The following is a 41,020-nucleotide window of genomic DNA, read 5'->3' on the forward strand; positions in this document are numbered from 1 at the left end:
TTGCTGCGTGTCAGCTGTTGGAGCGCAACGCCGAGCCCAGTTCGACCTTGCTCTTGACCCCCAACTGCACGTAGCAATTGCGCAGGTAGGTGCGCACGGTGGCGGGGCTCAGGGCGAGGATCCTGGCGATTTCCTTGTACGAGTGACCCGCGGCAAACAGCATGGCCGCCGTGCGTTCGCGGGGGGCCAGGACCACCCCGCGCGGTGGCGCTTCGAGGGACAGGATCACATGCTCGGCATTCGGGCTCAGGGTCAGGGCGCAGCGGCCCAGGCGCATCACGCAGGGGACCTTGGCCAGTTGGGCGATGACTTGGGGCGGCAGGATCGAGCCGTTCCACCCCGGCACTTCGCGGCCAATCGCGGCACATAACTGCGCGCCCACATACAGCAGGCTGCCGTCCATGCGCGCTACGCCAAAATCGCTGGCGCCATTGCCGGTGTCGAGGCGGATCATGTCCTGCACCTGGAATCGCCACAGCTGCAACAAGTGATCACAGAAGGCCTGGAACAACCCGGCCTCGCACTCATTGAAAGTCGCGTCGTCGACGCCCCGGTACAGGCAGACAAAAAAGTACAGGCCGCTTTCAGGCAATTCGAAAGTGATGCTCATCAGGTGATAGAGATCATGCCGGCGGGCGAAGTCGTTCACTTCCTCGCTGGGGTCGGTGAACTCGCTGTCGCGCATCACCTGCCCCAGGCGGGTAAAGGTGTCATTGGCGAAGCAGTCCAGTTCCGCCACCTGGCTCCACTCCTCGACAAAGGACTCCGGCAGGTCGATACGCCCGTGCATCCAGCTTTGCGGCGGCGCGCTGGCGTGGGAGGCCGACATCTCACCCCACCAACCCGAGGCAAACGGCACCAATTGGCGAAAGGCCTGCAAGCCTTCGGCAATGAAGTGCGAACCGCCCCGCTCCCGCGCAACCCGCGCCAGCTGGAGCAGGCAACCATTAAATGCCTCGAGCGTGGCCATCGACATCTGTGCAGCGCACAACTCACCCGCAACCATCACGACAACCCCGACTACTGAACAAGCCTGACGTACCTGAGCGCTGGACCATGCCACAGGCGACGCAACAGCGTCCAGCCGGCAAACCGGGTCATTGGCGCACTGAGTAAAAAGGCGTTGTGTTCCCTCGATAACGAATGTTATGTTCATAACACGGTCACAATAAATGACACATATATAACAATCCCGTACCTGGCGCGCCCCTATGTCCATGGAAAAGAACAGTTTTCTGCAGTTGCTGGAACACAAGTTCTCCAGCCTGACCCCGACCGGCAAGCGCATCGCCAGTTACCTGCTCGGCAACCCCGAGCAATTGCCCTTCGAGTCGGCCGACAGCATCGCCCAGCAGACCTCCACCACCGGGATTTCCGTGGGGCGGTTCTTGCGCTCCCTGGGCTACCAGAATATCGATGAGGTCAAACAGAGCCTGCGCGGCGAGGCGCCCACTTCCTGGCTGATCACCGACCGGATTGCCGCCTTCCGTGCCGAAACCAACGCCGACGACGCCCTGGAGCGCTCCCAACATCGCGAGATCGAAGCGATCCAGATGGTCTACGCCCTGGCGCGCAGCGAGACCTTTGCCCAGATCGTGCAGCGCATCTACGAAGCCGATGCGGTGTTCATTCTCGGAATCCAGTCCACACGCGGGATCCTCACGGCCTTCCACAGTCACCTGGAATACATTCGCCCCAAGGTCTACTACGTCGATGGCCTGTCGGGCATCTATGCCGAAACCCTGAACTCCGGCTTCGCCAACCCGTACGCCATCATTGCCGACTTTCGCGCGTACTCCAGCGTGACCCAGACCTTCTGCGACGCGGCGATCGACAACGACCTGCCGCTGGCGCTGATCACCGACCTGCAATGCCCCTGGGCCCGTGACTATCCCCTTGACCTGTTGCAGCTGAAAACCGATGTCGGGCAGTTCTGGGACTCCCCGGCGCCCCTGGCGTGCCTGTTGAACCTGGTGGTTTCGGCCGTCGCGGAGAAATACGGCGAGCGCCTCGATGAACGCCTGGCCAGGAACCGTCAATTGCAAAAAGCCTTCGGCCAGTTCGAAGGCTGATCCCCCCGCCCCACTGAATCCCAACTGGAGTGTTTGCGTGAGCCACAGCCCCCTTGTAGAAATTGACGCCCAGCGTTATCAGGTGCAAATCGATCTGATCTACGCCAGTGCCGACAACCTGGCTGGAAAAGTGATCTACCCGACGGCGCGCTGCCTGTTGCACGCCGCAGCCGCCGAGTGCCTGGACAAGGCCAGCCAACTGGCGCGCCTGGCCGGCTACACCCTGCGCATCTATGACGCCTACCGCCCGCCGTATGCCCAGTACCTGTTATGGGAAGCCTTGCCCAACAACGACTACGTGCGTGATCCCCACCTGGGCTCGCACCACAGCCGCGGCGTGGCCGTCGACCTGACCCTGGTGGACAGCGATGGCACGCCGCTGGACATGGGCACGGCCTTCGACGCGATGGAAGAAAAGTCCCATCAGTTTTATCCCGACCTGCCAGCGAGCGTGCAGCGCAATCGCCTGTTGCTGCTGGGGATCATGCTCGGCGCCGGCTTCCAGGCCATCGCCACCGAGTGGTGGCATTTCGAACTGCCGAATGCCGACGACTACCCCCTGCTGGAGGAATGAACCGCCCCCGGCCAAGACGTACCGAAGAAACCGCAGAGTTTCTGCCGCGACCTACAACAACAAAACGCTCCACCCTGCTTCACATGCTACTGCCCGGTTATAGATTTTATAAAAACAAACCTGACGTACTTCCATACATCGAATGATCAAGGAAACCGGCATGACCCTAATCACCACCGTGACCCGCAAACCTTTCCCCGGCGTCGGCAAACTGCTGCTGAGCGTCCTGTGCAGCGCCCTGAGCCTCGGCGCCTGGCAAGCCGCCAGCGCGGCCGTCGCCCAGGACACACTGGTCATCGGCAAACCCGCCGACCCGCAGACCCTCGACCCGGCCGTGACCTTCGACAACAACGACTGGACCATCACCTACCCGTCCTACCAGCGCCTGGTGGGCTACAAGATCGAGGGTGACAAGAGCAGCACCGAAGTCCAGGGCGACCTGGCTGAAAGCTGGACCGTTTCCCCGGACAACCTGGTCTGGGAATTCAAGATCAAGCCCGGCAACAAGTTCGATGACGGCGCCAGTGTGGACGCCGCCGCCGTGAAGTTTTCCTTCGACCGCCTGATGACCCTCAAGCAAGGGCCGTCCGGTGCGTTCCCGGAAGACATGGTGGTCGCCGTGATCGACCCACAGACTATTCGTTTCACGCTCAAGACGCCGTTCGCCCCGTTCCTGTTCACCCTGGCCCACAACGGCGCTTCGATCGTCAACCCGGCCGTGGCCAGCAAAGGCGCGGAAACCAACGCCTGGCTGTCCAGCCACACCGCAGGTTCCGGCCCGTACCGCCTGAGCAACTGGCAGAAAGGCCAGTCGCTGACCATGGAGCCCAACCCGCACTTCGCCGGGCCCAAGCCTGCGCTGAAAACCGTGGTGCTGAAGATCATCGCCGAGCCGTCGGTGCGCCGCCTGCAACTGGAACGCGGTGACCTGGACATCATCGAGGACATGCCCGAAGACCAGTTGGGCGCTCTCGCCAGCAAGCCGGGCGTGGTGGTCAAGGAGTTCCCGTCGCTGCGGGTCACCTACCTGTACCTGAACAACAAGAAAGGCCCGCTGACCAGCGTCGACGCTCGCCGGGCGATTACCGAAGCAGTGGACTACAACGGCATCGTCAAGGGCATTCTCAAGGACAAGGCCAAGCTGCTGAACGGGCCGATCCCGGATGGCATGTGGGCCTACGACAGCTCCCTGCCCGAGATGAAGCAAGACATGGCAGCCGCCAAGGAGAGCCTGGCCAAGGCACCGCAGAAGATCACCAACCTGAGCTACATGTACTCGGACAAGGACGCCAACTGGGAGCCGATCGGCCTGACCCTGCAAGCGGCCCTGGCGCCGTTGGGCATCAACCTCAAGCTGGAAAAAACCGCCAACGCCACCTTGCGTGAACGCGTTGGCCAGGCCGACTACGACATCGCCGTGGGCACCTGGAGCCCGGACTTCGCCGACCCCTACATGTTCATGAACTTCTGGTTCGACTCCAAGATGCAGGGCCTGCAAGGCAACCGTTCGTTCTACAGCAACCCCCAGGTCGACACCCTGATCCGCGAGGCCGCCACCACCAGCGACACGGCCAAGCGCGTCGAGCTGTACCAGAGCGCGCAAAAAATGGTGCTCAAGGACAGCGTCTACGCCTACCTCTATCAGAAGAGCTACACCCTGCCGATGCGTGATTCGGTCAAGGGCTACGTGTTCAACCCGATGCTGGAACAGGTGTTCAACCTTGGCAGCATGAGCAAGTAAACCCGCTCCCTCGCGCCAGCCAGCAATGGCTGGCGCGGCTGTTGAATTTTGTCGTTGCTGTGACTGAGGTGCCAAATGGCCTTCCTGACTCTGTTGCGCAAGCGCCTGTTCGGCCTGGTGTTGGTCGTGTTCGGCGTTTCGCTGATTACCTTTGCAATTTCCCACTTGATCCCCGGGGATCCCGCCCGGTTGATCGCCGGCGACCGGGCCAGCGATGCGCTGGTGGCGGGCATTCGTCACCAGTTGGGGCTGGACCTGCCGCTGTACCAACAATACGGCCGCTACCTGATGGACCTGTTGCACGGCGACCTCGGGACGTCGATCCGCACCAACCGTCCAGTGCTGGAAGACTTGCAGGCATTCTTCCCTGCCACGCTGGAGCTGGCCCTGGTGGCGCTGTTCCTGGCGATCCTGGTGGGCGTGCCCCTGGGCGTGCTGTCGGCGGTCTATCACAACCGGGCGATCGACCAGATCGCGCGGACCCTGGCGGTCACTGGCATTTCCACACCGGCCTTCTGGCTGGGCCTGGGGGCCATAGTGCTGTTCTACGGCCACCTGGGCTGGTTGCCCGGCGGCGGCCGCTTGTCCGAAGGCGTGGCACCGCCGCCGACCTTCACCGGGTTCTACCTGATCGACGCCCTGCTGGCCGGTGACGGCGGGCTGTTTCTCGACGCCCTGGAACACCTGATCCTGCCGGCCGCGACCCTGGGCTTCGTGACCCTGGGCGTGGTCGCCCGGCAGATCCGCTCGGCGATGCTCGACCAACTCGGCGAAGACTACATTCGCACAGCCCGGGCTTATGGCCTGTCACGCTGGACAGTGATCCTGCGCCATGCGCTGCCCAATGCGCTGATCCCTTCGGTGACGGTGCTGGGGCTGACCCTGGGCGACTTGCTGTATGGCGCGGTGCTGACCGAAACCGTGTTCGCCTGGCCCGGCATGGGCGCCTATGTGGTCAAGTCGATCCAGTCCCTGGACTTCCCGGCAGTGATGGGCTTCGCGATCCTGGTGTCGTTTATCTATGTACTGCTGAACATGGCCATCGATCTTCTGTACCGCGTGATCGATCCACGCATTGGCGAGGTGAATTGAAATGTCCCTGACCCTGACGGCCGCGCGTGGTCCGCGCTGGCGCGAAAAACTCGCCTACCTGGCCTACCAGATCCGCCGCAGCCCGCTGACCATGGCCGGCCTGGCAATCACCCTGATTGTCCTGCTTTGCATGATCTTTGCGCCCTGGCTGGCCAGCCATGATCCCAACGCCCTGCACCTCGCCGAGCGCCTGGCACCGCCGTCGGCCGAGCACTGGTTCGGTACCGACGAAGTCGGCCGCGACCTGTTCAGTCGAGTCCTGTACGGCAGCCAGCAATCGGTGGGCGTCGGCCTGTTCGTGGCCTTTGCCTCGTGCTTGATTGGCGGCTTGCTGGGCTGTTTTTCCGGAGTGATCGGCGGGCGCTTCGATGCCCTGACCATGCGCCTGATGGACATCATGCTGTCGGTGCCGTCGCTGGTGCTGATCATGGCCCTGGCCGCCGCGCTGGGCGCCAGCCTGTTCAATGCCATGTTGGCAATTACCCTGGTACGGATTCCGTCCTATGTGCGCCTGGCCCGCGGCCAGGCCCTGAGCATCCGCCAGATGGGCTACGTCAAGGCTGCCGAAACCTTCGGCGCCGGGCGTTGGCACATGGTGCACTGGCACGTCGCACGCAATGCCATGCCCCCTTTGCTGGTGCAGTTGAGCCTGGATATCGGCAGCGCGATCCTCATGGCATCGGCCCTGGGTTTCATCGGCCTGGGCGCACAACAACCCACCGCCGAATGGGGCGCCATGGTCGCCACCGGGCGCAACTACATCCTGGACAACTGGTGGTACTCGACCTTCCCGGGGCTGGCGATCCTGATCACCGCCACCGGTTTCAATTTGCTGGGCGATGGCGTGCGCGATCTGCTCGACCCACGGCAACAGGGGAAATGACCATGCACACTGCTACGCCTGTATTGGCCATCGAAAACCTGAGCCTGGAATTCCCGGCCTACAAGAACAACGTCAAGGCGTTGAACGGCGTCTCGCTGCACGTCAATCCTGGGGAAATAGTCGGCGTGGTCGGCGAGTCCGGCTCGGGCAAGTCGGTGACCGCAATGCTCAGCATGCGCCTGCTGCCCGAGCGCAGTTATCGCGTGACCGGTGGCAGCCTGCACATGCTCAACCGCGACATGCTCGCTGCCCCGGAAAAGGACTTGCTGCAGATTCGCGGTCGCGATGCGGCGATGATTTTCCAGGAGCCGATGACCGCGCTCAACCCGACCCGGCGCATCGGCCGGCAGATGCTCGACGTGATCATCCACCACCAGAAGATCAGTGCCGCCGAGGCGCGCACCAAGGCCATTGCCTTGCTGCGCGACATGCACATCGCCAGCCCTGAACAAGTGCTGGAAAGCTATCCCTTCGAGCTGTCCGGTGGCATGCGCCAACGGGTGATGATCGCCCTGGCGTTTTCCTGCGAACCACAATTGCTGATCGCCGACGAGCCGACCACCGCCCTCGACGTCACGGTGCAACGCCAGGTGCTGTTGCTGCTACGCGAGAAGGCCCGGCAAAAAGGCACGGCGATCTTGCTGATCACCCACGACATGGCGCTGGTCTCGCAGTTCTGCGACCGGGTCTACGTGATGTACACCGGCGCCGTGGTCGAGCAAGGCAGCACCGCCGAAGTCATGGGCAACCCCCAACACCCTTACACCCAGGGGTTGCTCAGCGGCCTGCCGGAAATGGTCGAGCCGGGTCAGCCGCTGATGACCATTCCCGGGCAAGTGCCCAACCTGGCCTCCCTGCCCGTGGGCTGCACTTTCGAAGAACGCTGCCCGCACAGCATGCCAGTGTGTGGCAAGCGTCCGGTCCTGACCCCCATCCAGGGTAATGAGCAACGCCAAAGCGCGTGCTGGTTGCCGCTCAAGGAGTTTGCGTGATGAACAGTGCGCTGATTCACCCCGTTAGCGAATCCGCTGCCGAGATCCTGCGGCTCACGGACGTGCGTGTGCGCTTCCCGGTGAGCAACGACTGGCTGGGGCGACCACGGGGTTACGCCCACGCCCTCAACGGCATTGACCTGCAGGTGCGGGCCGGGGAAACCCTGGGTATCGTCGGCGAGTCCGGCTGCGGCAAAAGCACTTTGGCCCAGTTGCTGATGGGCCTGCTCGCGCCCAGCAGCGGTGAGCTGAACTGGGCCGCTGGCAGCAAGGGACCGGGCAGCAGCAACGTGCAGATCGTGTTCCAGGATCCGCAATCGTCCCTTGATCCGCGCCTGCCGATCTGGAGGATCATCACCGAACCGCTGTACGCCCGCGGCCACCGCAACCGCAGCGAAATGCGCGAGATCGCGGCCAAGGTTGCGGCGCAGGTGGGGATCCGCCCGGAGTACCTGGACCGGTTTGCCCACCAGTTTTCCGGTGGCCAGCGGCAACGGATCGCCATCGCCAGGGCCCTGTCCTCGGACCCGGACATCATCGTCCTCGACGAGCCGACCTCGGCCCTGGATATCTCGGTGCAGGCGCAGATCCTCAACCTGCTGGCCGAATTGCAACGGGCCCGCAACCTGACGTACATATTAATTTCGCACAACGTCTCGGTGGTGCGGCACATGGCCGACCGTGTGGCGGTGATGTACCTGGGGCAGATTGTCGAACTGGGCAGCGCCGCCCAGGTCCTCGAAGAACCGCGCCATCCCTACACCCGCCTGCTGTTCGAAGCGGTGCCGCGCCTGGGGGTTGCCCTGCATGCCGAACAGGTCGCCGCGCCAACCGAGCTACCCGGTAACCGGCAACTGCCCGCAGGCTGTTTTTTCCGTGAGCGCTGCAGCTTCAGCACCCACGGTTGTGAACAACCACAGGTGATGCGTGGGGGTGAGCAGCAGCGAGTCAGGTGTCACGTCCAGCTGTGATCGGGCTGGGCCAGCCGGGGAGCCAGTCCCCGGCTGCTACGCCTGGGTTGCGGGTCAGCTAAGGCTCATCGTCCTTCTTGCCCGACAACGGCGAGCGGTACTCGTGGCGCTCCTCGGCGTCTGGCGCCTCCATGTTGCTGCCCGGCATGAACACGTTAGTCAGCAGTTCCCGGGCGTCGACTTCCATGACCCCGGGCACGCCCCGGGCCAGTTCAATGGCCTGTTCACACTGGCGATGGGTCAGCACCCTGCCGCTCAAGGCCACTGTGCCGGCATGGGTCTTGACGTGGACATTCAGGCTCAACGTCTTATCGGCGAAGGCCAGGGCGGATTTCACCCGGGTGGTGGTCCACGTGTCGTGAACGGCCATGCCCAGATCGTGGGACAAATGCTGCAAGGAATGATTTTTCATGGCAGAACCCTCTGTTGTGAGCCGTCGTATGGCCAGCGGGTTCGCCGGGCAATACGCGCCACAACACAGGTTAATTATAGTGCCTGGCGCGCGGTGCCGATTGGCCACGCAAGAAGGCCGCCAGGAAGGCGGCCCATGGGATCTGCAGGGGTGGGTATTACTGCGCCATGGCGTCTTTTTTCATGGCGTCCTTGGACATCGAGCCCTTGCTCATGGCGTCTTTGCTCATCGCATCCTTGGACATCGAGTCCTTGCTCATGGCGTCTTTGCTCATCGCATCTTTGGACATCGAGTCCTTGCTCATGGCGTCTTTGCTCATCGCATCTTTGGACATCGAGTCCTTGCTCATGGCGTCTTTGCTCATCGCATCTTTGGACATGGTGTCAGCGGCATACACGCTGGCGGCGCCTAGTGCCAGGCACATGGACAGGACTGCAGTGGTGATCTTGTTCATGGTGTAACTCCTTGAAGCTCAGGTTGCGAATCGACGCAGCGAGTGCCGCGCCGTAGAAATTCTCGGCGCCCGTCAGCTACCACCGAACCAGTTGTAGCCCTGGTCTTCCCAGTAGCCACCGCTGTAGGTATTGCTGACGAATATCGCCTGGATGTGTTTGGGGTTCTTGTAGCCCAGCTTGGTCGGCATGCGCAGCTTCATCGGAAAGCCATAGCGGCGCGGCAGCACTTCGCCGTCATAGGTCAGGGCCAGCAGGGTTTGCGCATGCAGGGCGGTGGCCATGTCGATGCTGGTGTAGTAGTCGTCGGCGCATTTGAAGCCGACATACTTGGCATCGGTGTCGGCACCGATCCGCTTGAGGAAATCGCTGAAGCGCACCCCGCCCCAACGGCCAATTGCACTCCAGCCTTCCACGCAGATATGCCGGGTGATCTGCTCGGTCTGCGCCATGGCGCGCAATTCATCGAGGCGCCAACTGCGCCGGTCCGCCACCAGGCCGGTGACTTCCAGGCGATACTCGGCTTCTTCGACCACCGGCACCTGGTCGATGCCGTAGAAGGCATTGAAGGGGAACGGCCGGGTAATCATCGATTGCGGATAAGTCGGCGCCAGTGCGTTGGGGTTGAACAGCCAGCCCTGCACCCGGTCATTGAACCGTGACATCGCCGACAGTGCGGTTTCGACACTGTCGTTGTCGGTCAGGCTGCAACCGGACAACATCGCCACACCCCCCAGGGTCAGGCCCCTGAGCAGGAACGAGCGACGCGAGCGGTCCTCGACTTGCAGCTGTGGCGCGAGGATTTTCCTGGCATCGGTCAGAATGGAGGACTCATCCAGTTGTGGACCTTGCGTGTGCTTGTTCATGTGCGCTCCTTGCGGCTGACGATCATCGCCCAGAGTGTTTTAGGCACCACGGCGACCATCAGCAGATGGACCGCAACGAACCCCACCATCAGCGCCATAGCCACGAAATGCACATGCCGGGCGGCTTCATAGCCCCCCAGCAGCTCGCGCAACGTGGCGAATTGCACCGACTTCCAGAGCACCAGGCCGGAGACCACCAGCACCGCGATGTCGAGCATCACGAACAGGTAGGCCAGCCGTTGCACCTGGTTGTAGCGGCTCAGGTCGGCATGCCCCAGGCGACCCCTCAACGCGGCCCACAGGTCTTGCGCCACGCCCTTGGCCGACAAGGGGAAAAACTGCCGTGACAGGCGACCACTGGCAAGGTTGATCAGCAGGTAGGCAATGCCGTTGAACAACAGCAGCCACATCGCCGCAAAATGCCACTGCAAGGCGCCGCCCAGCCAGCCACCGAGGGTGATCGCCAGGGGGAAACTGAAGTCATACAGAGGGGAGGCGTTATAGATGCGCCAGCCGCTGGTCACCATGATCAGCACGGCCAGGGCATTGAGCCAATGGGTCAGCCGCAGCCAGCGCGGATGGCTGGCATACGGATGCTCGACAGGAGCGCGGAGAGGGGTGGGCAGCACTGACATGATCAGTTCCTGACGTTGGATTTGTCAGGGAGTATGCCGACCAATAGATCGCTAAATCCTCACGGAAAGTTCAACTTAATGTGATAACTGCAAAGCGGGTTCCCGAGGTTTCGCCTACTGGACGAAGACCCCGGGATGGGCCCCAGCCTCAGGTGTGATGAATATCCCGGTCCTTGGTTTCCGGCATGAAGAAGATGCCCAGGATGGCCGTCATCATCGCGATGACGATGGGGTACCAGAGCCCGTAGTAGATATCCCCCGTGGCCGCCACCATAGCGAACGCGACCGTCGGCAGGAATCCTCCGAACCAGCCATTGCCGATGTGGTACGGCAGCGACATCGAGGTGTAGCGAATGCGCGCCGGGAACAACTCCACCAGCCAGGCGGCGATGGGCCCGTAGACCATGGTCACATAGATCACCAGGATGGTCAGGAGCAGCAGCACCATTGGGTAGTTGGTCTTCGCCGGGTCGGCCTTCTCGGGATATCCGGCGTCCTTGAGGCCGCTGCCGAGGGAGGCGACGAACGCATCGTTGCGCGTCTTGAAGTCGGCGGCCGGCATGCCGGTGCCCTCGAAACTGGGAATCACCTGGTCGCCGATACGCACCTGGGCCACGGTGCCAGGCTCGGCCTTTTCGTTCTTGTAGGGGATCGCCCGCTTCGCCAGCACAGTCTTGGCCAGGTCGCAGGAACTGGTGAATTTGGCCTTGCCCACCGGGTCGAACTGGAACGAACACTGCGCGGGATCGGCGACCACCGTGACCGGGTTTTTCTCCTGGGCGATGAATACGTCGGGGTTACCGTACTGGGTCAGCGCATGGAAGATCGGGAAGTAGGTCAGCGCCGCCAGGATGCAGCCGGCCATGATGATGCCCTTGCGGCCGATGCGATCGGAGAGACTGCCGAAGATCACAAAAAACGGCGTGCCGATCAGCAGGGAACCGGCAATCAGCAGGTTGGCGGTCTGCGGGTCGATCTTCAGCGTCTGCAACAGGAAGAACAACGCATAGAACTGCCCGGTGTACCAGACCACGGCCTGGCCAGCGGTGCCGCCGAGCAACGCCATGATCACAATCTTGAGGTTATCCCAGCGGGCAAAAGACTCGGTCAGCGGCGCCTTGGAAGCTTTGCCTTCGGCTTTCATCTTGAGGAACACTGGCGACTCGCTGAGCTGCAGGCGGATATACACCGAGATGACCAACAGCAGGATCGACAGCAGGAACGGAATCCGCCAGCCCCAGGCCTCGAATGCCTCGGTGCCCAGGATGGTGCGACAAGCGAGGATCACCAGCAGCGAGAGGAACAGCCCGAGGGTCGCGGTGGTCTGGATCCAGGAAGTGAAAAAGCCGCGCTTGCCCTTGGGTGCATGCTCGGCGACGTAGGTCGCCGCCCCCCCGTATTCACCGCCCAGGGCCAGGCCTTGCAAGAGCCGCAGGGTAATCAGGATGATCGGCGCCGCCACGCCGATGGTTGCGTAGCCCGGCAGGAATCCCACCACGGCGGTGGAGACCCCCATGATCACGATGGTGATGAGAAAGGTGTGCTTGCGCCCGATCATGTCGCCCAGGCGACCAAACACAATGGCGCCGAAAGGCCGGACCGCGAAGCCCGCGGCGAAGGCCAGTAGCGCGAAGATGAACGAGGTGGTCTCGTTGACCCCGGCAAAGAAATGCTTGGCGATGATCGCGGCGAGGGAACCGTACAGATAGAAGTCGTACCACTCGAATACCGTCCCCAGGGACGAGGCGAAAATGACCTTGCGCTCCTCCTTGGTGATTCCGTGATGAGGCGCGCTGCCCGTGGAGGTGCTGTCGATTGCCGGCATGGGTGTTCTCCGTCCAGTAGTTGTCATAGGCCGGAGTGCCTCTCTGTCCATGCCGCTTGGCGGGGATCCAGGCTGATGGCCTCCCTGAAGCATAATCGGCTTGCGCCAGATATCCACTCGCCTGCATTCACAAGCCTCCTGGGTGCCTATCACCCTGCTCTATCGTCGATGACTTTCAATTGGCCCTGGCGCAGGGTGAAGTTTCAACCGGAGGGATTCGACATGCTCAACACACTCAAACAGATCAACTCAAGTTCGGCTTTCAACCGCTGGGCCGGCCTGCAAGTCACCCGTGCCGACAGCGGCGAGGTGGAACTAAGCATGGCCTTTCGCGAGGCCGACATGGCGCAATATGCCGGCTTCCTGCACGCCGGGATGATCGCCGCCCTGCTCGATACCGTCTGCGGTTTTGCCGCCGGGACGGTGGCCGGTAACGTGCTGGCCTCGCACTTCTCGGTGAACTGTCTGGCACCGGCGGTGGGTGAGGTATTCATCGCCAAGGGCAAGGTGATCAAGGCCGGCAAGAAACAGGTGTTCGCCCGCGCCGAACTGTTTGCCCAGAACGGCGAACAGTTGAAACTGGTCGCCACCGGGGATGCGATCCTGGTGCCGGTCGAAGCGGGCTGAGGACTGGCCGGAGCGCTGCACAGTCTTTGACAGTTTCCCGACAAAGCTGTCAAAGATTGCCTGAGTTCGCGCGCCTAGCATGGCGGCATCCTAATTTCCCCTGGGTGCCCCATGTCTTCCCTGAACAACCGCAAGTGCTTGTGCCTCGTCTTCACCTCCTTCGGCCTGCTGATCGGCGCCGAGCCGTTGCCTGCCGATGACTGGCACGCCAGTGTGCACACCGGCATCGCCAACCTGCCCCGCTACAGCGGCAGCGACGAGCGGGTCAGTGCACCGCTGCTGGGTGTGCAGATCACCAGCCCTCATGGGTTCTTCCTGGACAGCGACAAGGGTTTGGGCTGGGCCTTTGACGAGGACGACTTTGGCCTGAGCCTGTATGTCGGCGCCAGTGATGCGCGCAAGGACCGCAAATCGCAGTTCCACGGCAGCGACGCGCTCAATGGCATGGGTTCGATCCAATCGCGCCCGGTGTTCGGCCTTGAGGCCACCTACCCCTTGGGCGAAGCCATCCTTGGCGCGACCTTCGAACACGCGCTGGAAAAGGACGACGAGCATGACACCGGCTCGGCCTACAACCACCTGAAGTTGAGCATCAGCGCCCCGCTGTACAAGGGTGCCTACGGCGAGTTGCTGGGCAGTCTCAACAGTCAGTTCGGTGACAGCAACTATGTGCGCACCTGGTATGGGGTCAGCACCAAACAGGCTTCGCGCAGCCAATTTCGCGCCCACGACACCCACGCTGGGCTGGTCAGTCGCGGCGCGGACCTCAGTTGGTCCCTGCCGATCGATGAACAATGGAGCGTGTCCACGGTGCTGGCGCTGCAGTACCTCAACGGCGATGCCGCCGACAGTCCACTGGTCGAGCGACGGTGGCAGACAACTGTGGCTGGGCAGGTGGTGTACACCTTTTGAGGGGCACAGTCATTGTGGCAGTTGGCTTGCTCGCGATGAGCTGGAGAGCGCTGCGGGTATCCTGAATGTACGCGTAATCGTTGACGACCATCGCGAGCAAGCTCGCTCCTACAAGGGCTGCTGTCGCTCACAGTTTTGTGTTGTGGCAGCTGGTTTGTCAGTGAAGAATCGCAACCGGCGATACACCTGTGGGAGCGAGCCTGCTCGCGATGAGCTGGAGAGCGCCGCGGGCATCCTGAATGCACGTGTAATCGTTGACATCCATCGCGAGCAAGCTGTCGCTCACAGTTTTGTGTTGTGAACACCGTCATTGTGGGGTTTGCTGGTTAATCCAGGTGCGCCCAGGTCATGCGAAACGACGCCCCGCCCCATGGCGAGTCCGTCACGTGCACGTGCCCGCCGTGGGATTGCGACACTCGCCGCACCAGCGCCAGCCCCAGGCCGAAGCCTCCTGTGCGGCGGTCGCGGCTGGCGTCCAGGCGCGAGAACGGTTCGAAGATCTTCTCCCGCCCTTCCACCGGCACGCCGGGGCCATCGTCATTGACCCGCACTTCATAGTGATCGCCGTTACGCACCAACGACACTTCCACCCGCTGCTCGGCATACCGAATGGCGTTGCGCAGCAGGTTGATCACCGCCCGGGCCATGAAGCGCGGCTCCAGGCGCACTTGCGCTAGCTGGCACTCGACGATCAGCAACTGCACCCCGGCCGCTTCGGCCTCCAGCGCTACACTGCCGACCACGCTGTCGAGCCAGTTGTTGGCCTGGATGTTTTCCCGGCTGATGACCGTCGCGCCGCGCTCCAGGCTGGCGTAGGTCAGCAGCTCGGAGACCATCTCCTCCAGCTCGCCGAGGTCGGCATACATGTCGGCGATCAGCGCCTTGTTGGCACTCGGATCAGCCTGCTGCCTGAGCTGGTCCAGCTCGAACGACAGTCGCGCAATCGGCGTGCGCAGTTCATGGGACACCGCGTTGGTCAGCTCGCGCTGGTTGGCGATCAGGCCTTCGATGCGCGCCGCCATCTGGTTGAAGTGTTCGGCCAGGTCACGAATGTTCGAGCGCTTGGACAACTGGATCCGCGCCGTCAGGTCATTGTCGCCAAAGCGCTCGGCGGCCAGGCGCAGTTTTTCCAGGTCACGCCAGTGCGGGCGGACCCAGAAGAACAGCACGATGCCCAGCAACACCCCGAGCATGCTGTAGGCAAGGAGCATGTAGATAGTGGTGTGGCTGGGCTCCTCCGGCAGCTTGATGCTCAGCAGTTGCTCGCCGTCGTCGATGCGCGAGATGAACTGGGTGTATGTGTCGCGGACCACCATCAGGTTATCCGCCAGCTCGGCCCGCTCGGTGTCGCTCAGCGCCAACTCGGCCGGCTCGACCAACTGCAGGCGCAGGCCGTAATGGGGTCGCAGTTTTTCCAGTTGCGCCTGGCGGCCCGGCCCATCCAGCTCACGCAGTTGCTCCACCAGAGAATAGGCGGGCCCGCGCACCGCCTCGCGGTTATAGGTTTTCAGGTCACCGTCGAGGACCGCGGTAAAGGTCCGGTCCACCACCTCGATGGCCGCCACCAGACCAATCGCCAGCACCAGGAACAGGCCAAAGAACAGACGCAGCATCTAGAGCTCCCAGGCAAACGGATTGAACAGGTAGCCCTTGCCCCACACGGTCTTGATGCACACCGGCTCGCGCGGGTTGTCCTTGAGCTTGGCCCGCAGCTTGCTGATGTACACGTCGACGCTGCGGTTGAGGCCGTCGAAGGCGATGCCACGCATGCGGTTGAGGATGTCGTCCCGGGACAGGGTCTTGCCGGCCGAGCTCGCCAGCAACCACAGCAACTCGAACTCCATGGTGGTCAGTTCGATCAGCTCGCCGGCCAGGCGCACTTCGCGGCAACTGCGATCGATCAGCAGCCCGCCGAACTCCAGCGAACCGCGCACCGTGCTTTCCGGGACCTGGCGGCGTTGCAGGGCACGCAGGCGGGCCAGTAGCACCGGTGGTTTGATCGGTTTGATCACATAGTCGTCGGCACCAGACTCCAGGCCGAGGATGTGGTCGAGGTCATCCTCCTTGGCAGTGAGGATGACGATGGGGGTATCGGACAGGCTGCGGATCTCGCGACACAGGTGCAGCCCGCTCTGGCCCGGCAGCATCAGGTCGAGTACGACCATCTTCGGCTTGAACTCGATGAACGCGGCCAGGGCCAGGTCGCCGCGATACACCTGCCGCACTTCGAAGCCGTGCTGGGACAGGAAGTAGGCGATCAGCCCGGAGAGCTTTTCGTCGTCTTCCACCAGCAATACTTTGCCAAAACCCAGGTTATCCATAACGACCGTCGACCACGCCTTGAGTGAAGGGGCGGCATTATGGCGCCAATCGGCGGCGGGACGCAGACGACAGACGGCAAAAACCGCCCTTGGCGGACGGTTTTCAGTGATCTTTCATACTCTTAAGAGTTTTTAACAATTGCCCCGGGTTCTTTGACAATTACCCGGCGGGTGTCAGGCGGCGGCCGGTACACCACTGTGGAAGCGAAATTCGACGTCCGGCGACTCGATCAACTCCTGCTCGGCAGCGCGGACCCGCTCGATTACCTGGGCAATGTCCTTGGCGTCGCCGTACTGATAGGCCAGCTTCAGGTATCCCTGGAAGTGCCGGGCTTCGCTTTTCAGCAGGCCGAAGTAGAACTTGCCCAGCTCCTCGTCCAGGTGCGGCACCAGTGCCTCGAATCGCTCGCAACTGCGCGCTTCGATAAAGGCCCCGACCACCAGGGTGTCCACCAGTTTGACCGGCTCGTGGCTGCGCACCACCTTGCGCAGGCCCGAGGCGTAACGCCCGGCGGACAGCTGGCGCAGCGCGATCTTGCGCTTCTTCATCAGGCGCATGACCTGCTCGTGGTGCACCAGTTCTTCACGGGCCAGGCGCGACATCAGGTTGATCAGGTCAACATGGGAGTGGTACTTGGCAATCAGGCTCAACGCTGTGCTGGCGGCCTTGAACTCGCAGTTCTTGTGGTCGATCAGCAGGGTTTCCTGATCGGCCAGCGCCGCCTGAACCCAGCCATCCGGCGTCCGGCAACCAAGGAACTCATGAATCTCGGGAAGGATCATTGGCTCACTTCCGACAGTTCAACAGGACCATGGGGCAGGACGGCGAGGATTTCAGGGATCGATGACATGGGGCTCACGGGCAAAAGGTTCAAAGCGAGGCGCGATTATACCGGGCTGCCGGCAGACCACCAGTCGCTGCACTTGATATGCATCAAGGCCCTGGATCACCACCAGCATCTATAGTTGTTCAACACGCTTATTTTTTGTCATCGGAGATCCTGACCATGCAAGACATCCGCAGCATTCTGGTGGTGATTGAGCCCTCCCCCGAAGAAAGCCTGGCGCTCAAGCGCGCCAAGTTGATCGCCGGGGTCACCCAGGCGCACCTGCATTTGCTGATTTGCGATAAAAAGCATGATCACTCGGCACTGTTGAGCGTGCTCAAGGCCAGCCTGGTGGGCGAAGGCCATAGCGTTACCACCGAGCAGGCCTGGAACGAAACCGTGCACGACACCATTGTCGATGTGCAGCAGGCCGAAGGCTGCGGGTTGGTGGTCAAGCAGCACTTTGCCGACAATCCGCTGAAAAAATTCCTCCTGACCCCGGACGACTGGAAACTGCTGCGCCAGTGCCCGAGCCCGGTGCTACTGGTGAAAACCGCCAAACCCTGGACCGGCGGGACTATCCTTGCGGCCATCGATGTGGGGAACAACGACCCCGAACATCGGGTATTGCACGCCACTATCGTCGATCATGGGTTCGACATCGCTCACCTGGCCAAGGCCCAACTGCATGTGATCACCGCGCATCCGTCGCCGATGCTGTCGGCCGCCGACCCGGTGTTCCAGCTCAAGGAAACCATCGAGGCGCGCTATCGCGAAGACTGCAAGGCGTTCCAGGCCGAGTTCGACATCGATGACGAGCACCTGCATGTCGAGGAAGGCCCGGCCGATGTATTGATTCCGCACATGGCCCACAAGCTGCAGGCGGCGGTGACGGTGATCGGCAGCGTGGCGCGCAGCGGATTCTCGGGGGCGTTGATCGGCAATACCGCGGAAGTGGTGCTCGACTCGCTGGAAAGCGACGTGCTGGTGCTCAAGCCGCAGGAGATCATGGATCACCTGGAGGAATTGGCGTCTAGCGAGACCTGATGAGGCGCTTTCGCTGGTAAGCCAACTCCACCTTGGGCGTCGGCTTGCCGGCGAGGTTTTTTAACCTAGCCGCCAAATACATCCTTGAGAAAACCCGGGGCGATGTAGCGCTGGTAATGCGCCTCGGACAAAAGGAAAAATTCCCGATCAATGGCATCACGCAGCTCCGGCAGGTTCCACTCGCGAAACTCCGGCAGCAGCACCATCCCATAGGCCTCCAGGTTGTTGATCACCCGCGCCCCACGGGCAATCAACTGATAGGCCCAGCAATATTCCGACTGATGGGGCACAAAGCGGATTTTTCGTGATTCCAGCTGCTCGCGCAGGCGCTTGGCATCGAAAATTTCCAGCTTGCCGGCCATCACCTGCACCAGCAACTGCTCAAGACGCAGCCACACAGCGCGTTTTTCTTCCTCGTTGTAACCGTTCCAATGGATCACTTCATGGTGGAAACGCTTGCAACCACGGCACACCAGATCCCCGTAAACAGTGGAGCAGAGGCCGATGCAGGGGGTCTTGATAGTCTGATTGGGCATAGGTAGGCAGGACGCGAGAAAGCAGGACAGGCCGGCATGTTAGCCCTTTGTCTAACATTCATCACCCCTCAAAGTTCAGGGTCGAACTTACCTTTAATTTTTTTTTGCCGTAGAATCAGCCAGCCTTTTTAGGCGCCAATGTCCGTTAGAAGCTGTTTTCAAAGCGTCACGAGCACAGTCGTTCCTTCAGAGCGGTGTTGGCGAAGGGTTTTTCAGCGGTGAAAAACCTTGCGCCAACCCTCATCAGCTCCCGTTCTGCAGGCGTAAAACTTTGAAAGCAGCTTCTGTAAGGAATTGTCGGTAATTCTGGCTAAGCGGCCCACAACGCCACGCAGCGCATGAGTACGGCAATTTCGGGATGAGCGTCCCGGACACCCATTTGGGACCACTGATGAGGGTAATAACTGTGCTTGAAGCCTACCGCAAACATATCGAAGAGCGCGCAGCACTGGGTATCGTTCCCCAGCCGCTTAACGCCGAACAAACTGCAGGCCTGGTCGAGCTGCTGAAGAACCCCCCGGCTGGCGAAGAAGCCGTTCTGCTGGACCTGATCACCAATCGCGTTCCACCTGGCGTGGACGAAGCAGCCTATGTCAAGGCTGGTTTCCTGTCCGCCCTGGCCAAGGGCGAAGCCACTTCCCCTCTGATCGACAAAAAACGCGCTGTAGAACTGCTCGGCACCATGCAGGGCGGCTACAACATCGTGACCCTGGTTGACCTGCTCGACGACGCCGAACTGGCCCCGGTCGCTGCCGCCCAACTCAAGCACACCCTGCTGATGTTCGATGCGTTCCACGACGTCGCGGAAAAAGCCAAGAACGGCAACGCACACGCCCAAGGCGTCCTGCAATCCTGGGCTGACGGCGAGTGGTTCAAGAACCGCCCGACCCTGGCCGACAAGATCAGCCTGCGCGTATTCAAGGTCACCGGCGAAACCAACACCGACGACCTGTCCCCTGCACCTGATGCCTGGTCCCGTCCAGACATCCCGTTGCACGCCCTGGCCATGCTGAAAATGGCCCGTGAAGGCATCGAGCCTGACCAGCAAGGCGTCACCGGCCCGATGAAGCAGATCGAAGAAATGCGCAACGCCGGCTTCCCGATCGCCTACGTCGGCGACGTGGTCGGTACCGGTTCTTCGCGTAAATCGGCTACCAACTCGGTGCTGTGGTTCTTCGGCGACGACGTTCCCTACGTGCCGAACAAGCGCGCTGGCGGTTTCTGCTTCGGCAGCAAGATCGCTCCGATCTTCTACAACACCATGGAAGATGCTGGCGCACTGCCAATCGAATTCGACGTCACCAACATGCACATGGGCGACGTGATCGACCTGTACCCGCATGCTGGCAAAGTCTGCAAGCACGGCACCGACGAAGTCCTGACCACCTTCGAAATGAAGACGCCAGTACTGTTGGACGAAGTTCGCGCTGGCGGCCGTATTCCGCTGATCATCGGCCGCGGCCTGACCGAAAAAGCACGTGCCGAACTGGGCCTGCCACCTTCGGACCTGTTCAAGAAGCCTGAAGCACCTGCCGAAAGCACCAAAGGTTTCACCCTGGCGCAGAAAATGGTCGGCAAGGCATGCGGCGTAGCAGGCGTTCGCCCTGGTACCTACTGCGAGCCGAAGATGACCACCGTCGGCTCCCAGGACACCACCGGTCCAATGACCCGTGACGAACTGAAAGACCTGGCGTGCCTGGGCTTCTCGACCGATCTGGTGATGCAGTCCTTCTGCCACACCGCGGCCTATCCAAAGCCGATCGACGTGACCACCCACCACACCCTGCCTGACTTCATCATGACCCGTGGCGGCGTATCCCTGCGTCCGGGCGACGGCATCATCCACTCGTGGCTGAACCGCATGCTGCTGCCGGACACCGTCGGCACCGGTGGTGACTCCCACACCCGTTTCCCGATGGGCATTTCGTTCCCGGCCGGTTCCGGCCTGGTAGCGTTCGCCGCAGCCACTGGCGTGATGCCACTGGACATGCCGGAATCGATCCTGGTGCGTTTCAAAGGCGAAATGCAACCGGGCGTCACCCTGCGTGACCTGGTTCACGCCATTCCTTACTACGCGATCCAGGCTGGCCTGCTGACCGTAGAGAAGAAAGGCAAGAAGAACGCCTTCTCCGGCCGCATCCTGGAAATCGAAGGCCTGGACAACCTGAGCATCGAACAGGCTTTCGAGCTGTCCGACGCCTCGGCCGAACGTTCGGCTGCCGGTTGCACCATCAAGCTGTCGAAAGAGTCGATCACCGAGTACCTGAGCTCCAACGTCACCCTGCTGCGCTGGATGATCGGCGAAGGCTACGGCGACGCGCGCACCCTGGAACGTCGCGCCCAAGCGATGGAAGCCTGGATTGCCAACCCTGAGCTGATGGTTGCCGATGCTGACGCCGAATACGCGGAAATCATCGAAATCGACCTGAACGAGATCAAGGAGCCAGTTCTCTGCGCGCCGAACGATCCGGACGACGCCCGTCTGCTGTCCAGCGTTGCTGGCGAGAAGATCGACGAAGTGTTCATCGGTTCGTGCATGACCAACATTGGTCACTTCCGCGCTGCCGGTAAGCTGCTGGAGCAGGTCAAGGGTCAGCTGCCAACCCGTCTGTGGCTGTCGCCGCCGACCAAGATGGACGCTCACCAACTGACCGAAGAAGGCTACTACGGCATCTACGGCAAAGCTGGCGCGCGCATGGAAATGCCGGGCTGCTCGCTGTGCATGGGTAACCAGGCTCGTGTAGAGCCGAACTCGACCGTGGTGTCGACTTCGACCCGTAACTTCCCGAACCGTCTGGGTGATGGTGCGAACGTCTACCTGGCTTCGGCCGAGCTGGCGTCCGTGGCTTCGATCCTGGGTCGCCTGCCGACCGTCGAGGAGTACATGGAATACGCTGGCAAGATCGACAGCATGGCGGCCGATGTCTACCGCTACCTGTCTTTCGACCAGATCGCCGAGTTCCGTGAAGCCGCTGCGAACGCCAACATCCCGGTTGTTCAAGCCTAAGGCTTCGTTGTTGTAGAAGACGCCGCGTGTCGTGAGATACGCGGCGTTTTTTTGTGCTCGGGGAATGTGGTGGCTCTTGTGTTGGGGGGGGCATATCCGTTGTTATGCCCCCCACCCCAAGCCAAAAAAAACGGCCAACCCACAAACTGGATCAGCCGCATTCTCTACAAACGAAACAACCAAATCACCCAATAAACGAATAAATCAGCGCTGTAATCGCCACCAACCCCACCGCCGTGACAAACACATTCGACGCCTGACCACGGTACGTGGCCATCGCCGGCACCTTACGGATCGCGTACATCGGCATCAGGAACAGGATCGCCGCAATGATCGGCCCACCCAGGGTCTCGATCATGCCCAGGATGCTCGGGTTCAGCGTCGCGACAATCCAGCACACCACCAGCATGAACGCCGCAGTCATGCGGTCCAGGGCCTTGGCACCCGGACGCTTGCCGCTTTTCACGATCAACCCCTTGAGGCCTTCACTGGCACCGATGTAGTGACCCAGGAACGACTTGGAGATCGCCACGAACGCAATCAACGGCGCCACGAACGCGATGGTCGGGTTGCTGAAGTGGTTGGCCAGGTACGACAGGATCGACAGGTTCTGCGCCTTGGCTTCGGCCAACTGCGCAGGCGACAGGGTCAATACGCAACTGAAGACGAAGAACAGCACCATCGCCACCATCAACAGGTGAGCGCGGGACAGGATCTGCGAGCTGCGTTCTTCGGCGTGGACGCCATAACGACGCTTCTGGTCTACCGCGAACGCCGAGATGATCGGCGAGTGGTTGAACGAGAAGACCATCACCGGAATCGCCAGCCACAGCGTATGCAGCAATGCCGAAGGCTCTGGCAGGGTGCTCGCGGTGCTGAGGATGCCGCCATTCCAGTGCGGAATCAGGAACACCGCCAGGAACAGCAGCGCGACGATGAACGGGTAGACCATCAGGCTCATCGCCTTGACGATCACTTGCTCGCCACAACGTACCACCGCCAGCAGGCCAAGGATCAGCACGAACGACAGGATCGCCCGCGGTGGCGGCATGATGTGCAACTGGTGCTCAAGGAAGCTGCCAACGGTATTGGTCAAGGCCACGCTGTAGATCAGCAGGATCGGAAAGATCGCGAAGAAGTACAGCAAGGTGATCAGCGCGCCGGCCTTGAGGCCGAAATGCTCTTCGACCACCTCGGTGATGTCGGCGCCCTCGCGACCGGACAACACGAAGCGGGTCAGGCCCCGGTGTGCATAAAAGGTCATGGGGAATGCCAGCAGCGCCAGAATCAACAGCGGCCAGAAACCGCCAACACCTGCGTTGATCGGCAAAAACAAGGTTCCCGCACCAATCGCCGTGCCAAACAGGCCCAGCATCCAGGTGGTGTCATGACGATTCCAGCTAGTGAGGCTTGCTGGTGCCGCCGCTTCATAACGTTCATCAACGCTATTGGCCTGATCATTCATCCGGTCGGATCTCCGCATTCCGGTCACTTGCCACTCGGTCAGGGCGAGTCAGAAAAAGCTGACAGGCAGCGCCCCGGCCGAAACAGGGGCGCGATTGTCCGGGATTAATCAACAGAAGCAAAGACTTAGCTGAGGAGCGGTGGTGCAGATCAGATGATCAGGCGGTTTTTTTCCACTAACCCTGCAAAAAAACCTGCTCGACGGTGCTTTGACGCCTCGCAACCCACCCCGCCGAGCCCATTGCCAAACGCTGCGCCAGCCAGCAATCTTCAGCAGTGTGATGTGACCCTCATTCAATGCCTAAAGGAGCCGAGCATGCCCGCAACTGTCCTGGTACTGGTTGAAACCATCAACGACTACCTGCCGATTCTCGAACACCAAGGCTTTCACCTGATCCTCGCCCCCACTCCTACCGAACGCACCCAAGCCATCAACACCTACGGCGGGCAAATCGACGCAGTGCTGACTCGCGGGCCACTGGGACTGTATGCCGAAGAAATCGCCGCTCTGCCCAACCTGAAGATCATCTGCGTGATCGGCGCCGGCTACGAGCAGGTCGATCTGCAGGCCGCCAGCAACCGGGGCATTCGCGTGACCAATGGTGCGGGGGTCAACGCCTCATCGGTGGCCGACCATGCCATGGCCCTGTTGTTGGCACTGGTGCGTGACATTCCCCGGGCCGATTCGGCAGTGCGCCGCGGCGAATGGCCGAAAATCATGCGCCCCTCCCTCGCCGGCAAGCGCCTGGGCATACTCGGGCTCGGTGCGGTGGGCATGGCTATCGCCAAGCGCGCGGCCAATGGTTTTGACATGAGCGTCAGTTACCACAACCGCCAGGTGCGCAACGACGTGCCCTATGACTTCTGCTCCACCCCCACCGAACTGGCGCGGGCCTCGGACTTTCTGATGGTTTGCACCCCGGGCGGCCTGGGCACCCAGCACCTGATCAACAAGCAGGCGCTGGACGCCCTCGGTCCCCACGGTTTTATCGTCAACATTGCCCGCGCCAGCGTGATCGTCACCAGCGACTTGATCAGCGCCCTGGAGCAGCGCCGGATCGCCGGAGCCGCCCTGGATGTGTTCGATGACGAACCACAGGTGCCGGATGCGCTCAAGGCCCTGAACAATGTGATCCTCACCCCTCACGTCGCCGGCCTGTCGCCCGAAGCGACCCAGGGCACCGTGGAACTGGTGGGGCAGAACCTGCTGGCGTTCTTCTCCAGTCGCCCGCTGCTGACCCCCATAGAACTGCCACCGGCGGCTCGGCGCGCGCTGCGCTGAAGCACTTTCAAACGCCTGTATCAAAAGCAATGATTAACCGGCAACACGCTCACCTATAAAGGGCCGCCGTGGTTGTGGGTGCCGGGTGTGCGCATTAGATTAGCCAATAATTCCTGCCATCCAGAATAAGCAGAAGGGATAAGCATGGCGCTTAACGACCAGTCCACCCGTATTCGCGCAGGCGAAGAACTCGATGCCAGCCTGATCGATCCGTACCTCAAGGCCCACATTCCGGGCTTGAGCGGGTTGCCACAGATCAGCCAGTTCCCCGGCGGTGCGTCGAACCTGACGTACCTGCTGGAATACCCCGAGCAGGAATTTGTCCTGCGTCGCCCGCCCTTTGGCCACAAGGCCAAGTCCGCCCATGATATGGGCCGCGAGTTCCGCATCCTCAACCAGCTCAAGGACGGGTTCCCGTACTGCCCCAAAGCTTACGTGCACTGCACCGACGAAGCGGTGATCGGCGCCGAGTTCTATGTAATGGAACGGGTCAAGGGCATCATCCTGCGCTCCGAACTGCCACCGGAGCTGGGCCTGGATGCGACAAAGACCCAGGCACTGTGCAAGAGCTTCATCGACAAGCTCGTCGAGTTGCATGGCGTCGACTACCAGGCCTGCGGCCTGGCCGACCTGGGCAAGCCTGAAGGTTATGTGGCGCGGCAGATTCGTGGCTGGAGCGAGCGCTACGACAAGGCCCTGACCCCGGATGCGCCGAGCTGGGAGGCGGTCAAAGCCTGGCTCAACGACAAGATGCCAGCCGACCACCCGACGTCGAGCATCGTGCACAACGACTATCGCTTCGACAACGTGATCCTCGACCCTCACAACCCAATGCAGATCATTGGCGTGCTGGACTGGGAGCTGACCACCCTGGGCGATCCGCTGATGGACCTGGGTAATTCCCTCGCCTACTGGATCGAGGCCGCCGACCCGGCGCCAGTGCAACTGATGCGCCGCCAACCCAGCCATGCCCCCGGCATGCTGACCCGGCGTGAGTTCGTCGACTACTACGCCGAGCGCTCAGGCATCCAGATCGAGAATTTCGACTTCTACTACACCTACGGGCTGTTCCGCCTGGCCGGTATTGTGCAGCAGATCTACTACCGCTTCTTCCATGGCCAGACCCAGGACAAACGCTTTGCGCAGTTCATCTCGATGAACAAACTGCTGGAGCAGATGAGCCTGCAAGTGATCCACAAATCCAGCCTCTGACTGCCTTTCCGGCGCCACGCCCCCTCACAAGGAAAAACCATGTCCAAGACTCAGTTGTTCGACCTCGACGGCAAGATCGCGTTTGTCTCCGGCGCCAGCCGTGGCATCGGTGAAGCCATTGCCCGGCTGCTGGCCCAGCAAGGCGCCCATGTGATCGTGTCGAGCCGCAAGCTCGAGGGTTGCCAGCACGTGGCCGACGCCATCATCGCCGAAGGCGGCAAGGCTACTGCGATTGCTTGCCACATTGGAGAAATGGAGCAGATTAGCCAGGTCTTTGCCGGGATCCGCGAACAGTTCGGCCGCCTGGATATCCTGGTCAACAACGCTGCCACCAACCCGCAGTTCTGCAACGTGTTGGACACGGACCTGGGGGCCTTCCAGAAAACCGTCGATGTGAATATCCGTGGGTACTTCTTCATGTCGGTGGAAGCCGGCAAGCTGATGCGCGAGAACGGTGGCGGCAGCATCATTAACGTGGCGTCGATCAACGGCATCTCGCCGGGTATCTTCCAGGGCATCTACTCGGTGACCAAGGCCGCGGTGATCAACATGACCAAGGTCTTTGCCAAGGAATGTGCGCAGTTCGGCATTCGTTGCAACGCCCTGCTGCCGGGCCTGACTGACACCAAGTTTGCCTCGGCGCTGGTGAAGAACGACGCGATCCTCAATACCGCACTGCAACAGATCCCGCTCAAGCGCGTGGCTGCGCCGAGTGAAATGGCGGGCGCGGTGCTGTACCTGGCGAGCGATGCGTCCAGCTATACCACTGGGGTTTCGTTGAATGTGGATGGGGGATTTCTGTCTTGACCTGATCTTTTGATCTTGGGTTTTTGGGCATATCCGTTTGTGGGGTCAAGGCGGGCGAGGCGGCCTACCGGCCGGCCTGCTTTGCCTGGTGTACGAATCTCTACTGTATGATCTCTGCCACACAGCAGATCCCTGGTATGCCCCCAATCCCCGTAGCAGCTGTCGAGCCCGCGAGGCTGCGTTCGAGGACGCAGTCCTCGCCGCCCCTGACCAACCTCCTATATCTGCAGGACACGGCGACCCAACCGGCCAATCGCGGGCAAGCCCGCTCCCACAGGGTTGATGTGGTTACAGAATCTGTGAACAGCCAAAATGACTGTGGGAGCGAGCTTGCTCGCGATGAGGCCAGCACAGTCAACATCGGTGCTGCCTGACACACCGCCACCTACTCGTCAAACGTGCGCAGGACTGCTTGCTTGAGCTCCAACAGCGGGAGGCATCAGCCCCCCCGCACCAACCGCTGCGCCAGCGCCTTGGCCTGGCTTGCCACATCCGTCACCGCGGTACTTTCCCACCAAATGCCCCGCAAGGGTGGACCCATGGCGAACAGCCGTTGGGCGACCTGGCCCTGGGCGTCGATCACTGCCCCATCGGCTCGCGCGGCAATCCCCAGGGCCAGCGGCCCCGGCTGGATCAAGCCACGGACCAGCAACTGCCGGGGTAATGGCCGGGCAACCCGGCGCCAGTCGTATTCGATGCCACTGGAGTTGATCAAGGCATCGCCGTCGACCACTGTTATCTCAGACTCGCCGCGTCGCCGCAGCGCCAGGCTGAGCCGACCCTCGTACGCCGGCAGCAGGCCCTTGAACGACGCTGCGTGAATCCGCAGCCGTCCCTGCTCATGCAAACGGGCCACCAATTCGGCACTCAGGGGTGGCGAACGGTGGTGATGGCTTTCCCACCAGGGCCGCACATGCCGCACAAACTGCCGGCGCTGCACGTCCGTGGCCTGGCTCCACAAGCGCGCGATATGAGCGCGCACGGTGTCCAGCGGCGCTTGCCAGTCGATGCCCTGGGCCAGCGCCGCCCGGCACTGGCGGCGCACCTCGCGAAGCAGTTGTCGGGGGCTGCGGATGTCCGGGTCCTGGGCCAGGAAATCCATCCACTCCGGCGGTTGCCGCCGCACATGCGGCAGCAGGCCGTGGCGGGAGAACACTTCGATTGGTCCACGGTGGCCGGCCTGCTCCAACGAGACCACGGCATCGACCATGGTCAGGCCGGAGCCGATGATCATCACTGTCGCGTGCGGATCGAGTTCCGCCATCGCCGCCACGTCCCAGGGATCGAGCGCCGCAGCATTGACTCCGCTGGAGTGGGTTTGCGGGGTTCTCGCCGCCGGGAACATGCCAGTGGCCAGCACCGCAAACTCACCGCGTAGCCGGCTGCCGTCACTCAAGGTCAACCAGGTCGCCTGGGCATCGACCTGCAGGTCCACCACTTCGCCGCGCACATGCTCGACGCTCGAGCCCTGCAGGGCACCCTGTTCCTGCGCTTGCGCCAGGCGCTGTTGCACATAGACCCCGAACAGCCCCCGCGGCGGGAACAACTCGGCAACCGGCACCGCTTGCTCTGCCGATTCCGGCCAACCACCGTTGGCGATGAAGGCGCTCAGCCAATGGCTCAGGTCATCGGCATTGTCCGGATCGACGCTCATCCGCGCCGCGTTGCCATTGAGGGTATGGCCCAGTTCGACGGCACTGTAGGCCTCACCACGACCCAATTCGGCGCGCGGTTCGATCACCAGCACCTGGCGTCGGCCCGGCAGGCGCATCAATTGCGCTGCCAGTAGTGCACCACTCAAGCCACCGCCGACAATCAGGATATCGGCGCTACGCAAATCCGGCGGTGTTTGCTCGCAGGGAATCTCGCTCATGAATTTCTCATAATTATTTTTAATTCAATGATTTAGATAGCTTTTAGAGAATCTACATGAGATTTAGATCACCACGTTACGGACAAACCTGACAGCCACGGCGCCATCGTTGCGATAGGCGTGGGTGCGGTCGCTGGCAAAACTGATGAACTCACCGCTCGACAATAGCCGTTCCTCATCGCCCAGCACCACCGTCAGGCAACCCTCGAAGACATACACCTGTTCACTCCAGCCTTCGGCATCCGCTTCAGACAGATAGTTCTCGCCGGGCTCTAGCCGCCATTGCCATAGCTCCACCTCGCGTCTGGCGCTGGCCTTGGCCAACAACACTGCCTGGCTGCCGGGGATTGCTCCGGCCCAGGCCAGCTCGTTGATGCGACTGGGATCACGGGCATCGGGGGCTTGGATCAAGTCGCTGAAGGCCACGTCCAGCGCTTCGGCAACCCGGTCGAGGGTGGTCAGGCTGACGTTCTTCTCGCCAGCCTCGATGGCTACCAGCATCCGCCGGCTGACCCCGGACTTTTCTGCCAGCGCAGTCTGGCTCAGTTCGGCGGCATGGCGCAGGCGGCGAACATTCTGGCTGACGTGTTGCAGGACGGAGGCGCGTTGGCCATGGTCTTTGTGCACTATATTGCTCACTTTTTTGATTGCGCAGTATACTGCCCAACTGTCGACGCATTGTGCGTCCCACTCAGGTAGCGCGCAAGACCATGACGCCGACAACCCCTTGCAAACCCTCTTCCCCGCGCCTGCGTTTAAGCAAGGCCGAGTGCGTGCTGGTGCTGATCACCATGATCTGGGGCGGCACGTTCCTGCTGGTGCAACACGCCATGACCGTCAGCGGACCGATGTTCTTCGTCGGCCTGCGCTTTGCCGCCGCCGCGTGCCTGGTGGCCCTGTTCTCCTGGCGCAGCTTGCGTGACCTGACCCTGTTCGAGTTCAGGGCGGGGTTCTTCATCGGCGCCGCGATCATGATCGGCTACGGCCTGCAAACAGTCGGCCTGCAGACCATCCCCAGCAGCCAGTCGGCCTTCATCACCGCACTCTATGTGCCGTTCGTGCCCTTGCTGCAATGGCTGGTGATGGGGCGTCGGCCAGGGCTGATGCCCAGCATCGGCATCATGCTGGCCTTTGCCGGATTGATGCTGATCTGCGGCCCGGCCGGGGCATCGCTGAATTTCAATGCCGGCGAATTGGTGACCTTGATCAGTGCCGTGGCCATCGCCGTCGAGATCATCCTGATCAGCAGCTACGCCGGCCGTGTCGATGTGCGGCGGGTCACGGTGGTGCAACTGGCGACCACCTCGATCCTGGCGATGCTGATGATTGTACCGACCGGGGAAGTCATTCCCGGATTCTCCTGGTTCCTACTGGCCAGCGCCCTGGGCCTGGGCGCCGCGAGCGCCGCGATTCAACTGGCGATGAACTGGGCACAAAAAAGCGTCTCACCAACGCGCGCGACCTTGATCTACGCCGGCGAGCCAGTGTGGGCCGGGATTGTCGGAAGGATTGCCGGGGAACGGTTGCCAGGATTGGCGCTGGTTGGCGCGGGGTTGATCGTGCTGGCGGTGATTGTCAGTGAGTGGAAGGTCAGGGTGAAGGCTGCAGATCGGGTACAGGATGCTGTGTAGGGATATGGCGATTCGACGGGTTGAAGGGCGGCGAGGACTGCGTCCTCGAACGCAGCCTCGCGGGCTCGGCAGCTGCTACGGGGGGCTGGGGTATTGCCCAGATTTGTGGTGTGTGGGGATCGCCATCGCGGGCGAGCCCGCTCCCACAGGGGATAGGTTCCAGCCAGGCAAAGCAGGGCGCAACCCTAAGTAGCCATCACCGAAGTAACGGATATGCACATACATCTACCCACCACCGAAACAATGATAAACAGGTAAATTCAGTCTAACTTGTAGGATTCTGCCACAGCTTGGCAGTTGGTGATCCGGGCCTCGGCAAGTATGATCCTTCACAAACTTGCGCAGAATAGAAGCCTATGTCCCTGATAGTTCTACTGCTTCTGCCATTCATTGGCAGCTGTCTGGCGGCTTTGCTGCCCCACAATGCACGTAATGCTGAATCGATTCTCGCTGGACTGGTCGCCCTCGTCGGCACCATCCAGGTAGCCTTGCTGTACCCGCAAATCGCCGACGGCGGGGTGATTCGCGAAGAATTCTCCTGGCTGCCCAGCCTCGGCCTGAACTTCGTCCTGCGCATGGACGGGTTCGCCTGGCTGTTTTCCATGCTCGTGCTGGGCATCGGCACCCTGGTGTCGCTCTACGCCCGTTACTACATGTCGCCCGAAGACCCGGTACCGCGCTTCTTCGCGTTTTTCCTGGCGTTCATGGGCGCCATGCTCGGATTGGTGATCTCCGGCAACCTGATTCAAATGGTGTTCTTCTGGGAACTGACCAGCCTCTTCTCATTCCTGTTGATCGGCTACTGGCACCACCGCGCCGACGCCCGCCGAGGCGCGTACATGGCGTTGATGGTCACCGGTGCCGGTGGATTGTGCCTGCTGGCGGGGGTCATGCTGCTTGGCCATGTCGTCGGCAGCTACGACCTTGACCAGGTCCTGGCCGCCGGCGATCTGATTCGCGCCCACGCGCTCTACCCCATCCTGTTACCCCTGATCCTGATCGGCGCCTTGAGCAAAAGCGCACAGTTCCCCTTCCACTTCTGGCTCCCCCACGCCATGGCCGCACCGACACCGGTCTCGGCCTACCTGCACTCGGCAACCATGGTCAAGGCCGGCGTCTTCCTGCTGGCGCGCTTGTGGCCGGCGCTGTCCGGCAGCGAAGAATGGTTCTACATCGTCAGCGGCGCCGGGGCCTGCACCCTGTTGCTCGGCGCCTACTGCGCCATGTTCCAGAACGACCTCAAGGGCCTGCTGGCCTACTCGACCATCAGCCACCTGGGCCTGATCACCCTGCTGCTCGGCCTCAACAGCCCGCTGGCGGCAGTGGCAGCGGTGTTCCACATTCTCAACCACGCGACCTTCAAGGCCTCGCTGTTCATGGCTGCGGGGATCATCGACCACGAAAGTGGCACCCGTGACATCCGCAAGCTCAGTGGCTTGATCCGCCTGATCCCGTTCACCGCCACCCTGGCCATGGTCGCCAGCGCCTCGATGGCCGGCGTGCCGTTGCTCAACGGTTTCCTCTCCAAAGAGATGTTCTTCGCCGAAACGGTGTTCATCAACGCCACCGCCTGGGTCGAGACCAGCCTGCCGATCATCGCGACCATCGCCGGCACCTTCAGCGTCGCCTACTCCCTGCGCTTCACGGTTGACGTGTTCTTCGGCCCGACCGCCACCGACCTGCCCCATACCCCTCACGAGCCTCCACGCTGGATGCGCGCGCCGGTCGAGTTGCTGGTGTTCACCTGCCTGCTGGTGGGGATTTTCCCGGCCCAGGTGGTCGGCCCGCTGCTGGCCGCTGCCGCCTTGCCGGTAGTCGGTGGCACCTTGCCCGAGTACAGCCTGGCGATCTGGCACGGCCTCAATGCGCCGATGATCATGAGCCTGATCGCCATGTCCTGCGGCATCATTCTCTATCTGCTGCTGCGCAACCAGTTCAAGCACGGGCGCTTCAAGTACCCGCCGCTGATTGGCCGGTTCAACGGCAAGCGCCTGTTCGAACGCAGCCTGGTGGTGATGATGCGCCTGGCCCGCCGCCTGGAGCGACGGATCAGCACCAAGCGCCTGCAGGCACAACTGTTCCTGCTGGTGCTGGCGGCAGTGCTGGCCGGGTTGATCCCGATGCTGGGCAGCGGTATCAGTTGGGGCGACCGGCCGAAGATCCCGGGCTCGATTGTCTTCGTCACCCTGTGGCTGCTGGCGATTGTCTGCGCCCTGGGCGCCGCCTGGCAGGCCAAGTACCACCGTCTTGCCGCCCTGACCATGGTCAGTGTCTGCGGCCTGATGACCTGCATCACCTTCGTCTGGTTCTCGGCCCCGGACCTGGCCCTGACCCAACTGGTGGTCGAGGTGGTGACCACGGTGCTGATCCTGCTGGGCCTGCGCTGGTTGCCACGGCGGATCGAAGAAGTCTCGCCACTGCCGGGCAGCGAAGCCCGGGCCAAGGTTCGCCGTCTGCGCGACTTGCTGCTGTCGATCGCGGTCGGTGTCGGCATGGCGCTGCTGTCCTACGCCATGCTGACCCGCCAGACACCCAACGACATTTCCTCGTTCTACCTCAGCCGCGCCTTGCCCGAAGGCGGCGGCAGCAACGTGGTCAACGTGATGCTGGTGGACTTCCGCGGCTTCGACACCCTGGGTGAAATCACCGTGCTGGCGGCCGTGGCGCTGACCGTGTTTGCCTTGCTGCGGCGTTTCCGCCCACCCAAGGAGAGCATGCAACTGCCGGCGCAACAGCGCCTGCTGGCACCCGACGTGGTCACCGACCTGGTCAACCCGCGCCAGGCCAGCGACACCGCCCTGGGCTTCATGATGGTCCCGGCCGTACTGGTGCGCCTGCTGCTGCCGATTGCCCTGGTGGTCTCGTTCTACCTGTTCATGCGCGGGCACAACCAGCCTGGCGGCGGGTTTGTCGCCGGCCTGGTGATGTCGGTGGCGTTCATCCTGCAGTACATGGTGGCCGGCACCCAATGGGTCGAGGCACAGATGAGCCTGCGTCCGTTGCGCTGGATGGGCACCGGGCTGTTGTTCGCCAGCGTCACCGGCCTCGGTGCCATGGTGGCCGGCTATCCGTTCCTGACCACCCATACCTGGCACTTCAGCTTGCCGCTGCTGGGTGATATCCATATCGCCAGCGCGCTGTTCTTCGACGTCGGCGTGTATGCCGTGGTGGTCGGTTCGACCCTGTTGATCCTGACGGCCCTGGCGCACCAATCGGTGCGTGGCCACAAACCGAGCAGCCAGCCCAAACCCATTGCCAAGCCAGGAGCTGCCTGATGGAAGAAGTCATCGCAATTGCCATTGGCGTACTGGCGGCCTCCGGGGTCTGGCTGGTACTGCGTCCGCGGACCTTCCAGGTGGTGATGGGCCTGTGCCTGCTGTCCTACGGGGTCAATCTGTTCATCTTCAGCATGGGCAGCCTGTTTATCGGCAAGGAGCCGATCATCAAGGACGGCGTGCCCCAGGACCTGCTGAACTACACCGACCCCCTGCCCCAGGCGTTGGTACTCACCGCCATCGTCATCAGCTTTGCCATGACCGCGCTGTTCCTGGTGGTGCTGCTGGCATCCCGGGGCCTGACCGGCACCGACCATGTCGATGGCCGGGAGCCTAAAGAATGAACTGGATGCAACATCTGATCGCCGCCCCCATTCTCCTGCCGTTGCTGACGGCGGCCTTGATGCTGCTGCTGGGGGAAAAACATCGCCCACTCAAGGCCCGGCTCAACCTGTTTTCCAGCCTGATCGGCCTGGGGATCTCGGTGATGCTGCTGTACTGGACCCAGCAACAGGGTGCCCCCAACTCCATCGGCGTGTACCTGCCCGGCAACTGGCCGGTGCCGTTCGGCATCGTGCTGGTGGTCGATCGCCTGTCGGCCTTGATGCTGGTCCTGACCGGCATCATCGGCGTCAGCGCCCTGCTGTTCGCCATGGCCCGCTGGGACGGGGCCGGGGCCAGTTTCCATGCGCTGTTCCAGATTCAACTGATGGGCCTGTACGGCGCCTTCCTGACGGCCGACCTGTTCAACCTGTTCGTGTTCTTCGAAGTACTGCTGGCGGCCTCCTATGGCCTGATGCTGCACGGCTCGGGCCGCACCCGGGTATCCGCGGGCCTGCACTACATCTCGATCAACCTGCTGGCCTCCTCGCTGTTCCTGATTGGCGCGGCGCTGATCTACGGCGTCACCGGCACCCTGAACATGGCCGACCTGGCGCTGAAGATTCCCCTGGTGCCCGAAGCCGATCGAGGCCTGCTGCATGCCGGCGCGGCGATCCTCGCGGTGGCGTTCCTGGCCAAGGCCGGGATGTGGCCACTGAACTTCTGGCTGGTGCCGGCCTACTCCTCGGCCAGTGCGCCGGTGGCGGCGATGTTCGCGATCATGACCAAGGTCGGCGTCTACACCCTGCTGCGCCTGTGGACCCTGCTGTTTTCCGGGCAGGCCGGAGCCTCGGCGTATTTCGGCGGTGACTGGCTGATCTACGGCGGCATGGCGACCATTGTCTGCGCGGCGCTGGCGATCCTCTCCGCGCGCCGCCTGGAACGCATGGCCAGCTTGAGCATCCTGGTCTCGGCCGGCATCCTGCTCTCGGCCATCGGCTTTGCCCAACCGAACCTGGTGGCAGCGGCGTTGTTCTATCTGGTCAGCTCGACCCTGGCCCTCAGTGCGCTGTTTCTCCTGGCGGAACTGATCGAGCGCTCGCGCACGGCGGTGGAAATCCCCCTGGACGACGAAGTCGAAGCGCTGCCACGTCCACTCGGAGCAAGCCCGCCGACCAAGGGCATCAACCTCGACGACGAACAGCAAGCCGTGGTCGGCCAGGTGATTCCCTGGACCATGGCCTTTCTCGGCCTCAGCTTCATTGCCTGCGCCCTGCTGATCATCGGCATGCCGCCACTCTCGGGCTTTATCGGCAAGCTCAGCCTGCTCAGTGCCCTGCTCAACCCGCTGGGGCTCGGCGCGTCCTCGGGCCAGCCGGTGTCGACTGCGGCCTGGTGCCTGCTCGCGCTGTTGATCCTGTCCGGGCTGGCTTCGCTGATCGCGTTCTCGCGCCTGGGCATCCAGCGTTTCTGGACCCCGGAAGAGCGCCAGCCACCGGTCCTGCGGCGCCTGGAGTGCGTGCCGATCATCGCCTTGCTGGGCCTGAGCATCTTGCTGACCTTCAAGGCCGAACCGCTGATGCGGTTCACCCAGGCCGCCGCCGACACCCTGAACAATCCCCAGCAGTACGTCATGGCCGTGCTCGGCACCCGCGCCGTGCCTAGTCCGGAAGCCCAGGCCGCCGCGCAGGAGGTGCACCCATGAGGCGTCTGTTTCCGGCTCCCTGGCTATCCCTGGCGCTGTGGGTACTGTGGCTGGTGCTGAACCTTTCAGTCAGCCCGGGCAACCTGTTGCTCGGCGCGCTGCTGGGCTTCTGTGCCCCGCTGATGATGCGCAAGCTGCGCCCGCTACCGATCCGCATCCGACGCCCGGGGGTGGTCCTGCGCCTGTTCCTGCTGGTGGGGCGTGACGTGCTGGGGTCGAACCTGGCGGTGGCCTGGAGCGTCCTGAACGCCAAGCGACGCCCGCCGCGCTCACGGTTCGTCAAGGTGCCGCTGGACCTGCGCGACGCCAACGGCCTGGCGGCGCTGTCGATGATCACCACGGTGGTGCCCGGCACGGTCTGGTCGGAGTTGGCACTGGATCGCAGCATTCTGCTGCTGCATGTGTTCGACCTGGATGACGAGGCGCAATTCATCGAGCATTTCAAGGCGACCTACGAGCGCCCCCTGATGGAGATCTTCGAATGAGTGCCCTGCTCTCGAATGCGATTCTGTTCAGCCTGTTCGTGTTTTCCCTGGCCATGGTGCTGACCCTGATCCGCCTGTTCAAAGGCCCCTCGGCCCAGGACCGGGTCCTGGCGCTGGACTACCTGTACATCATCGCCATGCTGATGATGCTGGTGCTGGGCATCCGCTATGCCAGTGATACCTACTTTGAAGCGGCGCTGCTGATTGCGCTGTTCGGCTTCGTCGGCTCCTTTGCCCTGGCGAAATTCCTCCTGCGCGGCGAGGTGATCGAATGAACCAGGCTTCCCAATTGCCCCTGTGGGTCGAGATCACCGTGGCCATTTTGCTGGTCATCAGCAGCCTGAGCGCCCTGATCGGTGCCATCGGCATGGTGCGCCTGAAGGATTACTTCCAGCGCATGCACCCGCCCGCACTGGCCTCGACCCTGGGGGCCTGGTGCGTAGCGCTGGCGTCGATCATCTATTTTTCGACGCTCAAGTCCAGTCCGGTGCTACATGCGTGGCTGATCCCGATACTGCTGTCGATCACCATGCCGGTGACGACTCTGCTGCTGGCGCGCGCGGCGTTGTTCCGCAAGCGCATGGCGGGCGATGACGTGCCGGCTGAAGTCAGCAGCCGGCGCAACGAGAGCGGTAGTTGAGAGGCTGATTCAGACCCAGGCGACGGTCAGCAGCCCCGCTCCCAGGACTACGCACAGGGGGGAAAAGGCCCAGGTGTCGAGGCGCGCGAACTTCGACCCGACCTGCTCCTTGAAGAACCCCACCAGGTCCGAATCACCAATGGCCCGGGCAAACATCAGCAGGGCAATCGCGCTGATCAACCATTGCAGCGACCAATGTTGAATCTGTGGCACCAGCAGTCCCACTCGCAAGCTCACCATCAGGGCAATCAGCAGCAGCCCGACGGCTACTGCCAGGGTGCCCAGTGACGAAGGTTTGAAGGCCGGGCGCAACCCCTTGCCCTCGGGCGTCGGGACGTAGGGCACTACCGCATCATTGGCCCATTGACCACCCAGCGCCCAGTACACATGGATCAGGCTGATCACCACAAATGCTCCTGCAAGCCATTGAGCAAGCACGAAGGTCATGATCGAGTTTCCTTGAATCGTTGGCAGAAAAAACAGCCTAGACCAGACTAATCCTCAATGCTTTGCGATTTATCAATGAAACGCCGATCGGTATGAGCAATATCTTCGTGCCCCGCAGTTCGCTTACGCTGCGCAGGCCTGGCTGCCGCGCTGCCAGTTCAGGTCGGTAAAGTGGATCGGTGCCTGAGCGATGTCAGGACCGCCTGGCGCAGGAAAAACGCCAGCCGCTGCTTATTCAGTCAATTGACTGCAGTAGAGGGTCCAGTGATCGCGGGACGAGGTTTATCGGGCGGGCGGTTCCTGCAGCTGCTGCAACTCTCGACGCACCATGCTGGCGTACTCCGCCGGGCGCAACAGGTAGAGCTGTGAAGCCACCCAGTTCAGCCAGGCACCTTGCATGACCGCCTTTTCGGCGAACAACTGCAGTGCATGGGCGTGGGCGCGTGCCTGGTGCTGCTGATGAAAATCAGCCCGGGACAGGCTCATTACTCACTGGCCTTGAACGACACCAACTCACCCTTGCGGAACTTCGCTGCCTTGGCGGTAACGGCCTTCAGGGTCTTGGTCAGGCCTTCCTGCAGTTGCTGATGCGCAGCAAACACGGTGACCACGCTATGGCCTTCCTTGAACACGATGGCTTGGCCATCGGCAGTGGTGACGAACGCGTAATCACCCAGGCCGTAGACCGTCAGTTTGATTTCGCGAAACTTGATTTCCAACTTGCCGCCTTCGCGGCTGGGTAATACCGCGGCGCGAAAATGATCGCCGACCTTGAGTTCAAGGCGCTGTTTGTCATCCACCACCAGGGCCGACTCGGTATCGATCTCGGCGACGTAGATACCTTCGGGGTTTTGCTCGGTGATGTAGACGAAACGAGATTGAAACTGCTTAACCAGCTTTGCGCGCAAATCACCCAGCACAAACAAAGCGTGCATATCGAGATTACTTACTGCCAACGAAATATCCCCACATCAGAAATGACACTGCCGGCAGAAAAACAGGCAGCAAAAAAACGGCCGTACCGAAGATGTCGCAACAATGGCCCAGGCTGTCATCGTGAAGCCGGTAGAGCACCGCTTCATCGCAAGGCACGAGCAGGCTACTGGATAACCACTCGCACCGTCGTCTCTGGCAGTCGTCGGATGTTGAAGGAAATGTTCCTTCTAACGATCAGAGAATACTGGACTATCAACTTTAGGGAAAAAGCTCATAAAAAAAAGCATTTTTCTGACATATAGCCTGAAGAAAATTGCTTTAGATGAGCACCTACCTCCAGTCAGTGGAGGATTCTAGAGCAGCCAAGCGCTCCTAGACTACTGAAAGTGACGTGCGACCGTCGGCAAACCATAGAAAAGGAATTCCTATGTACTCACAACACCTTGCCAGCCCAATCACCAGCAACCGCCACTATTCGCCACAGACCGTTCACGACGGGACTTGCAGGGCGATCGGCGAGCTTTTTCCAGCACCGCTTCAATTGCGTTATCAAGTCATACTCGCTGGGAATGGCTTCTTTCATATCACAGAAACCGCTACAGGTCGTGTAAGGGGTTTCCGTATGAGCCACAACGAAGCCTGTGCCCTCGCCCGCACCTTCGAAGCCAGCCACTAAGTAACCGCCCTGTAAACCGGCGCAGGTGTTTCGTCATACCAATGACATAACTGCGCCGCCTCCCCGCAACAACTGCCATACTGCCCGACCATTGAGACCCAGCCTCCTCGGCGGACTGCGTTGCAATCAATAGAATAATTTCCAAGGGAAGGCGCACGTGACCGAATTTGATATCGGCGAGTTTTTCATCCGGGGCGAAGCCAGAGAAATCGACGGCGAATTCCAGGCAGTGATTGTTATGCGTGCCAAACCACCGCTGACCACCATCACCTATCACCAGGTCGAAAAAGACCGCTGGTTCAAGACCTGCGAAGTGGCTGCCGTCGCGGCCATGGAGTCGGCCAAGGCCCTCAAGCTCGCCGTCGATCAAGGCGCCCTGAAGAACTGATCAGACTTTCGCTGCTGCGGCCCGTGGCCTCTCGGGCTGCCCGGCATTCAACTGCGCCAACCAGGCATCCTTGCAGGCTTGCGCCTCTGTGCGGCTGCCAAAGGCCGTTCCGTACTGCTCGCCATTGAGCAGGACCACCCAGCACACTGCTTGCCCCAACGCCCGCAACCCGGCAGGCACACCACTGCCAATCATCACGGCAACATCGACCTTACATTGCATGAATCCACCTCGGGATATTCATTAGCTTCCTATCAATAGGCCTATGGTAATGAATAGCCGAATGGGGAAATAGCGATGTGCCTGCACTATTTAGTTGCGTAACCGGTAACAATCGCGCGTAGGAGCGAGCTTGCTCGCGATGGACGTTAACGATGACGCGTATAACCTGAACAAACGCGCTGTCTTTGAGTTCATCGCGAGCAAGCTCGCTCCTACAATGACCAGCATTACGCCAAACGCAAAAATCGCAACCTGCAGCAACGTCCGCCTCGGACGCTGTTGCAAGTTGCGATTTGTTTGCGGCAACCCTCTAAGGGTGACCCGCGCGAATCAAGCTTGACGCTGGTGCTTGTCGATCTGCTCGTGACGTTCTTGAGCTTCGATGCAGTACTTGGTGGTCGGGCTGATCAGCAGGCGCTTGAGGCCAATAGCCTCGCCGCTGTCGTCGCACCAGCCAAAACTGTCGTCAGCGATGCGCTCCAGGGCACGTTCCAGCTGAGGCAGCATGCGCTGGTCACGGTCAATGGCGTTCACCAGCCAGGTGCGCTCTTCTTCGACCGAAGCCGCGTCAGCCGGATCTGCCGGGGTGTCCAGGCTTTCAATGGCGATGCGGTTCTGCTCGATACGCTCGTGGGTTTCCACCTTCATGTTTTGCAGCAGCTCAGTGAAATAAGCCTGTTGCTCGGCATTCATGTAGTCATCCGCCGGCATGGCCAGCAACTTATCCTTTGTCATTGATTTCTCTATAAAAAATACGTGCATTAAGGCGAATCAGGATGCGTTCCGGTCAACCTGCCAGGTTTCGCAAAGGCGCCATACATTCCAAGCGCCACCCAGCAGTCAATTTACGAGGGGGCGGCAGTCTAAGGCCGAGGGGCGGCCTCAGCAACTGAAAAGACAGGGAATTTGTCTGACAAAGCCCTTAAATTGCTCTGCGGCAAGCTTTGGGCGTTTATCGGAGTGCGTTTATAGCAAGAAATTCAACCCAGCGGCTGTATATAGAAGACAAACGGCGACAGGCGCCCGCCAGAAGTGTTCAAGGCCAGTCATTTAGCGCTAGATTCTGTCCCTAGCCCCGCCACTCTCCAAGGAGTTGTACATGAAGCTGATCGGAATGCTCGACTCACCTTATGTAAGACGTGTCGCCATCAGCCTCAAGACCCTGGACATCCCGTTCGAGCACGCCTCGATTTCGGTGTTCCGCGGTTTCGAGGCGTTCCAGGCGATCAACCCGGTGGTCAAGGCGCCCACGCTGGTGCTGGACGACGGCGAAGTGCTGATGGATTCGACCCTGATCATCGACTACCTGCAAGCCCTGGGCAGCCCGGGTAAAAGCCTGATGCCGGCGTCCTTGGATCAGCGCCTGCGCTCCTTGCGGCTGATCGGCCTGGCATTGGCCGCGTGCGAGAAGTCGGTGCAGATCTATTACGAACGCAACTTGCGCCCCGCCGAGAAACAACATGCGCCCTGGCTGGAGCGGGTCAGCGGGCAATTGCATGCGGCGTACTCGGCACTGGAGCGGGAACTGGCCAGGCAACCGCTGCCTATGGATGGCACCTTGCAACAGGACGGCATCACCCTCGCCGTAGCTTGGAGCTTCACCTTGCTGGTGGTGCCCGATCAGGTCGACATCACGCAGTTTCCACTGATCAGCGCATTTACCGCGTATGCCGAACAGCAGCCGGCGTTTATCGAGACCCCGATGACCTGAGGCCTCGCCTGATGCTTGCCGCTCCCGGCCTGCCCGCGATGGCCTTCCAGATATCGCCATCGCGGTCTAGGTATATCTACACAGCTGTGGTGCGACGTTGCACCTGTGGGCCGGCCAGGGTGTTGGATTAGACCGAGTACATATCCATTTCTT

41 protein-coding genes and 1 pseudogene are annotated in these 41,020 nt (G+C 61.5%); 24 read left to right on the top strand and 18 right to left on the bottom strand.

Annotation, left to right across the window (positions count from 1 at the left end; genetic code table 11):
* Positions 1–10: 10 nt before the first annotated feature.
* Positions 11–970, bottom strand: a complete 960-nt coding sequence (locus ACM6IP_RS18080) for a helix-turn-helix transcriptional regulator (RefSeq protein WP_095171467.1) — start codon at positions 968–970, stop codon at positions 11–13.
* A 241-nt stretch (positions 971–1,211) separates the two neighbouring features.
* Between ACM6IP_RS18080 and ACM6IP_RS18085 the strand changes: the two genes are divergently transcribed.
* The 7 genes from ACM6IP_RS18085 to ACM6IP_RS18115 all read left to right on the top strand — a co-directional run bounded on the left by ACM6IP_RS18085 (position 1,212) and on the right by ACM6IP_RS18115 (position 8,325).
* A complete protein-coding gene (locus ACM6IP_RS18085) occupies positions 1,212–2,072 on the top strand; it encodes a MurR/RpiR family transcriptional regulator (protein WP_095171395.1) in 861 nt (286 codons plus the stop codon).
* A 37-nt stretch (positions 2,073–2,109) separates the two neighbouring features.
* Positions 2,110–2,646 carry a D-alanyl-D-alanine dipeptidase gene (gene ddpX / locus ACM6IP_RS18090; RefSeq protein WP_095171397.1) on the top strand — a complete coding sequence of 179 codons (537 nt, stop codon included), beginning with the start codon at positions 2,110–2,112 and terminating at the stop codon, positions 2,644–2,646.
* 160 nt (positions 2,647–2,806) lie between these two features.
* Complete coding sequence (locus ACM6IP_RS18095) at positions 2,807–4,387, top strand: ABC transporter substrate-binding protein (RefSeq protein ID WP_320332544.1); 1,581 nt, start codon at positions 2,807–2,809, stop codon at positions 4,385–4,387.
* Between the two features lie 75 nt (positions 4,388–4,462).
* Positions 4,463–5,479 (top strand): ABC transporter permease, encoded by a 1,017-nt coding sequence (locus ACM6IP_RS18100; RefSeq protein WP_095171400.1) that lies wholly within the window; start codon positions 4,463–4,465, stop codon positions 5,477–5,479.
* Position 5,480: 1 nt separating this feature from the next.
* Positions 5,481–6,362: a D,D-dipeptide ABC transporter permease gene (gene ddpC, locus ACM6IP_RS18105; protein WP_414861996.1), complete on the top strand. Its 882-nt coding sequence runs from the start codon at positions 5,481–5,483 to the stop codon at positions 6,360–6,362.
* 2 nt (positions 6,363–6,364) lie between these two features.
* Entirely contained in the window at positions 6,365–7,354 is a 990-nt protein-coding gene (locus ACM6IP_RS18110) for an ABC transporter ATP-binding protein (protein ID WP_095171469.1), read from the top strand.
* A complete protein-coding gene (locus tag ACM6IP_RS18115) occupies positions 7,354–8,325 on the top strand; it encodes an oligopeptide/dipeptide ABC transporter ATP-binding protein (protein ID WP_414861997.1) in 972 nt (323 codons plus the stop codon). Before ACM6IP_RS18110 ends, ACM6IP_RS18115 begins: the two co-directional genes overlap by 1 nt.
* Before the next feature lie 58 nt (positions 8,326–8,383).
* On the opposite strand, the gene ACM6IP_RS18120 is transcribed toward ACM6IP_RS18115, so the two are convergent.
* From ACM6IP_RS18120 to ACM6IP_RS18140, 5 genes are all read right to left on the bottom strand, one after another.
* On the bottom strand, positions 8,384–8,737 hold the full coding sequence (locus ACM6IP_RS18120; protein ID WP_095171405.1) for a BON domain-containing protein: 354 nt from the start codon (positions 8,735–8,737) through the stop codon (positions 8,384–8,386).
* A 157-nt stretch (positions 8,738–8,894) separates the two neighbouring features.
* The gene (locus ACM6IP_RS18125; RefSeq protein WP_414861998.1) at positions 8,895–9,191 is read right to left on the bottom strand and encodes a pentapeptide MXKDX repeat protein; all 297 of its coding nucleotides are present in this window, start codon (positions 9,189–9,191) and stop codon (positions 8,895–8,897) included.
* Positions 9,192–9,263: 72 nt separating this feature from the next.
* A complete protein-coding gene (locus ACM6IP_RS18130) occupies positions 9,264–10,055 on the bottom strand; it encodes a molybdopterin-dependent oxidoreductase (protein ID WP_414861999.1) in 792 nt (263 codons plus the stop codon).
* A complete protein-coding gene (locus ACM6IP_RS18135; RefSeq protein WP_414862000.1) occupies positions 10,052–10,690 on the bottom strand; it encodes a cytochrome b/b6 domain-containing protein in 639 nt (212 codons plus the stop codon). The genes ACM6IP_RS18130 and ACM6IP_RS18135 overlap by 4 nt, the downstream gene beginning before the upstream one ends.
* A 148-nt stretch (positions 10,691–10,838) precedes the next feature.
* Entirely contained in the window at positions 10,839–12,515 is a 1,677-nt protein-coding gene (locus tag ACM6IP_RS18140) for an MFS transporter (protein ID WP_414862001.1), read from the bottom strand.
* 222 nt (positions 12,516–12,737) lie between these two features.
* On the opposite strand from ACM6IP_RS18140, the gene ACM6IP_RS18145 reads away from it, so the two are divergent.
* Positions 12,738–13,142: a PaaI family thioesterase gene (locus tag ACM6IP_RS18145; protein WP_095171413.1), complete on the top strand. Its 405-nt coding sequence runs from the start codon at positions 12,738–12,740 to the stop codon at positions 13,140–13,142.
* A 111-nt stretch (positions 13,143–13,253) separates the two neighbouring features.
* Positions 13,254–14,054 (top strand): MipA/OmpV family protein, encoded by an 801-nt coding sequence (locus tag ACM6IP_RS18150; protein ID WP_095171415.1) that lies wholly within the window; start codon positions 13,254–13,256, stop codon positions 14,052–14,054.
* Between the two features lie 326 nt (positions 14,055–14,380).
* On the opposite strand, the gene ACM6IP_RS18155 is transcribed toward ACM6IP_RS18150, so the two are convergent.
* From ACM6IP_RS18155 to ACM6IP_RS18165, 3 genes are all read right to left on the bottom strand, one after another.
* A complete protein-coding gene (locus tag ACM6IP_RS18155) occupies positions 14,381–15,667 on the bottom strand; it encodes an ATP-binding protein (protein WP_095171417.1) in 1,287 nt (428 codons plus the stop codon).
* The gene (locus tag ACM6IP_RS18160; RefSeq protein WP_320332554.1) at positions 15,668–16,375 is read right to left on the bottom strand and encodes a winged helix-turn-helix domain-containing protein; all 708 of its coding nucleotides are present in this window, start codon (positions 16,373–16,375) and stop codon (positions 15,668–15,670) included. It abuts the gene before it with no gap.
* A 174-nt stretch (positions 16,376–16,549) separates the two neighbouring features.
* The gene (locus ACM6IP_RS18165; RefSeq protein ID WP_159996763.1) at positions 16,550–17,158 is read right to left on the bottom strand and encodes a tRNA-(ms[2]io[6]A)-hydroxylase; all 609 of its coding nucleotides are present in this window, start codon (positions 17,156–17,158) and stop codon (positions 16,550–16,552) included.
* 224 nt (positions 17,159–17,382) lie between these two features.
* Between ACM6IP_RS18165 and ACM6IP_RS18170 the strand changes: the two genes are divergently transcribed.
* On the top strand, positions 17,383–18,249 hold the full coding sequence (locus tag ACM6IP_RS18170) for a universal stress protein (protein WP_095171423.1): 867 nt from the start codon (positions 17,383–17,385) through the stop codon (positions 18,247–18,249).
* Between the two features lie 65 nt (positions 18,250–18,314).
* On the opposite strand, the gene ACM6IP_RS18175 is transcribed toward ACM6IP_RS18170, so the two are convergent.
* Positions 18,315–18,785 (bottom strand): DUF1289 domain-containing protein, encoded by a 471-nt coding sequence (locus ACM6IP_RS18175; protein WP_159996767.1) that lies wholly within the window; start codon positions 18,783–18,785, stop codon positions 18,315–18,317.
* 406 nt (positions 18,786–19,191) lie between these two features.
* Between ACM6IP_RS18175 and acnB the strand changes: the two genes are divergently transcribed.
* Positions 19,192–21,792, top strand: a complete 2,601-nt coding sequence (gene acnB / locus ACM6IP_RS18180; RefSeq protein ID WP_095171427.1) for a bifunctional aconitate hydratase 2/2-methylisocitrate dehydratase — start codon at positions 19,192–19,194, stop codon at positions 21,790–21,792.
* Positions 21,793–21,976: 184 nt separating this feature from the next.
* On the opposite strand, the gene ACM6IP_RS18185 is transcribed toward acnB, so the two are convergent.
* The gene (locus ACM6IP_RS18185; protein WP_414862002.1) at positions 21,977–23,257 is read right to left on the bottom strand and encodes a serine/threonine transporter; all 1,281 of its coding nucleotides are present in this window, start codon (positions 23,255–23,257) and stop codon (positions 21,977–21,979) included.
* Between the two features lie 315 nt (positions 23,258–23,572).
* Between ACM6IP_RS18185 and ACM6IP_RS18190 the strand changes: the two genes are divergently transcribed.
* From ACM6IP_RS18190 to ACM6IP_RS18200, 3 genes are all read left to right on the top strand, one after another.
* On the top strand, positions 23,573–24,538 hold the full coding sequence (locus tag ACM6IP_RS18190; protein ID WP_159996781.1) for a 2-hydroxyacid dehydrogenase: 966 nt from the start codon (positions 23,573–23,575) through the stop codon (positions 24,536–24,538).
* A 144-nt stretch (positions 24,539–24,682) separates the two neighbouring features.
* Positions 24,683–25,750 (top strand): phosphotransferase family protein, encoded by a 1,068-nt coding sequence (locus ACM6IP_RS18195; protein ID WP_095171435.1) that lies wholly within the window; start codon positions 24,683–24,685, stop codon positions 25,748–25,750.
* Positions 25,751–25,789: 39 nt separating this feature from the next.
* Positions 25,790–26,557: an SDR family oxidoreductase gene (locus ACM6IP_RS18200; protein ID WP_095171437.1), complete on the top strand. Its 768-nt coding sequence runs from the start codon at positions 25,790–25,792 to the stop codon at positions 26,555–26,557.
* Positions 26,558–26,996: 439 nt separating this feature from the next.
* On the opposite strand, the gene ACM6IP_RS18205 is transcribed toward ACM6IP_RS18200, so the two are convergent.
* Together ACM6IP_RS18205 and ACM6IP_RS18210 are read right to left on the bottom strand one after the other, a co-directional pair.
* A complete protein-coding gene (locus tag ACM6IP_RS18205; protein ID WP_414862003.1) occupies positions 26,997–28,430 on the bottom strand; it encodes an FAD/NAD(P)-binding protein in 1,434 nt (477 codons plus the stop codon).
* Positions 28,431–28,493: 63 nt separating this feature from the next.
* Complete coding sequence (locus ACM6IP_RS18210; protein ID WP_401131012.1) at positions 28,494–29,057, bottom strand: helix-turn-helix domain-containing protein; 564 nt, start codon at positions 29,055–29,057, stop codon at positions 28,494–28,496.
* Here ACM6IP_RS18210 and ACM6IP_RS18215 point away from each other — a divergent pair.
* The 7 genes and pseudogenes from ACM6IP_RS18215 to ACM6IP_RS18245 all read left to right on the top strand — a co-directional run bounded on the left by ACM6IP_RS18215 (position 29,052) and on the right by ACM6IP_RS18245 (position 36,487).
* A pseudogene (locus tag ACM6IP_RS18215) lies at positions 29,052–30,061 on the top strand (DMT family transporter). The gene ACM6IP_RS18210 and the pseudogene ACM6IP_RS18215 overlap by 6 nt on opposite strands.
* A 356-nt stretch (positions 30,062–30,417) precedes the next feature.
* The gene (locus ACM6IP_RS18220) at positions 30,418–33,336 is read left to right on the top strand and encodes a monovalent cation/H+ antiporter subunit A (RefSeq protein ID WP_159996787.1); all 2,919 of its coding nucleotides are present in this window, start codon (positions 30,418–30,420) and stop codon (positions 33,334–33,336) included.
* Positions 33,336–33,680 (top strand): Na+/H+ antiporter subunit C, encoded by a 345-nt coding sequence (locus tag ACM6IP_RS18225; RefSeq protein WP_005789164.1) that lies wholly within the window; start codon positions 33,336–33,338, stop codon positions 33,678–33,680. Before ACM6IP_RS18220 ends, ACM6IP_RS18225 begins: the two co-directional genes overlap by 1 nt.
* Complete coding sequence (locus ACM6IP_RS18230; protein ID WP_414862004.1) at positions 33,677–35,362, top strand: monovalent cation/H+ antiporter subunit D; 1,686 nt, start codon at positions 33,677–33,679, stop codon at positions 35,360–35,362. The genes ACM6IP_RS18225 and ACM6IP_RS18230 overlap by 4 nt, the downstream gene beginning before the upstream one ends.
* Positions 35,359–35,847, top strand: coding sequence for a Na+/H+ antiporter subunit E (locus ACM6IP_RS18235; protein WP_166589030.1), 489 nt, complete (start codon positions 35,359–35,361; stop codon positions 35,845–35,847). The genes ACM6IP_RS18230 and ACM6IP_RS18235 overlap by 4 nt, the downstream gene beginning before the upstream one ends.
* Entirely contained in the window at positions 35,844–36,122 is a 279-nt protein-coding gene (locus ACM6IP_RS18240) for a K+/H+ antiporter subunit F (protein ID WP_414862005.1), read from the top strand. Before ACM6IP_RS18235 ends, ACM6IP_RS18240 begins: the two co-directional genes overlap by 4 nt.
* Positions 36,119–36,487: a Na+/H+ antiporter subunit G gene (locus tag ACM6IP_RS18245; protein ID WP_095171449.1), complete on the top strand. Its 369-nt coding sequence runs from the start codon at positions 36,119–36,121 to the stop codon at positions 36,485–36,487. The genes ACM6IP_RS18240 and ACM6IP_RS18245 overlap by 4 nt, the downstream gene beginning before the upstream one ends.
* A gap of 9 nt (positions 36,488–36,496) precedes the next feature.
* Here ACM6IP_RS18245 and ACM6IP_RS18250 read toward each other — a convergent pair whose 3' ends face one another.
* The 3 genes from ACM6IP_RS18250 to ACM6IP_RS18260 all read right to left on the bottom strand — a co-directional run bounded on the left by ACM6IP_RS18250 (position 36,497) and on the right by ACM6IP_RS18260 (position 37,869).
* Positions 36,497–36,934 (bottom strand): DUF3995 domain-containing protein, encoded by a 438-nt coding sequence (locus ACM6IP_RS18250; RefSeq protein ID WP_095171451.1) that lies wholly within the window; start codon positions 36,932–36,934, stop codon positions 36,497–36,499.
* Positions 36,935–37,216: 282 nt separating this feature from the next.
* Positions 37,217–37,420 (bottom strand): hypothetical protein, encoded by a 204-nt coding sequence (locus ACM6IP_RS18255; RefSeq protein ID WP_159996793.1) that lies wholly within the window; start codon positions 37,418–37,420, stop codon positions 37,217–37,219.
* A complete protein-coding gene (locus ACM6IP_RS18260; protein ID WP_095171455.1) occupies positions 37,420–37,869 on the bottom strand; it encodes a hypothetical protein in 450 nt (149 codons plus the stop codon). Before ACM6IP_RS18260 ends, ACM6IP_RS18255 begins: the two co-directional genes overlap by 1 nt.
* Positions 37,870–38,297: 428 nt before the next feature.
* Between ACM6IP_RS18260 and ACM6IP_RS18265 the strand changes: the two genes are divergently transcribed.
* Positions 38,298–38,546, top strand: coding sequence for a hypothetical protein (locus ACM6IP_RS18265; protein WP_095171457.1), 249 nt, complete (start codon positions 38,298–38,300; stop codon positions 38,544–38,546).
* A gap of 157 nt (positions 38,547–38,703) precedes the next feature.
* Positions 38,704–38,934 (top strand): hypothetical protein, encoded by a 231-nt coding sequence (locus tag ACM6IP_RS18270; protein WP_414862006.1) that lies wholly within the window; start codon positions 38,704–38,706, stop codon positions 38,932–38,934.
* On the opposite strand, the gene ACM6IP_RS18275 is transcribed toward ACM6IP_RS18270, so the two are convergent.
* Entirely contained in the window at positions 38,935–39,156 is a 222-nt protein-coding gene (locus ACM6IP_RS18275) for a hypothetical protein (RefSeq protein ID WP_159996795.1), read from the bottom strand. It lies immediately after the preceding gene.
* A 330-nt stretch (positions 39,157–39,486) separates the two neighbouring features.
* Entirely contained in the window at positions 39,487–39,891 is a 405-nt protein-coding gene (locus tag ACM6IP_RS18280) for a TraR/DksA family transcriptional regulator (protein WP_095171462.1), read from the bottom strand.
* 364 nt (positions 39,892–40,255) lie between these two features.
* On the opposite strand from ACM6IP_RS18280, the gene ACM6IP_RS18285 reads away from it, so the two are divergent.
* On the top strand, positions 40,256–40,867 hold the full coding sequence (locus ACM6IP_RS18285) for a glutathione S-transferase (RefSeq protein ID WP_159996797.1): 612 nt from the start codon (positions 40,256–40,258) through the stop codon (positions 40,865–40,867).
* The last annotated feature ends 153 nt before the right edge of the window (positions 40,868–41,020 follow it).

It is taken from the genome of Pseudomonas sp. IT-P176 (assembly GCF_949767245.1).
In the GTDB taxonomy this organism is placed as follows: domain Bacteria; phylum Pseudomonadota; class Gammaproteobacteria; order Pseudomonadales; family Pseudomonadaceae; genus Aquipseudomonas.

Excerpts from the sequence above, each read along its gene's own strand:
- ACM6IP_RS18080 (WP_095171467.1), bottom strand. The coding sequence starts at position 970 with ATGGCCACGCTCGAGGCATTTAATGGTTGCCTGCTCCAGCTGGCGCGG.
- ACM6IP_RS18085 (WP_095171395.1), top strand. The coding sequence starts at position 1,212 with ATGTCCATGGAAAAGAACAGTTTTCTGCAGTTGCTGGAACACAAGTTC.
- ACM6IP_RS18095 (WP_320332544.1), top strand. The coding sequence starts at position 2,807 with ATGACCCTAATCACCACCGTGACCCGCAAACCTTTCCCCGGCGTCGGC.
- ACM6IP_RS18100 (WP_095171400.1), top strand. The coding sequence starts at position 4,463 with ATGGCCTTCCTGACTCTGTTGCGCAAGCGCCTGTTCGGCCTGGTGTTG.
- ddpC (WP_414861996.1), top strand. The coding sequence starts at position 5,481 with ATGTCCCTGACCCTGACGGCCGCGCGTGGTCCGCGCTGGCGCGAAAAA.
- ACM6IP_RS18110 (WP_095171469.1), top strand. The coding sequence starts at position 6,365 with ATGCACACTGCTACGCCTGTATTGGCCATCGAAAACCTGAGCCTGGAA.
- ACM6IP_RS18115 (WP_414861997.1), top strand. The coding sequence starts at position 7,354 with ATGAACAGTGCGCTGATTCACCCCGTTAGCGAATCCGCTGCCGAGATC.
- ACM6IP_RS18120 (WP_095171405.1), bottom strand. The coding sequence starts at position 8,737 with ATGAAAAATCATTCCTTGCAGCATTTGTCCCACGATCTGGGCATGGCC.
- ACM6IP_RS18125 (WP_414861998.1), bottom strand. The coding sequence starts at position 9,191 with ATGAACAAGATCACCACTGCAGTCCTGTCCATGTGCCTGGCACTAGGC.
- ACM6IP_RS18130 (WP_414861999.1), bottom strand. The coding sequence starts at position 10,055 with ATGAACAAGCACACGCAAGGTCCACAACTGGATGAGTCCTCCATTCTG.
- ACM6IP_RS18135 (WP_414862000.1), bottom strand. The coding sequence starts at position 10,690 with ATGTCAGTGCTGCCCACCCCTCTCCGCGCTCCTGTCGAGCATCCGTAT.
- ACM6IP_RS18140 (WP_414862001.1), bottom strand. The coding sequence starts at position 12,515 with ATGCCGGCAATCGACAGCACCTCCACGGGCAGCGCGCCTCATCACGGA.
- ACM6IP_RS18145 (WP_095171413.1), top strand. The coding sequence starts at position 12,738 with ATGCTCAACACACTCAAACAGATCAACTCAAGTTCGGCTTTCAACCGC.
- ACM6IP_RS18150 (WP_095171415.1), top strand. The coding sequence starts at position 13,254 with ATGTCTTCCCTGAACAACCGCAAGTGCTTGTGCCTCGTCTTCACCTCC.
- ACM6IP_RS18155 (WP_095171417.1), bottom strand. The coding sequence starts at position 15,667 with ATGCTGCGTCTGTTCTTTGGCCTGTTCCTGGTGCTGGCGATTGGTCTG.
- ACM6IP_RS18160 (WP_320332554.1), bottom strand. The coding sequence starts at position 16,375 with ATGGATAACCTGGGTTTTGGCAAAGTATTGCTGGTGGAAGACGACGAA.
- ACM6IP_RS18165 (WP_159996763.1), bottom strand. The coding sequence starts at position 17,158 with ATGATCCTTCCCGAGATTCATGAGTTCCTTGGTTGCCGGACGCCGGAT.
- ACM6IP_RS18170 (WP_095171423.1), top strand. The coding sequence starts at position 17,383 with ATGCAAGACATCCGCAGCATTCTGGTGGTGATTGAGCCCTCCCCCGAA.
- ACM6IP_RS18175 (WP_159996767.1), bottom strand. The coding sequence starts at position 18,785 with ATGCCCAATCAGACTATCAAGACCCCCTGCATCGGCCTCTGCTCCACT.
- ACM6IP_RS18185 (WP_414862002.1), bottom strand. The coding sequence starts at position 23,257 with ATGAATGATCAGGCCAATAGCGTTGATGAACGTTATGAAGCGGCGGCA.
- ACM6IP_RS18190 (WP_159996781.1), top strand. The coding sequence starts at position 23,573 with ATGCCCGCAACTGTCCTGGTACTGGTTGAAACCATCAACGACTACCTG.
- ACM6IP_RS18195 (WP_095171435.1), top strand. The coding sequence starts at position 24,683 with ATGGCGCTTAACGACCAGTCCACCCGTATTCGCGCAGGCGAAGAACTC.
- ACM6IP_RS18200 (WP_095171437.1), top strand. The coding sequence starts at position 25,790 with ATGTCCAAGACTCAGTTGTTCGACCTCGACGGCAAGATCGCGTTTGTC.
- ACM6IP_RS18205 (WP_414862003.1), bottom strand. The coding sequence starts at position 28,430 with ATGAGCGAGATTCCCTGCGAGCAAACACCGCCGGATTTGCGTAGCGCC.
- ACM6IP_RS18220 (WP_159996787.1), top strand. The coding sequence starts at position 30,418 with ATGTCCCTGATAGTTCTACTGCTTCTGCCATTCATTGGCAGCTGTCTG.
- ACM6IP_RS18225 (WP_005789164.1), top strand. The coding sequence starts at position 33,336 with ATGGAAGAAGTCATCGCAATTGCCATTGGCGTACTGGCGGCCTCCGGG.
- ACM6IP_RS18230 (WP_414862004.1), top strand. The coding sequence starts at position 33,677 with ATGAACTGGATGCAACATCTGATCGCCGCCCCCATTCTCCTGCCGTTG.
- ACM6IP_RS18235 (WP_166589030.1), top strand. The coding sequence starts at position 35,359 with ATGAGGCGTCTGTTTCCGGCTCCCTGGCTATCCCTGGCGCTGTGGGTA.
- ACM6IP_RS18240 (WP_414862005.1), top strand. The coding sequence starts at position 35,844 with ATGAGTGCCCTGCTCTCGAATGCGATTCTGTTCAGCCTGTTCGTGTTT.
- ACM6IP_RS18245 (WP_095171449.1), top strand. The coding sequence starts at position 36,119 with ATGAACCAGGCTTCCCAATTGCCCCTGTGGGTCGAGATCACCGTGGCC.
- ACM6IP_RS18250 (WP_095171451.1), bottom strand. The coding sequence starts at position 36,934 with ATGACCTTCGTGCTTGCTCAATGGCTTGCAGGAGCATTTGTGGTGATC.
- ACM6IP_RS18255 (WP_159996793.1), bottom strand. The coding sequence starts at position 37,420 with ATGAGCCTGTCCCGGGCTGATTTTCATCAGCAGCACCAGGCACGCGCC.
- ACM6IP_RS18260 (WP_095171455.1), bottom strand. The coding sequence starts at position 37,869 with ATGCACGCTTTGTTTGTGCTGGGTGATTTGCGCGCAAAGCTGGTTAAG.
- ACM6IP_RS18265 (WP_095171457.1), top strand. The coding sequence starts at position 38,298 with ATGTACTCACAACACCTTGCCAGCCCAATCACCAGCAACCGCCACTAT.
- ACM6IP_RS18275 (WP_159996795.1), bottom strand. The coding sequence starts at position 39,156 with ATGCAATGTAAGGTCGATGTTGCCGTGATGATTGGCAGTGGTGTGCCT.
- ACM6IP_RS18280 (WP_095171462.1), bottom strand. The coding sequence starts at position 39,891 with ATGACAAAGGATAAGTTGCTGGCCATGCCGGCGGATGACTACATGAAT.
- ACM6IP_RS18285 (WP_159996797.1), top strand. The coding sequence starts at position 40,256 with ATGAAGCTGATCGGAATGCTCGACTCACCTTATGTAAGACGTGTCGCC.